Here is a 56,595-nt window from a genome sequence, read left to right on the forward strand (position 1 = left end):
AACAGGATGGGGGTGGCCTGGCCGGCGTGGAAGGCCTCGACGTCGAACTCCAGGTTGGACTCGATGACCAGCCCGGCCTCGTCCACGGCGTCGGACCAGTTGCTGCCCTGGTCCGCCGCGGCTTCCTCCGGGGAGAAGTACTCGGTGATCGCGATCTGCGCACCGGCATTGTTGCGCTGGAAGCGGGCGAAGCGGTCGTTGCGGAGGTCCCACACGCCGCGGAAGTCGCCGGAAATGCCGACGGCCCAGGTGAGCGGCATGGGCTGCAGGCCGGTGCGCTCGGTGATCTCGTCCATCAGGGCCAGTGCGTCCAGGCCGGGCCGGTCCCACTTGTTGATGACGGTGATGATGGGCAGGTTGCGCTGCTTGCAGACCTCGAACAGCTTCATGGTCTGCGTTTCCAGGCCCTTGGCGGCGTCCACGAGCATCACGGCGCAGTCGACGGCGGCCAGCACCCGGTAAGTGTCCTCGGAGAAGTCGGCGTGGCCGGGGGTGTCCAGCAGGTTGATGACCGTGTCCCGGTAGGAGAACTGCAGCGCCGCGGAGCTGATGGAGATGCCGCGGTCCTTCTCCATCTGCATCCAGTCCGAAACGGTTTCCTTGCGGTTGGCCTTGCCGCTGGAGGCACCGGCAGTGCCGATCACCTTCGCATGCAGGGCGAGCGCTTCCGTCAGGGTGGACTTGCCGGCGTCAGGGTGCGAGATGACAGCAAAGGTCCTGCGGCGGCCGGCCTCTTTGTGAATCGCATTGATCCGGGCTGGGGTCAGGACATCTTGGGACACGGTGCTACCTTCGCTGCGGTTGGGGCTGCCCGGGCAACGGAGCGCCATTCATGGCGCTGCGCTCCGGGGCACTGCGGCCGCGGGGCTTTCAAACCTACAGCCGGGGATACAGGCTGCCGAACAGCCAAGCATCCAGTTTATCGCAGGGTCACGAACCACGACGGCGGGACGGCGCCTCAACGGTGCGGCATACCGGTGAAGCGACGTCCTGCGGAAATCCTCGCCTATTCCTTTGTCATTCCTGCCCCTCTTGGCCATCCGGGGGCGCGACGTTTCACTTAGCCTTAAAAGGCACAGGGAAAAGTCCCGCTGCCGCCCCCTGACCGGGGACTCGAACACCGCACGCAACCCTGAAAGCTCCCGCCATGATTCCCCTCGTCACCACGGTCGCGGGCTTTGCCGGGGGTGAGGCCGGGGGCAGGGGCGTGCGCCTGGATTCCTTGACGAGCCTGAGGTTCTTTGCCGCGGCAGCCGTGGCGCTAATGCACGCGTCCGGCCTCTACGATGTCCCTATCCTGAATCTCGGCTTTATCGGTGTGAGTTTCTTCTTTGTACTGTCCGGCTTCGTCCTCACGTGGGCAGGAGCGGCCCACGACGGTCCTGGAACCTTCCTCCGGAACCGCATTGCCAAGCTCTTTCCTCTAAGTGCAGCGACGCTCGCCGTCGCTGCACTTATTCCGGTGGCACGGAATTCGAGTGGGGCGTCCTTCCTTCACAGCCTGCTCCTTCTCCAGGCGTGGTGGCCCTCGTCGGCTCCGTCGTTCAACCCCGTCGCGTGGTCCCTGTCAGCCGAAGCATTCTTCTACCTCCTCCTGCCGCCACTTTTGGCAAGGATGCGTCGGTTCAACAGCCGCGAACTGTTGGGCACCATCGTCTTCCTGAGCCTGCTGCAACCCGCAGTAGGAACTGCGTTCCAGTTCATTCTGGGGACGGAGATCAATGCCTGGGCGGCGCAATTTTTCACCTACAACTTTCCGCCCTACCGGCTTCCCGAGTTCGTGATTGGGGTGGCCTTGGCATTGCTCCTCAAGTCGGGCTATGTCCCTGCCCACCGGATCCAGCTGCTGGTTGCTGGCCTCGCCACGGCAGGGCTCATGCTTACGGTCCTGGCAGCCAATGTGTATGTGGGCCTCTGGTGGGTTTGCCAATCGCTCATGCTGCCCGCCATCGTTGCCCTGATCTGGTCGGCTGCCCGGCGGGAGCTCTCCGGTACCAGCCGCCTGCTAACGTCACCGCCCCTGGTAAGGCTCGGAGAGCTCTCTTTCGCCTTTTATATGGTCCATTACCTCGTCCTGGGGACGGTCGGACTTCTCGTTGGCCGGGGGGCGCAGGGGCTGCCCTGGCCGCTCGCCCTGCCTGCATTGATCTGCGCGGCGGGCATCACATGGCTTGCTCACCGATACATCGAAAAACCCTGTGAGCGCGCACTGCGCGATAATCCTCCCCGGCTGGCTGAGCCAACGGCGGAACCGCAGCGAAATGGACGTGCCGCAGCCCGCCGTCGAACGCGTTCCTGACGGGGTTTCCAAGGCGGCCCGATGAGGCACTTTGGGGCTTGAACATGCGGAATGCGGGCACTCTTACCTCTATCATGGAGCTTGCGGGAATCAGAGCACTTTTGAATCCTGCCGGCGGAGCACCCAAGCCGGCATTCCTGCGGGCGGCGGTCCGCACCTTTGAAGGGAAAACCTATGGCGCGGAGCCCCGAAGAATCGCTCAAGGCGACTCTGGGCAGGGTAGCACCCGGAACCCCCCTGCGTGACGGTCTGGAGCGCATCCTGCGGGGCCGGACCGGCGCGCTGATCGTGCTCGGCTCTGACCGGACCATCGATTCCATCTGTTCCGGCGGGTTCGACATCGGGATTGATTTCTCCCCCACGCGGCTGCGCGAACTGGCCAAAATGGACGGCGCCATCATCTGCGACAAGGACGCGGGCAACATCCTGCGGGCCGCCGTGCAGCTGGTGCCGGATTCGAGCATCGAGACGCATGAGTCCGGCACCCGCCACCGGACCGCCGAACGCGTGGCCATCCAGACCGGGGTTCCGGTGATTTCGGTCAGCCAGTCCATGCAGATCATCGCCCTCTACGTGAACGGGCTGCGCCACGTCCTGGAGGGCTCCGAGAAGGTCCTGGCCCGCGCCAACCAGGCCCTGGCCACGCTGGAACGCTACCGGTCCCGGCTGGACCAGGTCACCAGCTCCCTCTCCGCCCTGGAAATCGAGGCGATGGTCACCGTCCGCGACGTCGCGGTAACCCTGCAGCGGCAGGAAATGGTGCGGCGGATTTCGGAGGAGATCTCCCAATACGTCCTGGAACTTGGCGAGGACGGACGGCTGCTGTCCCTCCAGCTCGACGAACTGACCGCCGGGCGGGGTCCGGGCAGCGACGTGGTGATCCGCGACTACGCCGGGCCTGACGCCACACCGGAGGACATCGAGGCCGCGGTCAATGCCCTGATGAACCTGGGCCCCACCGAGCTGATCGACCTGGGCAAGATCTCGGGCATCATCGGATTCGCCGGCGGGGTGGAAACGCTCGATGCTGTGGTCCAGCCGCGCGGCTACCGGCTGCTCTCGGGCCTCAAGGCCGTGCCGAAGGCGGTGGCCGACCGCCTGGTGGACCACTTTGGCGGGCTCCAGTTCCTGATGGCAGCCACCATCGACGACCTCATGACGGTGGACGGCATCGGCGACCAGCGCGCCCGGACGGTCCGCGAGGGCCTGAGCCGGATGGCCGAGGCGAGCCTGCTGGACCGGTTCCTGTAAACCCCGTCGAGGGTCAGTGCAGCTGGAAGACAGCCTTGGGGCTGGTCTTGGCGCCGAGCTTCGCCGTGAACACGTAGTACGCGCCGCCGGCGCCCGGCTTCGCATCGATCGCCCGGCAGCCTTCCACCGTGCGGTTCCGGGACCACGGGAAGTTGGCCGTCTCGCTGGCGCCCGGGGCGATCTCCTTGATCAGGTCCTCGCTCCTGGCCTGGCAGTCGCGTGAGGAGAAGATGCGGTCCTCGCCGCTGGTGACCAGGAATTCCATCTGTGAGGTGCCGATGTTCACCTTGCAGGGAATTTTTCCGCCGTTCGTCACCTTCAGGGTGAGCAGCGGTTTTTCGTCCGGGCCGTATGCAGCCTTATCCGTGGCCGCGGTAACGGTCACCAGCTTCTGGTCGCAGGAAGGCGTGGGAGTGGGAGACGGGGTATCCGCCGGCGAGGACGAAGCCGTGGCTGAAGGCGCTGCCTGGCCGGCCGACGACACCTGTTCACGTCCGTCGAAGACGCCACCGGCAGCCATGCCCCCGGCCACCATCGCGGCAACGGCCAGCAGCACACCGCCGAGGAACAGCCGACGCCGGCGGTAGACCGCGGCGCTCGGCTTCCGTACGGCGGATGCTCCGGACCCGGCCTTGCCCCGTGATGATGAATTGCCTTCCCGTCCCATCCTTCTAGGCTAAAGACTCGCCCCGGCTTCCACCCCCGGACCACGCCGGGGCGGACCATTGCGCTGGTCACAACGGCGGTTCCAAGCCCGGGAAGATCCGTTTCCGGGCACCCGTGGCGATCCATTACAGTGTTGGAATCGACACTGACACCGCCCTTCCCCGAAACACCGCTGCGCCTGCCGGCACCCCCTCGGCCGCGCCGGCAGGCGGAGCCGCCCCTGGTCCTGACCACCTGGCACGCCTGCATGAGGACATCACCGGCTGGTTTTCCGAGACCGCGCGCGACCTGCCCTGGCGGCACGCATCCTGCTCCCCGTGGGGCGTCCTGGTCAGCGAAATCATGCTGCAGCAGACCCCCGTGGTCCGCGTCCTCCCGGTGTGGCAGGAGTGGCTCCGGCGCTGGCCCACCCCGGCTGCCCTCGCCGTCGAACCTTCCGGCGAAGCGGTCCGGCACTGGGGCCGGCTGGGCTATCCGCGCCGGGCGCTGCGGCTGCACGCGGCAGCGTCCGCAATCGTCTTCGACCACGGCGGCGAAGTGCCCGGAAACTACGCCGAACTGCTCACGCTTCCCGGCGTTGGCAGCTATACAGCGGCTGCCGTAGCCGCCTTCGCCTTTGGCCGCCGGGAAACCGTGGTGGACACCAACATCCGCCGCGTCCACGCCCGGCTGGTTTCCGGAGCGGCGCTTCCCGCTCCTGCCCTTACCGCGGCGGAGATGCGCCTGGCCTCGGCTCTTTTGCCGGACGACGACGGCAGCTCCGTGCGCTGGAACGCTGCGGTAATGGAGCTGGGCGCCGTGGTCTGCACCGCCCGCGCGCCAAAGTGCGGCGACTGCCCGGTACGGCACGCGTGTGCGTGGCTTGCGGCAGGTGAGCCGCCGCCGTCGTACGTTCCCAAGGGCCAGGCGTGGCATGGCACCGACCGGCAGGTCCGCGGCGCCGTGATGGCGGTCCTGCGGTTGGCGGAGGTGCCCGTTCCGGCGGAGATGTTCCGGCAGGAACCCGCCGACCTTGGCTTTGCCCCTGCCGGGATCGGGGTGCCGCTGGCCGCCCTCCACCGGCTTAACACGGCCCCGGAACAGCTGGACCGAGCCCTGTCCGGACTCGTCACGGACGGCCTCGCCGAGCTCGACGGCGGCGGCTACCGGCTGCCTGCCTGAGCACCCTCGACGGGCGCCCGCGGCAGCCCTACGCTGAAGGTATGGGCAGGCCAGGGCTGCTGATCGCGTTATTGACGACGGCGGGGCTCGCCACCGCGTGCGAGCCTTACGCCCCGCCGTGCCCGGCCATCGCCCAGGCAACCGTGGTTTCCGTGACCGTTGCCGCGAGCTACGCCCCTGATGTCAGGTCCGTTCACCTGAAGGCGTGCCAGGACGGCGACTGCAAGGAAGGGGAGCTGGAGCTTCGCCCCGGCAGCGTCTCCATCGACCAGGGCTGCGATGCCTACGGTGCCTGCTCCGCGACCTCCTCCCCGGATGGCACCAAGGTTGGTTTGCTCATGCTGGATGTCCTGACCGAATCAGCCATCGATGTCACCGCCACCGGCACCGCCACGGACGGCTCCGCGCTGCCGGTGCGCACGCTGACGTTCCGGCCGCGGGCCAACTACCCCTTCGGCGAAAAGTGCGGACGGTTCCTGGACGCGTCGGTGGTCCTGGACCGGGACGGTCTGCGCGCGCTGGGGAGCTGACGGGCGCGGGCAGGACAGTTGGAGGCTAGAAGAGGGCCGGCTGGCTGAAGGGGGCGTTGGTTCCACTTGGGGTGGTGCCGGCACGCCATTCGAAGCCGAGCTCAGCCAGGAGTTCCTCCACGGATATCTGTCCGTCAAGCACTTCGATCTCCGTGGCGTTTTCGAGCTCCAGCCGTTCCATACCAACGAGCCTATTGGCGCCATCCACCGGAACCGGACTGAACACACCGGCGAGGCGCAGATCCGGGCCTATGGTTCGCCGAACCCGGCCTGGACCAGTCCGCCGACGTAGTTGACGGCGCGTTCCGCGTCCTGGCCCCAGGCCTCCACATGCAGCACGGAACCCTGCCCGGCGGACAACGTCATCAGCGCCATGATGGATGCACCGTCCACCCCGTTGACCGTCACCTCCGCATCCAGTGCGGCCAGCCCCCCGGCTATTTTGGCTGCCGGCCGGGCATGCATGCCCGCTTGGTTGATAAGTTCGAAGTCCCCTGTGAAGTCCGGCCCCAGCCCGGACGCGGGCCCGTCCGCAACCGACTGCATCCTGAGATCGTGAGGATGCGATGGCCGCCCGGCCGCTTCGGCAGCGTGTTTCACTGCAAGCATGCCAGCTCCGCCCTGCGCGGCAACAGCCGCAGCCACCAGGCCCTCCACGAGAGGAGCGTCGGCCAGGAGAACGCTCGCCGGCCGGTCCGCGAATTCAAGGGCGGACTCCGCCGTCATTACAGCGGAACCCAGGTCAGCCAGGACTACTGCCTCCCCGTCCTCCGCAACGCTCCCCAGCGCGGCGAGGACTTTCTCCAGACTGGTGCCGATCCGGCCGTCCGTGGTACCGCCCGCCGGGAGGATGAGGACGTCCGGCGCCATTTGGGCAGCGAGTTCCGCAGCACCGTCGGCGATTTTTTCGCTGTGGGACACCACCACGAGGCTGACCGTCATGCGGCGGCTCTGACGGCGGCGCGGAGGATCAGGGCGCTGGAAACAGCCCCGGGATCCCGGTGCCCTGCGCTTCGCTCACCAAGATAGCTGGCCCTGCCCTTCCTGGCCACCATGGGGTCGGTGGCCACCGCTCCCGTTTCGGCTGCCTCGGCTGCGGCGGCCAGGACGGCCAGCGGGTCGGCTGTGGCATCAGCGGCCACCTCCTGGGCCGCTTCAACGGCCGGCGTCCAGGCGTCCACCATGGTCTTGTCACCGGGCTCTGCCTTCCCCCTCGCCACGATCCCGTCGCGCGCAGCGGTAAGGGCAAGCGCCCATCCAGCCGGGTCGATCTCCGCAGAATCGCCGAGGGCGGCGGCGGCGCGAAGGAACGCCGTGCCGTAGAGGGGTCCCGCTGCACCGCCCACCGTAGACATGAGGGTCATGGCGGTGAGCTTCAATGCGGCCCCCGGCGTTTCCGGCGGCGCTCCCGCCAGCTTGCCCATAACGGCCTGAAAGCCACGGTCCATGTTTTCGCCATGGTCCGAGTCCCCGATGGCGCGGTCCAGCTCAATGAGCTCCACCCGGTGATCGGACATCGCTTGGGCGCACAGCGCCAGCCATTTGAGTGTCCAGTTCAGATCCAGCACCGCAGTCAGATTCCCCACCGCAGAGCCGCCGTGTGCACGGGGGCATCCCACAATTCAGTGAGTTCATCGTCCAGGCGCAGCACGGAGATCGAACAGCCCTGCATTTCCAGGGCGGTAATGTAATTGCCCACCAGCGAACGCTCCACGGTGGCGCCCCGGTCCGCAATGACCTGGGCCGCCCGCCGGTAGACAATGTAGAGCTCGCTCAACGGCGTCCCGCCCATCCCGTTAACGAACAGGAGGACCCGGTCCCCCGCGGTGATTCCGAGGTCCGAAAGAACCGGCTCGAGCAGGCGGTCCGTGATGCCGTCGGCGCTTTCCATTGGGATCCTGTGCCTGCCGGGTTCGCCGTGGATGCCTATGCCGATCTCGATTTCATCCTCGTTGAGGTCGAAGCCGGGCGATCCGGAATGGGGAACGGTGCACGCGGAGAGCGCGACTCCCATGGTCCGGACGTTGGCGTTGACGCGCTCACCGATGGCGGCCACGGAGTCCAGGTCGTCGCCCCGTTCCGCGGCCGCACCTGCGATCTTCTCCACCAGGACGGTTCCGCCCACGCCCCGGCGTCCAGCTGTGTACAGCGAGTCCTCCACGGCAACGTCATCGTTCACCAGGACGGTCCTGACGCTCACACCCTCGGCTTCGGCGAGTTCGGCTGCCGTCTCGAAGTTCAGTACGTCGCCGGTGTAGTTCTTCACCACATGCACGACGCCGGCCCCGGCGTTCACAGCGAGGGTCGCCGGAAGGATCTGGTCCGGCGTGGGCGAGGTGAACACCGCCCCCGGCACGGCGGCGTCAAGCATTCCCCTTCCAACGTAGCCGGCGTGCAAGGGTTCATGGCCGCTGCCGCCGCCGGACACGAGACCCACCTTGCCCGCCACCGGCGCATCCTTGCGGGTGACGAAGAGGGGTTCCATATTGGCAGAAACAATGCCCGCATAGGCCAGGCCGAAGCCTGCCACGGATTCGGCCACCACCGAACGGGGGTCATTAATGAGTTTCTTCACGGTCTGACTCCTGGCCTATGGTTCCTGGAGGGTTACCCTTCGACCCTAATCACGGGAACGCGAAAGGGACAGCCCCCAATGACTGTCCCTTTTCGCGGGCCCCCCATCGCGGCCAAGGACAGTTTATCCAGCGAGTCGAATAACACAAGTCAAGCGTCACAGAACCCGGATCATGCGGGTGTTTCCCAACGTGTTCGGCTTTACCCGGGCCAGATCCAGGAACTCGGCCACACCTTCGTCATGTGAACGCAGCAGCTCCGAATACACCTCGGGGTCGACGGCCGACTGGTCCGCCATCACCGTGAAACCGTGCCGCGTGAAGAAGTCCACCTCGAACGTGAGGCAGAAAACGCGGCTGACGCCCAAGGACCGGGCCTCGTCCAGCAGGCTCTCCACCAGGACGTGCCCCACACCCTTGCCCCGCCAGTCCGGCGACGCTGCAAGGGTGCGCACCTCGGCCAGGTCCTCCCACATGACGTGCAGGGCACCGCAGCCGATCACGTCGCCGTCGGCCGATTCCGCGATCCGGAACTCCTGGAGGCTCTCGTAATACGCCACCGTTTCCTTGGCCATCAGGATCCGCTGGTCGGCCAGCGGCGCAACCAGCTTCTTGATGGCGGACACGTCGCTGGTGCGGGCAGGCCGGATGTGGAACGAGTCAGTCACAGGCCCATCCTAGTTCGCCGCCTGGCCGCGGTCCCCACAAGCCGGAAGCCCCGCCGCTCCTTGCGGAGAGACGGGGCTTCGGTTGGCGCCGGTTAGACGCTCGGAGCGATTTCCGGGATGCGCGGCTTGGCGTTGCCGGCGAACGTGAACTTGGCGTCGTCGCCTTCGCCCTCCACGTCCACCACCACGATGTCGCCGGGGTGGAGCTCGCCGAACAGGATCTTCTCGGAAAGCTGGTCCTCGATCTCGCGCTGGATGGTGCGCCGCAGCGGCCGGGCACCCATGGCGGGATCGTAGCCGCGGGTGGCCAGGAGCACCTTGGCGTCCTTGGTGAGCTCGATGCCCATGTCCTTGTCCTTGAGGCGCTTCTCCAGGCGGGTGACGAACAGGTCCACGATCTCGATGATCTCGTCCTGGGTCAGCTGCGGGAACACCACGACGTCATCCACACGGTTCAGGAACTCGGGGCGGAAGTGCTGCTTGAGCTCCTCCGTCACGCGGGCCCGCATGCGGTTGTAGCCGGTCTGGGTGTCGGTGCCGGACTGGAAGCCGGTGGCAACACTCTTGGAGATGTCCCGGGTACCCAGGTTGGTGGTCATGATGATCACGGTGTTCTTGAAGTCCACCACGCGGCCCTGGGAGTCGGTCAGACGGCCGTCCTCAAGGATCTGCAGCAGCGAGTTGAAGAGGTCCGCGTGGGCCTTTTCCACTTCGTCGAACAGCACCACGGAGAACGGACGGCGCCGGACCTTCTCAGTCAGCTGGCCGCCTTCCTCGTAGCCCACGTAGCCCGGAGGGGCGCCGAAGAGCCGCGAGACGGTGTGCTTCTCGGAGTACTCGGACATGTCCAGCGTGATGAGGGCGTCCTCTTCGCCGAACAGGAACTCCGCGAGGGCCTTGGCCAGTTCGGTCTTGCCGACGCCGGTGGGGCCGGCGAAGATGAACGAGCCGCCCGGACGCTTGGGGTCCTTGAGCCCTGCCCGGGTACGGCGGATGGCCTGGGACAGTGCCTTGATGGCCTCGTTCTGGCCCACCACGCGCTTGTGCAGTTCGTCTTCCATCTTCAGCAGGCGCGAGGACTCTTCCTCGGTCAGCTTGAATACCGGGATGCCCGTGGAGTTGGCCAGCACCTCGGCGATGAGGTCCTCATCCACCTCGGAGATGTCATCCATGCCGCCGGACTTCCAGAGGCGTTCCTTCTCGGAACGCTCCGCGATCATCTTCTGCTCCTTGTCGCGGAGCGCGGCGGCGCCTTCGAAGTCCTGCGCGTCGATGGCGGATTCCTTCTCCATCTTCAGCTTGGCGATCCGCTCGTCCATGGCCTTCAGCTCCGGGGGAGCGGTCATGCGGCGGATGCGCAGGCGGGCGCCGGCCTCGTCGATCAGGTCGATCGCCTTATCCGGCAGGAAGCGGTCCGAGATGTAACGCTCCGCGAGGCTGGCAGCGGAGGCCAGGGCGCCGTCGGTAATGGTGACGCGGTGGTGTGCCTCGTAGCGGTCCCGCAGGCCCTTCAGGATCTCGATGGCGTGCGCCACGGAGGGTTCCTTAACCTGGATCGGCTGGAAGCGGCGCTCCAGCGCAGCGTCCTTCTCGATGTGCTTGCGGTATTCGTCCAGTGTGGTGGCGCCGATGGTCTGCAGCTCGCCCCTGGCCAGCATGGGCTTGAGGATGGAGGCTGCGTCGATGGCGCCTTCGGCGGCACCTGCGCCGACGAGGGTGTGGATCTCATCGATGAACAGGATGATGTCGCCGCGGGTCCGGATCTCCTTGAGGACCTTCTTCAGGCGCTCTTCGAAGTCACCGCGGTAACGCGACCCTGCCACCAGGGATCCGAGGTCCAGGGTGTAGAGCTGCTTGTCCTTGATGGTCTCGGGGACGTCGCCGCGGACAATCGCCTGGGCCAGGCCCTCGACGACGGCGGTCTTGCCGACGCCCGGCTCGCCGATCAGGACGGGGTTGTTCTTGGTGCGGCGGGAGAGGACCTGCATGACGCGTTCCATCTCGTGCTCGCGTCCGATGACGGGGTCGAGCTTGTTCTCGCGTGCAGCCTGGGTGAGGTTGCGGCCAAACTGGTCAAGGACCACGGACCCGGCGGGAGTGCCCTCGGCCTGTCCCTGGCCGACGCCTGCGCCTGTGGTCTCCTTGCCCTGGTAGCCGGAGAGCAGCTGGATGACCTGCTGGCGGACCCGGTTCAGGTCTGCGCCGAGCTTGACCAGCACCTGGGCGGCAACACCTTCACCCTCGCGGATGAGGCCCAGCAGGATGTGCTCCGTGCCGATGTAGTTGTGGCCCAGCTGCAGTGCCTCGCGCAGCGAGAGCTCCAGCACCTTCTTGGCGCGGGGGGTGAAGGGGATGTGGCCGGAAGGGGCCTGCTGGCCCTGCCCGATGATCTCCTGCACCTGCTCGCGAACGCCGTCGAGCGAAATGCTCAAGGACTCCAGAGCCTTGGCGGCAACACCTTCACCCTCGTGGATCAGACCCAAGAGGATGTGTTCGGTACCGATGTAATTGTGGTTCAGCATGCGTGCCTCTTCTTGGGCAAGCACAACTACGCGACGGGCACGGTCCGTAAATCGCTCAAACATTTCGCCACACTCCTAGCTACGACGTACTTTGATGCTACGTGGCAGGCCCCAAGTTGGGGAGCGTGTTCGCCACAGGGGAAACCCGGGGTGTGAGGGGCCCCGGCGAAGGCCCCGGCAGCGTCCGGCGCTGATCCGGCACACGGCCCCCTTCGGCAGGCAACGGCCAACACAAAATAAACCCGGGCCGGACAAGCGTAAAAATCCGGGCGCGGCCCGATTTCTGAAAAAGCGAAAGCCCCGCCGCCGCCGAAACCGGCGGGGCGGGGCTTATCGCTTGAAGCGCTTTACCGCAACTGCAGACGAGTCCTAGGAATTTGCCTTTTGGTAGGCTTCCTGGATTTCGGCTTGAATTCGGCCCCGGCTGTTAACGGTGTAACCGTTATCCCGGGCCCACTGCCGGATCTGCGCAGACTCATTGCCGCGTCCCCCCGACGGCGCTTTAGTCCGGGCAGCCCGGCCGCTGGAGCTCTTCCGTCCGGCCGCTACATAGCGTTCCAGGGCAGAGCGGAGTTCAGCAGCATTGGCAGCCGATAGGTCAATGTCGTAGTTCGTCCCGTCAAGGCCGAACCGGACATTCTCATCTGCGGGTCCCCCATCCAGATCGTCCACAAGGACGATGTTTACTTTCTGTGCCATTAAAGGCCTTCCTCTTTGAAAGGTGGTTTTTTCAGAAAAGCAGGATGTTTCCGATAAAAGTATGACCCTTTTTATGGCAACGCGTCAAAGCGGCTAATGGCCGGCACGGAATGGAGTCCGCAAACAAATGGACTTACCTATTGGGAATCATCGTCCGGGCGGTTCTCGGGGGAAGCGGACCGGGCTTCTGCTTCTTTCTGGGCTTTGGCCTCTGCCTGCCGTTCGGCCTTGTCCGCGTTAAAGATCGACTTCATGGCAAACCAGAACAGCAGGCCCACCACGATCGAGGGAAGAAGGACGGCTACGTATTCCACGGTCAGTGGCCTTCAGGCTTCAGCAGGGGGAAAAGGATGGTTTCGCGGATGCCGGCGCCAGTGAACAACATCACCAGGCGGTCGATTCCCAGGCCGATCCCGCCCATGGGCGGCGCACCGTACTCAAGGGCGCGCAGGAAGTCCTCGTCCAGCTGCATCGCTTCGTCGTCACCGGCAGCAGCGTGGCGGGACTGCTCCGTAAGCCGTTCGCGCTGGATCACAGGGTCGATCAGTTCAGAGAACGCCGTGCCGCGCTCCATGCCGCCGATGATCAGGTCCCATGCCTCGATCAGCCGGCCGTCCTCGCGGTGCGGACGGGCCAGCGGCTGCGCGGACGGCGGGTAGTCGTAGACGAAGGTGGGGTTCAGCAGCGTGGGTTCGACAATTTCGCCGAACAGTTCCACTGCGAGCTTCTCCGCGTCCCACTTGGGGTCGACCTTGACGTCGTGCTTTGCCGCAACCTCCCGAAGCACCTCAAGGGGAGTGTCCGGAGTGATTTCCTGCCCAACGGCGTCGGACAATCCCGGGTAGACGGCCAGCCACTTCCACTCGCCGTCGAGGTTGATCTCCCCCGCCTCCGTCTGGAGGGTGCGGCCGGCACCCACGGCGTCCGCGGCGTCGAGGATGATCTCCTTGATGCGCTCCGCCATCACGAACTGATCAGCCCACGCCTCGTAGCACTCAAGGGTGGTGAACTCGGGGCTGTGGGTGGAGTCCACGCCCTCGTTGCGGAACACGCGGCCCATGTCGTAGACGCGGTCGATCCCGCCCACCACAGCGCGCTTGAGGTAGAGCTCGGTGGCGATGCGCAGGGTCATCTTCTGGTCGAAGGCGTTCATGTGGGTCTCGAACGGACGCGCCAGCGCGCCGCCGTGGACCAGGTTGAGGATGGGGGTCTCCACCTCCACGTAGCTGTGGCGGAAGAGTGTTTCGCGGATGGAGCGGGTAATGGCGGCGCGGGTGTAGACCATTTCGCGGGCTTCGTCGCGGACCATCAGGTCCACGTAGCGCTGGCGGACCCGGGTCTCTTCGTTCAGTTCCGCGTGCAGCACCGGCAGCGGGCGGAGCGCCTTGGAGGCCATGGACCAGGACTCTGCCATGACGGACAGTTCGCCGCGGCGGGAGGAGATGACCTCGCCCTTGATGAACACGTGGTCGCCGAGGTCAACCAGGGCCTTCCAGTCCGCGAGCGCCTCTTCGCCCACGTTGGCCAGGCTCAGCATGGCCTGGAGGCGGGTTCCCTTGCCGTCGGTTCCGCCCTCCTGGAGGGTCGCGAAGCAAAGCTTGCCGGTGTTGCGGATAAACACCACGCGGCCGGTGACGCCAACGATGTCCCCGGTGGTGTCGTCCGCCTCAAGGTGGGAGTACTTCTCCCGGATTTCCGCCAGGGAGTGCGTCCGCTCCACACCCACCGGGTAGGCCTCCGTGCCGCGCTCGATCAGCTTGGCGCGCTTCTCCATGCGGATCCGCATCTGCTCGCTGGCATCGAGGGGCTCGGGGGCGTTCTTGGGCGCGGGGGTGTTTTGGGAAGTCACAATCCCCAAGTTTACCGGGAGTTGGACAGCCCGGCTTCGCGGCTGCTGCGGCGGCGCCTGCCTAGGATGGGGTGGTGAAAGAACAGGTACTTCCAACGCACGACGGCGGCCGGCTGGCTTTGTACAGCTACGGCACCGAAGATGCGCCGGGAGACCGCCGGGTGCTGCTGATCGGCGGGGCTTTCCTCACCGCCCTGATCTATCGGCCCTTTTCCGTGGCCCTGGCGAAAGGCCTCGGCGACGGGTGGGCCGTTGACGTGTATGACCGCCGCGGGCGCGGAAGCTCGTCGGAACAGCCCGCGGACTACTGCATGGGCACCGAGATCGCCGATGTCCGCACAGTCATGGACGCCACCGGCGCCAGGAACATCCTGGGCCACAGCCTCGGCGGCTCCGTGGCATTGAACGCGGTCCAGGAATTCACCGGCACCCACTACGTACCGGACAAGCTCGCGGTCTACGACGCCGCGGTGAACATCGACGGCAACATCGACACCGCCTGGCTGGACGGGTTCGAGGAGGCCGTCAACGAGGGCCGCGTGGGCCACGCCCTGGCGCACATGAAGAAAGCAACGTCCCCGGGGTCGGCCCTCGCCCGCATCCCCGAACCCGTCCTTGCCGGGCTGATGGCGCTGCTCTCACGGACCAAGGTCAACAGGATGTTCCGTGAGGTGATGCCCAGCGGGGTGGGTGAGCTCCGGGCGGCCTACGACGAGGTGGACAATGCCCGGGATTTCAGCGTCCTCCCGGCCAACACCCACTTCATGGCCGGAGGAAAGAGCCCTGCCTATTACAGGGCAACTGCGGAGCGGCTGCACGCGGCCGTGCCCGGCAGCACGTACCAGCTCTCCCCCAAGTGCTTCCACGGTTCCATTCCCGCCGCCGTGGGGGAGCTGGTGGCCGACATCTCCGGGTATTTCAAGGGCTGAGTCCAGCCGGCCAGTACGGATACTGCCCGCGCCCGGCTTGCTCCGCTAGGCTCAGGGAATGACGCGCGAGAACATCAGGACCCCCGACGGCGGCACTCTGGAGCTCTTCTCCACCGGACTGGACCTGTCCCCGGCCGGATCGGGAGTGGTCATTGTCCCGCCCTCCATGGTCACTGCAGCCGATTACACGAAATTCGCCCAAAAGCTGAGCGCTGCGCTGGGCCGTCCGGTGCACACGTTCAACCGCCGCGGCCGCGGCACCTCATCGCCGCAGCCTGAGGACTACACCCTCGACGTGGACATCCGGGACCTCGATACGGTGATGAAACACACCTCCAGCACGGATGTCTTTGGCCACAGCTTCGGCGGCGCCGTGGCCCTCCACGCAGCGCGGACCCTCCCGGTGGAGCGGCTGGCGGTCTACGACCCCGCGGTTTCCGTGAACCACAGCGTCAAGGCAGACTGGACCGCCGAATATGAGCGCGCCGCAGCCGCCGGGGATGACGACCGCGCCCTGGCCGTCCTGAAACGAGGCCTGGAGGCCGGCGGATCCTTCTCCTCCCGGATGCCGCTGTCCATGCTGACCCTGGCCAACAAGCTGACCGCGGCAACGCCGATGGGCAAGCAGCAGCGCGAACTGATGCGCACGGGCGTCCGCGAGATCAAGGCCATCATCGCCGCGGACATGCCCGCCGAACCCTTCCTGGAACTGCCGCTGGAAACGCTGATCGTGGTGGGCGAGAAGAGCCCGGCCTACTTTGGCGTGGCATGCGGCCAGATCCACGACGTCCTGTCCGGTTCCAGCTACACCATCCTGCCGGGTATGGGCCATGACGATGTCCTCAAGGCCCCGGACCGGCTGATCAAGGAATTGAGCGACTTCTACTCCGGCTGACCCGGGGTCTTGCGCATCATCGCGGAAAGCACAACGGCGGCAACGGCTATGAGGGTCGCCGCCAGGAAGGCGGCGCTCATCCCGGCGACGAGGCCCGCCGTCGTACTTACCACCGCGAAAATGGACACGAGCAGCGCCGTGCCGGCGGCGCCCGCCACCTGCTGGGTGGTGCTCATGATGGCGGACCCGTGCGAGTACAGGTGCGGGGGCAGCGGATTCAGGCCGGTGGTGAAGGCGGGCGTGAACAACAGCGCCAGGCCGAAGCTCAGGCCCACGTGCAGTGCAATGATCCACCACACCGGCGTGCCGGCGTCGAGCCTGGAGAACTGGAAGAGGCTCAGGACCAGGAGGACCGAACCGGTGACGGTGAGCGGGAGCGGGCCCACCTTGTCGAAGAGGCGGCCGATGACCGGGCCCAGCAGGCCCATGGCGAGCCCGCCCGGGAGCAGCGAAAGGCCCGTCTCCAGCGAGCCCAGGCCGCGGATCTCCTGCAGGTAGAGCGGCAGCAGGATCACTCCCCCGAACAGGGACATCATGGCAACGACCATAAGCAGGACGGAGACGGTGAACATCCGGAATTTGAAGGCTCGGAGATCCAGCAGCGGGGCCTGGGACTTCTGCAGCCGGACCTGACGGAGGATGAAGACTGCGAGGCTTGCCACGCCGATGGCGAGGGCTACGATGGGGCCCGCGCCCGGGCCGGCCTGCCCGCCGTGCCCGCCGCCAATCTGGCTCAGGCCGTAGACCAAGCCGCCGAACGCGGGAACGGTGAGGAGCACCGAAAGGAAGTCCAGCCTGGCCTTTTCAGCTTCCCCCACGTTGGTGAGGTATTTGGCGCCGATGGCCAGCGCGGCGAGGGCAACCGGCAGCACGAAAACGAACATGAACCGCCAGGTGAAGTGCTCCAGGATGAGGCCGGAGACGGTGGGACCCATAGCGGGTGCCACGGAGATGGCAATGCTGACGTTGCCCATGACGGCGCCGCGCCTTGCCACCGGGACCAGGGTGAGGATGGTGGTCATCAGCAGCGGCAGCATGATGGCCGTGCCGCCGGCCTGGATAATCCGGGCCAGCAAAAGCACCTCGAAGCCTGGCGCCGCCGCGGCCAGTGCGGTGCCGCCGGTGAAGAGGCCCATGGCCAGCATGAAAACGGCCCGGGTGGTGAGGCTTTGCAGGATGAAACCGGTGGTGGGAATGACCACTGCCATGGTGAGCATGAACCCGGTGGCCAGCCACTGCACGGTGGGGGCGTCCACGCCCAGGTCCACCATGAGCCGCTGCAGGGCCACGTTCATGATGGTTTCGTTGAGGATCACCACGAATGTCGCCACCAGCAGCGTGGCGATGACCGTCACCGATTCACGGGACATTTTCGCCGGTGCGGGCGGCTGCGCTTCAGCAGCCTGGACGGGTTTGCCGGAGGCGTTTGAAGAGACTTCTGTAGACATGGGTGTTCCCTCAGGGAGTAATGAGTGGGGCACGCGATCGGCGTCGCTGCAGATTCCAACACTCTACCGGCAGGAGTCATTCCTCCATCCGGACTTTTCTTTACCCCTGAGGAAACACCTGGCCCTGCGCCTGCAGGCCATACTGCCTTTTAGGCGGTCTGGCCGGCGTGCGTGCCTTCCGCGATTTCCTCCAGCAGCTTGCTGTTAAACGCAGGCAGGTCGTCCGGGTTGCGGCTTGTGACCAGGCCCTGGTCAACCACCACCTCCTGGTCCGACCAGTTGGCTCCCGCGTTCTTCAGGTCCGTCTGGAGCGTGTGGTAGGAGGTGACGTTGCGTCCGCGGATCACTCCGGCATCAATCAGCAGCCAGGGACCGTGGCAGATGGACGCGACCGGCTTGTGCTGTTCAAAGAAGGCCCGGGCGAAAGCCTGCGCGGCTCCGTCCACCCGGAGGTGATCGGCATTAACGACGCCGCCGGGGAGGACGAGTGCATCGAAGTCGCCCGCGTTTGCCTCGCCAACGGTGATGTCGACGTCGAATGTGTCGCCTTCGGCGGTGCCGTTGAAGCCCTGGAGCCGTCCGGGCTTCAGCGCCACCAGGGTGGGCTCGCCGCCGGCATCCTTCACGGCCTGCCAGGGGCTGGTCAGCTCAACCTGTTCCACGCCGTCCGTCAGCAGGAACGCGACCTTCTTGCCTGCAATGCTGTGTTCTGACATGGTTCCTCCTTGGCTTGGAGACTCGTGTGCCTGACACGACCCAGCCTAGGAAAGCCCCAACTGATAAGCAAGCTGATTACTTTACGGAACCCGCCGCCAGCCCGCCCACAATGAACTTCTGCAGGTAAAGGAACAGCAGGAGCACAGGCAGGGCGATGAGCACCGATCCGGCCGCGGCTGACGGACGACGGCAACGACGGCCGCCCCGGGCGCAGTGAGACAAGTCACAACTGTAAGCGATTCCAAACTATGCGTCCACATCCAGGTTCGCTTTGGCGGATTCCGCGTCATACTTAATTGGAAGCCGTTCCATTTCATGTCTTTGACCCCTTAGGATGACCGGATGACTAACACGCTCGCCCCCGCCGCGGCCGGTCTTTCCGCCGCGCAGCTGGTCCCCGTCCACCCCGCCGACGAAGGCTCCGAGTGGTGGCGGTCCTCGGTGATCTACCAGGTGTATCCACGCTCATTCCGCGACCTGAACGGCGACGGCGAGGGTGACCTGCCCGGTATCACCGCCGAACTGCACCACCTCGCGGACCTGGGAGTGGACGCTGTGTGGCTGTCGCCGTTCTACGTCTCGCCGCAGCGCGACGGCGGCTACGATGTGGCCGATTACTGCGACGTGGACCCAATGTTCGGCACCCTGGCGGACTTCGACGCGCTGGTGGCGGGGGCTGACTCGCTCGGCGTCAAGGTGATCATCGACCTGGTTCCCAACCACTGTTCCTCGGACCACGCACTGTTCCAGGCGGCCCTCGCGGCCGGTCCCGGCAGCCCCGAGCGCGGGATGTTCGTGTTCCGCGACGGACGCGGGGAACACGGCGAGCTGCCGCCGAACAACTGGCAGTCGCACTTCGGCGGACCGGCCTGGACCCGCATCGAGGAACCCACCGGCGAACCCGGCCAGTGGTACGTGCACCTGTTCGACTCCTCCCAGCCGGACTTCAACTGGGACAACCCGGCCGTGCATGACGAGTTCAAGCGGATCCTGCGGTTCTGGCTCAGCCGCGGCGTGGCGGGCTTCAGGGTGGACGTGGCGCACGCCCTGATCAAGGCGCAGGGGCTCCCGGACTGGCACGGGCGGCCCGACGGCGTCAGCACCGAAGAGCACCCCGGCCACCTCGCGCCGATGTTCGGTCAGCCCGAGATCCACGACATCTACCGCGAGTGGCGCAAGGTGCTGGCGGAGTTCGACGGCGAGCGCATCCTCTGCGCCGAAGCGAGCATCGACCCGCTGTCCCGGCTGACCAACTGGGTGCTGCCGGACCAGATGCACCAGGCGTTCAACTTCGCATACCTCGGCACGCCGTGGGACGCGGAGCGGCTGCGGTCGGTGATTGAAAGCTCGCTGCGGATGTTCGATTCCGTGGGCGCTCCCACCACTTGGGTGCTGTCCAACCATGACGTGGTCCGGCACGCTACGCGGTTCGGCATCGTGGAGCCTGCGGCCCGCCCGGGTGACGGCCTGGGCGTGGAGGATCCCCAGCCTGATTCCGGGCTGGGGCTGCGCCGGGCGGCGGCTGCATCCATGCTGATGCTCGCGCTGCCCGGCGGCGTGTACCTGTACCAGGGTGAGGAGCTGGGGCTTCCGGACCACACCACGATGGACCACGCCTTCCGGCAGGACCCCACGTACCGGCGAACCGCGGGTGAGCGGATTGGCCGGGACGGCTGCCGCGTGCCCCTCCCCTGGGAAGCGGCCGCTCCGGCCGCAGGCTTTAACAGCACGGGCTCCTCGTGGCTCCCGCAGCCCGAGGGCTGGGGATCCCTCGCCCGCGACGTACAGGCGGCGGACCCGTCCTCCGTCCTTGCCCTGTACCGCCGCGCCTTGGGGTTGCGCCGCGAACTTGGCCTGGGCGGCGGATCCCTGGACTGGCTGGACGGAGTGGCGGGTCCCGAGTGCATCGCCTTCGTTAATAACGGCGTCCTGGTGATGATGAACATGGGTACCGCGCCGGTCGAAATTCCGGACATGGAGGTCCTCCTGGCGACCGACGGCGAAGAGGCGGCCCAGCGTAAGCTTGGTGCTGCGCAGTGCATCTGGCTGCGCATGTAACCACGGGGAGCAGCAGGGGTCAGTGGCAGGAATAAAGGATGTGGCCCGGCTGGCGGGAGTTTCCCAGGCGACGGCGTCCCGCGCGCTGAGCGGCAAGGGCAGCGTTTCCGAACGGGCAAGGCTGGCCGTGACCGCCGCGGCCCGCGAGCTGGGCTTCGTCATGTCCTATCACGCATCCAGCCTGGCCAGCGGGCGGAGCCATAACATCGGGGTGGTCCTGCCGTTCGTGAACCGCTGGTACTTCTCCACGCTGCTGGAGGGCACCAATTCCGCGCTCATGGATGCCGGCTACGACCTGACGCTCTATGACTTCCAGGGCGACCGGTACCGCGAGTCCGTCCTGGGCGATTTCCTGCTCCGCAAACGGCTGGACGGCGTCATCGCGGTATCCCTGCAGCTCAACGGGCACGAGACGCAGCAGATTCTCTCGGCCGGGATACCCGTGGTGGGGGTCGGCGGGCCGCTTCCCGGGATCCCCACAATCAGGATCGACGACGAGGCGGTGGGGCGGCGGGCCACCGGGCACCTGCTGGGGCTGGGCCACACCCGGGTGGCGCACCTGGGCGGGGAACAGGAGTTTGGCGGGCATTTCAAGATTTCCGGCGGCCGCCGCGCCGGGTACGAGGCAGCGATGGCCGACGCCGGCCTGCCCGTCCGCCCGGCGTGGAACCTGGCCGCGGACTATTCCATGAACGATGCATACCGGCAAGCCAAGCACCTGCTGGCCGATCCCGACGAGCGGCCCACCGCCATTTTCTGCGCTTCTGACGAGATGGCCGCCGGCGCAATGCTCGCGGCGCGGGACCTGGGGCTCCGGATCCCGGCCGATCTGTCCGTGATTGGCGTTGACGGCCACGAGATGGGTGACATCCTGGGCCTGACCACCATGGACCAGCAGGCCCACGCCCAGGGCTCCCGTGCCGTGGAACGCCTGCTGTCCCGGGTGGAAAACGGGACGGGCGCCGCGGGCCCGGCGGATGAAATCATCGAAGCCCGCCTGGTGGTCCGCTCCTCAACCACGGCCCCGCGGACGCACGCTTATTGAGCGGCCGCGGCCAGCGTGCGGTCGATGGCGGCGGGGTCGTACACCTTCCGCATGACGAGCGTGGCAAGCCCCGCGATGGCAGTACGGTCGTGCGGGTCCCCCGCCCCCACCACGAGTCCCTCAGCGATCCGCTCCACAACATCTGCGAAGACACGCCTGCGGACGTTGTCCACCAGGACCGGAAGGGCACCAATCCTGCCGCCCAGGACGAGCCTGTCGGGGTTGATCGTGGTGATGGTCGCGGCGAGCGCCCGGCCCAACACCTCCGCTGCCTGTGTGAGGGCACGCAGGGAACTCTTTCTCCCGTCCAGGGCCGCCTGCCGTATGGCGTCGACGTCGGAGAGGCCTTCGGCGGCGAACCGGTCGGCGATGGCACGCCCTGAACTGTAGGCTGCCAGGCACCCGTTGCGGCCACACCGGCAGCGCGGACCGTCGTCGGTGATCCTGATGTGGCCGATATCGCCGGCCGCGCCGTGGGCTCCGCGGAGGATTTCTCCGTCCACAACGATTCCGCAGCCGATGCCGGTAGCCACCTTGACGTAGACCAGCGTTCCCCGGCCCGAATCCCATTCGCCGAGCGCAGCCGCGCGGGCATCGTTTTCCACCACCAGGGGCACCGGCCACACCTGCGAAACCGCCTCGATGATGGCATCCGGCTGCCAGCCGGGAAGGGTGGTGGGGTGCACCACGCGTCCGCTTGCCACGTCCACGGGAGCTGGAACGCTGACTCCGACGCCCACCAGCACTTCCCCGGTGCCCTGTTCAAGCAGCGCCTGGCCCGCGCCGGTCAGCCGCCCCAGCACCTCCGCGGCAGGGCCGCCGATGTCATGGGTGATGGTGGTGGACCGCAATTCCACGCCGTCCGTGTCCACGACTGCCACTGTTGCGTGGGTCTGGCCCAGCGCCAGGGCAAGGATGACCTTGCCGCGGTTGTCGAAACGGATCTTCCGGGACCGGCGTCCGCCGGTTGCCTCCAGCGCCTCGCCTTCGTAGATCCAGCCGCGCCGCAGGAGGGCCTCGAGGCGTTCGTAAAGGGTGGCGCGGGACATGCCGGTCTCGGACAGCAGTTGCTGTCGCGAAAGTCCGTCCGCCGAACGGATCAGGTTCAGCAGGTGCCCGTGGGACGTTGCGCCGCCCAGGCTGGCAGGTGTTCGTTCGACCGTCACAACATCCTCTTCCGTGCAGGGTTAAGACATACTGTCATCCCGCATGGCGGTATGCAGGCATCCTGCCGCATGGTCACTGGCGCGCGGACCGGACGTCCTGCTCCGACAGGTAGGAGACGCCGAAGACCGGATCGCCGGCCAGTGTCCTGACGTCAGTGATCCCGTGGGCAGCCAGGTGGTCCTTGAACGCTTTGCCCAGTGCCGGCTGGTTCAGTCCGACACCGCCGCCGAGCACCACCGGGCCCGGGTTCATGAGGCGCAGCGCAACCTGCAGCACCTGCTCGGCCAGGCTCTTCGCAGCCCGCTCAACCATCCGCTCACTTGCCGCGTGGCCCCGGCTCGCGCATTCGAAGACCAGCCTGGCCTTCCGGGCCCAGTAGGTCCGGTCCGTATCGCCATGGAAGTGGCGGATCAGGCTTTCAGGTGAGCTGAGGCCGCAGTCCGCAAGCAGCACGCCGGTCAGTTCGTCCACCGGCAGCCGCAGGTCGTAGCGCCGGAGGCTGTGCCGGACGGCTTCACGGCCGAGCCAGTACCCGCTTCCCTCATCGCCCAGAAGGTAGCCCCAGCCGCCGGCACGCACCTCGGTTCCTTGCTCGTCGACGCCCCAGACAGCTGAACCCGTTCCGGCGATAACGGCAATACCCGTGCGCACCTGCGCTGCCGCAAGGATCAGCCGGGTGTCATGAACGATGGTCACCGCTGCATGGGGCGCGTGCGGCGCGATAAGCCGGCGCAGCTCGTCCTTGTCTTCCTCGGTGTCCACGCCGCCCGCCCCGACGTAGACCCGGCCGGCATCGGTGGCACCGAGCGAGCCCAACAGGACCCCCAGGTGGCGGGAAGCGGTTTCGCGGCTCACATTCTGGACGTTGGCGCTGCCCGCGATCCGGTCAGCCATGACGCTGCCGCCGACGATGCGGATGCCGTGCGTTTTGGAGCCTCCGATGTCCAGTCCGATAACGGTCCGGCGCGCGGCGGCACCGGACGCGGGCCGGAGTACGGCCGGACCCGTGCTGCTCATTGCAGGACCCTTTCCGCCACCAAGGAAGTACCCACATTCCGGCCCACGGCAGCCAGCAATGCCGCTGCCCCGGACATGCAGCGGGCCGTGTCGGGCTCCAGGTCGGTGAGGGGGAACGAACCCTGGATTCCCAGGGTGCCCAACTGCTCCGCGGTCAGCGATCCCTGACCGCAGACGGCTATCACCGGAACACCGGCGTCGCGGGCAACAGCCGCGAGTCCGGCCACTGCTTTGCCGCTAAGGGTCTGCGGGTCCAGCGAGCCTTCTCCGGTCACCACAAGGTCCCCGGCACCCAGGGCAGCGACAGTTTCTCCGTAGCCGGTGATCTCCATGACCACGTCGATTCCGGGCTGCCTCGTGGCTCCGAGCACCGCAAGGGCTGCGTAGCCGATGCCCCCGGCGGCACCCGCACCCGGGAAATCGGCCATGCCGGCCAGCACGCCGTGCCCTTCCATCACCCGGACAAGGTGTGCCAGTCCTTCTTCGAGGATCTCCACCTCTTCTGCGCCCGCGCCCTTCTGGGGACCGTAGACCGAAGCCGCGCCGTCGTGCCCCAAAAGGGGGTTGTCGACGTCGGACGCCAGGACGATTTCACAGCCGGCCAGGCGGCGATCCAGTGAGGTGAGGTCCACGGATGCCAGAGTGTCCAACGCACCTCCGCCGTGTGCGACGGCGGTCCCGTCACCTGCGGTGAGGCGGGCGCCGAGGGCCTGCAGGAAGCCCGCCCCGCCATCGGTGGAGGCGCTGCCGCCCACAGCCAGGACGATCCGGCGGGCGCCGGCGTCCAGCGCGGCCACCACCAGTTCCCCCGTGCCGTAACTCGTCGCACCAAGAGGATCAGGAATGCCGCCCGCAAGCTGAAGCAGGCCGGACGCCTGGGCCATCTCGATGACCGCGGTCCCGCCGTCCGGATGGAGCGCGAACCCGGCGGAGACAGGCTGGCCGGAGGGGCCGGTGACCGACAAGGTGATGTGCCGGTATCCAGCCCCGACGGCGGCAGCCACGGTGCCGTCGCCACCGTCGGCGATGGGCATCGGGATGACCGTGGCGTCCGGCCGGACCGCGCGGATTCCCTCCGCCACGGCATCACATACTTCGGGCGCGGTCAGGCTTCCCTTGAACTTGTCGCAGGCAATCAGGACCGTGGTCATGTTGCGGCAGGCCGGCCGTCGACGGGTCCGGCGAGCCATTCGAGGGCCGCGGCGGCAGTCCACGCCTGGGTCAGGCTGCCAAGGGGCTCGCCCGTGAACGGCTCATAGTATTCGCCGAACTTGAGGTCCGAAAGCTGCTGCAGCGATGTGGTGCGCAGCTTCTCCTCCAGCCCCGCCTGGCCGTCGCGGCCGCAGGCCCACCCCAGCAGGAGGTTCAGGAAAGGCCACACCGGTCCCCGCCAATACGTGCGGGGGCGGAATGCGGCGCTGGCCGGCGACGTGGAGGGCGGCAGCGGGAAGCGAAGCCCCGGAAATCCCATCCACTCAGGGCCCTGGAGCATCTCGCGCTGCCGGGACAGCAGGCCCTGGTCGCCGCCGGCCACCAGCGGGGCGAAGCCCGAGACGGTTTCGGTGGCAATCCACTGTCCTGCCAGGACGTCGAAATCGCGGGCGAGTCCCGTTTCCGGGTCCACGGTCGCTGCGACGCCGGTGCGGAAGCGTTCGGCCAGTTCGCGCAGTTCCTGTGCCTCCTCCCGGCCCAGTTCGTGGGCAAGGTCGGCCAGGACCTCGGTGGAGGCCGCCATGATGGCCGAGAAGAACACGTCGCGGACACGGAAGTCCACGATCTCCTGGACGGCCTGGTCGTCGAAGCGGACGGAGGCCATCTGCTGGACGAGCCACAGGTATTTGGTGTATTCCGAGTCGTCCGGGCGTTCACTGACATCGGCAACGTGGGCGGTGTCCCGCCGGACGAACGGTTCGACGACGCCGGGCCGGATGGCTGCATAGGGCCCGTCCCAGCGGGGTGAATTGTCGAAACCGGATTCCCAGCCGTGGTGAATCTCGATGAGCCCCACCCGGTCCGGGTCGCGGACCTCGGCAAGCCAGCGGTGCCAGGCGAGCCAGCCGTCGAAGGACTCACGTACGAAGGCCTCGGCAGCTGCCTGGTCCGTGCCGCCATTTTCGCGGCCGCGGTCCAGGATGTGCCGCACCGCGATCACGTGGACAGGCGGCTGGCAGATTCCGCTGGTCTTGACGCCCTCGGGGCGGGCTGCTGCACTTGCCGTTCCCCAGCGGTCGAAGCCGGGGAAGTAGTCGGTGTCGTTTGCGCTGAACACGATGTGTGGGATCATGCCCGTTGACCACTGGGCGCCAAGCAGGGTCCGCATCTCGGTGATGGCCCGGGGAACGCTGACCCGTGCCAGTCCGATGGCCACGAAGGCGGCGTCCCAGCTCCACATGTGTGGGTAAAGGTTGGGCGCTGCACTGGTCATGGTGCCGAGGTCGTTGGCGCGGAGCACTTCGATCGCGGCGTCGCGGATCTGTTGCGCGGTCACATTCTGCGGGGACACGGGAGCCTCCAAGGGGCCGGGAAGGGTAGCGGGGGCGATAAGCCGGGGCGGGAGCGGAGAAGCCGAAGCGGAGATTCCGCCGTAAACTTTCGTATAAGCATCAGACAAAAGATGCTGACTGTCAATGCATTCGCGGCGAAGGACGCCTGGGCTGCCCGGTCAATGTAAAGATGTTTAGGCGCAGGGCACCCCTGCCGGCGCCGTCGAAATCATTGCGAGTAAGGAAGTTTCCCATGGCCGCCGAGTGGCCTGCCGTCGATCCGAGCCGGCCCATTCCTGTCTACGAACAGCTGAAGGCACACCTCATTCAGCTGATCCTGAGCGGGCGCTACGGGGCCGAGGGGCAGTTGCCCACCGAGTCGGAGCTGTGCACCACCTACGGGCTGAGCAGGACGCCGGTACACCGCGCACTCGCCGCACTCGCAGCAGAAGGAGTGGTGGTCAGGCACCGACGCCGAGGCACGTTCGTGGCTCCGGAATGGCTCGAGAGGCATGCGGGTGTCCGCGAACTGACGGCCGTAGTGCCGGAAGGACCCTGGGCCAAGCTGATCCGCGCCGAAGCCCCCACCGACGTCGCACTCTCGATGACCGTGGTGCCCCTGGGCGGCCTCCACGACCACCTCACGGAGGCGGTGGCGAGCGGCGAGGCTCCGGACATCGCCCTGGTGGACTCCGTCTGGGTGCCCGAATTTGCCACCGCCGGCTATTTCCGGAGAATCGACGACATCGATTCCGGATGGGCGCGGGACCAGTACCGAAAGCTCTTTGCACAGGTGTTCGTCACCTCCCAGGCCGTGGACGGCGCTTCCGTGGCTGTCCAGCTCGAGGCCGACGTGGCCGGCCTTTGGTTTGACCGCGAGGCCCTGGCCGCTGCCGGTATCGCTCCGCCCGACACCTGGGGTGAGCTGGCAGCCGCCTGCGCCCTGCTCGCCGTGAAGGGCACCCCTTCCCCGCTGGTCCTGCCCGGCGGGCCCGCCGCCGGCGAGGCGGCAACCTATTGCCTCCTGGCCCTCCTTGCCTCGAACGGGGCGCGCATCATCGGGCCGGCAGGAGTCCTGCCGGACCGGGACCGGCTGGTGCAGACCCTGGAGTACCTGCAGGAACTTGTGGTCCAGGGCGCCATCGCGAAGGAGTCAGTCAACTTTGCCCGCGAGCGTCCCGTCCAGCTTCTGGCCTCCGGCCAGGCCGCCTTTGCCCTGGCCGGCAGCTATGAACTGCCCGCGCTTGCCGGGGTGGCCGGCCTGGACCAGGAAAGTGCGTGGCGCCGGTTCGGATTCATCCCGATGCCCGCCGGCCCCTCGGGCAGCCGCGCCAACCTTGCCGGCGGCATGGCCCTGGGCATTTTCAGGCAAGGCAAGCGGCCGGACCTCGCCCTTCATGTGATCCGGGCCCTCCTGTCCTCGGACGCGCAGGCACGCATGGCCCGCTCAACAGGGCAGATACCCACGCGGACCTCGGTGGTTCCACTGGTGGCTGATGACAACTCACTGCTGGGAAAGTCCGCCGCGATGCTCGAAGGAGCCGTGGTCCGCCCGGCCGTGCCGTCCTACGACCGCGTTTCCCAACAGCTGCAGAAGCTGCTGGCAGACATCATCCTGGTGCGGATCAGCCCGACCGCGGCGAGCGAGTACACCGCCGAACTGATCTCCGCCATCACCGGGCTGCCCGTAGCGGGCAAATAAGCCAACGCGGCACCCCGCGGCACGCCGAAACCCCCATTTTCCCGGCCCGACCTTCTACCCGCCTTGACATCAGCACGTGAGCGACCTCATATTTGTCACTACGCAATGACAAATACCACTGCTTCGACGGAGATACAGATGATCAAGTTACGAGCGCGCCGCGCGGCGGTTGCCGCTTTCGCAACACTCGCCCTCGGCTTCGGCGCCACTGGGTGCGGCGCAGGGTCCGAGACCGCCAAGACCGACGGGCCGCCAAAGGGTGAGATCCGGGTCCTCTCCAACTGGAGCGGACCCGAGGCGGAAGCCTTCGGAGCCATGGTGGAGGGCTTCGAGGCGAAGTACCCCGACGTCTCCGTGAAGGTGGACAGCGTGCCGTTCGACCAGACGCAGTCGGTCCTGACCCAGCAGTTCGCCGCGGGAAGCCCTCCGGACGCCGCCGTGGCATTGCCCGGCATGGTGCGCCAGCTTTCCAAGCAGGGTCTCCTGATGGAGGTGGACACCCTGTGGGATGAATGGATCAAGAACGGCGAATACAACGATTCCCTGCGCGCAATCGCGGCAGGAGCCGAGGGCAAGACCGAGGCCGTCTACGTCAAGGGCAACGTCAACGGCCTGATCTGGCACACCACCGCCAAGGCCAAGTCACTGGGCCTGACTGCCCCGCCGGCGACCTGGTCGGAGCTTACGGCCACGCTGGACAAGTACAAGGCCACAGGGCAGTCCCCCTTCAGCGTCGGAGCCAAGGACGTCTGGGTTCCCACCCAGTGGATGGACCCGATCCTGCTGAACGTGGCCGGCGAGGAGAAGTTCAACCAGCTGGCACGCGGTGAGATCGGCTGGGACGACGCGGACATCGCCAAGGGCGTCAAGGTGCTGGCGGACATGATCCGCAACTACTGGCCCAAGAACGCCCTCGACACGGGCTTCTCCGACGAGACCTGCGGCTGGGTGACCGGAAAGAACGCGTTCGCCAACAACGGCGCATTCGTCAACGGAATCGTGCCCTCCTGCGACTCGAAGCTCAAGCCGGGCACTGATTACAGCTTCTTCACCCTGCCCGCCTTCGAGGGAACCGAAAAGCCTGCGCAGGCTGTCAGTGGCGACCTCTTTGTCGGAGCCAAGAAGTCCAAGAACCCGGTGGCAACCATGGCATTCCTGGAGTACCTCGGATCCGTTGACGCCCAGACGATCTGGGCGAAGAAGGGCGGCTACATCGCGCCCAACATGAAGGTTCCGGCGAGCGTCTACCCCACGCCCAATGACAAGGCCGCAGCAGAGCTCTGGCCGAAGGACGCCGCAGGCCAGGCCGGCTACGACCTGGATGACTGGATCGGCGGGGAGCTGCAGAGCAAGTACCGCAACGCCCTTGTTGAACTGGTGCGCTCCCAGGATGCCGATGCCTTCATCGAGACCATGAAGACAGCCGACACCCGCTCGAACGGATAATTGTGACTGTCATCCCCAAAGAAGACACGACGAGCGTGCAAAAGGGGGCCGGGGCCTTTCGCAAGAAGGCCCCGGCCGGCCGCCGGCCCGGAAAGCCTGGCCGGTCCGCGCTCACGCCGTACCTTTTTATCGGTCCCATCCTCCTGGTGTTCCTGGGCTTCTACCTGTGGCCCGCGTTCAGCACGGTGACCTCCAGCTTCTTCACCTGGGGCATGCTCAACCCGTGGCAGATCAATGCCCCGGCCGACTGGGAATACGTAGGGATGGAGAACTACGCCTCAACCCTGACCAGCGCCGACTTCTGGAACGCGGCCCTGAACAGCGCCATCTGGCTGGTGGTCTTCCCCGGACTTGTCCTGGCGGTGTCCTTTCCCCTGGCGCTGCTCGTGTGGAATGCCCGCCGGGGCTCCGGAATATTCCGGAGCATCTTCATCCTGCCCATGACCATCTCGCTTTCGGCCGCAGGCATCATCTGGTCCTTCATCTACAACCCGGATCCGAACAAGGGTGTGCTGAATGCGTTCCTGGGGCTCTTCGGCCTGGCGGACGCCTCCTTCACCTTTGGGCCGCTGGAGGTGCACGCCGGCCAGTGGCTCTCCAACCCGGGCGTCCTGCACCTGGGAATGGCCGACATCCGATTCGCCAACCTCTTCGTAATCATTCCGGCGGTATGGGCCTTCGCAGGCTTCGGCGTCATTACGTTCACTGCCGGCCTGACCTCCGTGCCCGCAGAACTGCTTGACGCAGCCCGCGTGGACGGCGCAAAGCAGTCCCAGCTGATCCGCCATGTGGTGATCCCCAGCCTCCGCCCGTCCATCGTAGTTGTGGCAGTGGTCAGCGTGATCTTCGCCCTGCGGACGTTCGACATCGTCCTGGTCACCACGGCAGGCGGCCCGGCGAAGGACACCGAAGTGCTTGCCATGCTGCTGTGGCGCCAGGTGTTCCAGTACCTGGACACCCCTCAGGGCGGGCTGGCGGCGGCCATTGCCGTACTTATGTCCGTCTTCATGATTGCCATTTCGCTCCCCTACATCCGCGCAACCCTGAAGGAACAGCAATGAGGCAAAGTAAATGGGCCGTGTTTGCCCTTTACGGCATCCTGACCGTTGCCAGCATCCTGTGGCTGGTGCCCGTTGCCACCGCTGCGATGATATCCATCCTTCCGCTCGACCAGAGCGGCGCCGGCTGGTGGCGCGCCGACTTCTCCACCGCCACGCTGGAGAACTACGGACGGGCCTGGCGGGAGGGGCTGTCCACCTACACGTTCAACAGTTTCATCATCTCGATCAGCTCGGTGGCCCTGACGGTGGTCCTGGGAACGTCGGCGGCCTACGCCTTCGCGCGGATGAAGTTCCGCCTCAAGGGACTCCTGTACTTCCTGCTGATCACCACCATGATCGTTCCGGTACAGATCATCCTGATCCCGCTGGTTCCCTGGTTCCGGACCCTCAACCTCAATGAGGGACCGGCGCAGTTCCTTGGCATCGCCCTGGTGCACACCGCCTTCGGCGCCGGCTGGGCACTGTTCATGCTCATCGGGTTCTTCTCCCAGATCCCCGAAGAGATCCTGGAATCCGCACGGATAGACGGCGCGAGCGAATTCGACGCATTCCGCCGGATCGCCCTCCCCCTGGCCGTCCCCGGCATCGTGTCCTTCATCATCATCGACTTCGTCTTTGTCTGGAACGACCTCCTGATGGGCCTCACTCTGCTTGACAGTGACCACCGGCCGCTGACCGTTGGTCTGGCCAACCTCCAGGCCCCCCAGCTGAACCAGGACGACCTGATTTCCTCAGGCTCCATCCTCGCCATCATCCCCCCGCTGCTGCTTTTTGCACTGCTCAACCGCTATTACGTCCGCGGGCTCTACGCCGGCGCAGTGAAAGGTTAGACCCATGAACCCACCATCCGGCCAGAGCGTTCGTGCCGCTATCCTCCAGCTGGAACTGCCCAACGGCGACCTGGACGGTAACCGTGCCGCGTACCGCGATGCCCTGCTCGGCCTGGGCGACGCCGACCTGGTGGTCACCCCGGAACTGTTCATCTCCGGCTATGACCTCAAGATGATCGACGAGATCGGTGCGCAGCTCAGCGAGCCGCTTGACGGCCCTACCGTCGAAATGACCAAGGAAATCGCGGCGGAAAAAGACTTCACCGTCGTCGTTGGCCTACTGGAACGGGGTGAGGACGGCAACCTCTACGACACCGCAGTGACGGTGACACCCGCAGGCGATGCGGTCCCGTACCGCAAGAGCCATCTATTCCCCACTGAGTTCGACCGGTTCAAGCCCGGCAACGAACTGTTCGTGGTGCCAACCCCGGCAGGCCTCCTCGGACCGCAGATCTGCTTTGAACACGCCTTCCCGGCTATCGCCACCACCCTCGCCATGGAAGGGGCACAGATCATCGTCATCCCTTCAGCCGTGGGGGACGGTTACGATCACCTGCTGACCCTCCGCTCCAGGGCACGGGCTCAGGACAACCAGATCTTCGTGGTCGCTGCCAACCTCAACGGCAACGGCTTCTGCGGCCATTCCCTGATCGCGGACCCGCGCGGGCACGTCCTCGCCTCAGCTGGCCACGGCGACGCCATCCTCCGGGCGGACCTCGACCTGAGCCTTACCGGCCTGGAGCGCCAGCAGGAACGTTCGCTGTCCCTTGCCCGGCCTGAGCTGTACACGTCGAAGCAGAAAACCGGGCGCTGACCCCGCGGAGCCGGCATATTGGATGAGGGCGCCTTCCCCTGAGGGCGCCCTCATCCGTGTCTTGCCGCGAACCCGAACGCTCAGCAGCCGCTACGAACCCAGCGGCTACGAACCCAGCGGCGCGTTGTCGATCAGCCGCACCGGGCCCACCCTCGCCGCGATCAGCGCAAGGGCCTCGCCGCCGAACGGGGTCTCCCGGCAGTTCTCGGCCAGCGGCTCCAGCGTCAGCGGATCCACCACGTCGAAGTAGTCCAGCTCCACCAGCGGCTGGGACTGCACCATGGCCACCGCCGAATCCAGGTCCAGCGGCTCGCGGGCGGCCGCCCGGGCCTCCAGCAGCCGCAGCGCCCGGGAGAGCACCAGCGCGGCGTCGCGCTCGGCGACGGACAGGAAACGGTTTCGGCTGGACAGGGCCAATCCCTCGGCAGACCGGACCGTGGGAACCCCCACGATCTCCACCGGGAAGCTCAGGTCCGCGGCCATCCGGCGCACCAGCGCCAGCTGCTGCGCATCCTTTTGGCCGAAGTACGCGCGGTACGCAGGCAGCCCCGCACCGTCCGGCAGCCCGGCCGCGGGGAGGCCGTAGTGCAGCAGCTTGGCCACCACCGTCAGCGCCCCGTCGAAGTGCCCCGGCCGGGACGCGCCTTCCCACTTCTCGCCCAGCTTTCCGGACGTGACCCGCACCAGCGGCTCACCGCCCGGGTACACCTCCTCCACCGCCGGCGCGAACACCAGGTCCACGCCCTGCGCCTCCAACAGTTCCAGGTCCGCCTCGAGCGTGCGAGGGTACCGGTCCAGGTCCACGGCATCGCCGAACTGCAGCGGGTTCACGAAGATCGTGGCCACCACAACGTCATTCTGTTCGACGGCGGTGCGCGCCAGCGCGGCGTGGCCCTCATGGAGCGCACCCATGGTGGGCACCAGTCCCTGCGAAGCTCCCTTCCGGGAGCCCAGGAGCCGGGCTCCCTGGGCACGGAGGTCTGCCACGGTGGTGGCGAGGCGGATGGGCATCAGTCGTCCTTACCCTCAAGGGCCTGGCGCAGGCCTTTCATCTGATCCGGCTTCAGCAGGCCGCGCCCCTCGGCGCGGCGGGCTGTGGCGCGCGCCATCGCAAGGTACGCCTCGAGGACGTCCCCCTGCCCGCCGCCGTCGTACTCCCGCAAGGCCGCCGCGTGCGCGGCCACCGTTCCCACGTCACCGCGCGCCACCGGCCCGGTGAGCGCGGACTCCCCCGAAGCCAGCGCGTTCTCCAGCGTTGCCCGGAGAAGCGGCCCCAGCATCCGATCCGGCTGCCCGACGCCGACCTCCCGGAGCAGCTGCGACGCCTGCGCCACCAGGGTGACCAGGTGGTTCGAACCGTGCGCCAGGGCCGCGTGGTAAAGGGTGCGGTCCGCTTCGGCAATGGCGACGGGTTCGGCGCCCATCTCCACCACCAGCGCCTGGGCGATCGGAAGCATGGCGGCGTCCGCGGTGACGCCAAAGGTGCAGTCCAGCAGCCGCGTCAGGTCGAGGCTCATTCCCGTAAAGGTCATGGCCGGATGCAATGCCAGCGGCACCGCACCGGCAGCGCGCACCGGGTGCAGCACGCCCACGCCGAACCGGCCGGACGTATGCGCAACCAGCTGGCCGGGCTGCCAGGCGCCCAGCTTGGCGAGCCCGTCCACCAGGTCGGGCAGGGCGTCGTCCGGCACGGCCAGGAGGACCAGCTCCGCGCGTTCCACGATGTCCCGCACGTCCAGCACGGGAACACCCGGGAGCAGCGATTCCGCCCGTTCGCGGCTCGCCTCGGAGACCGCGGAAACCCCGACGACGGCATGTTCCGCCGCCCGCAGGGCCGCACCGAGGACGGCTCCCACTTTTCCGGCACCAATGATTCCGACGCCAAGGCGTCCGGGTTTAGCCATGCTGCGGGCCTTCCTGCAAAGGGTTGAAAGGGGATTCCGGGGGCGCCACCTGCGCCAGCCACTGCTCGGTGGTCTGGCGTTTCCTGGCCAGCCGGGCCCGGGCGGACTGCTGGTCGAACAGCGCGCGCGCCTGGTCAACGCCGGCCTGCACCAGCCGGGGCGCCACCGGCCCCGCGGTGGTGTGCAGCACCAGGTCCGCCACGCGGAACCGCCGCGCCAGGGGGCCCTGCTGCAGGGCGATCGACTGCGTGCGCTGGTGTGGCACCACCACCAGCTCGCGCCACCAGCGGCCGGAGCGGATCAACAGTGCAGTGTCCGTGGCGGTGAAGCCGTTCCGCCGCCAGCCGAACGGCGCAAGGAACCTGGCCCGGCGCGGCGTGGTGACGAAACCGCCGCCGGAATCCAGGCCCGCCAGCCCGGCCCCGAACACCTCCACTGCCCGTGGCGTGCCGGGATCCGGCAGCACCAGCGCGAGCATGGCCAGGACATGCTCAATCCGCCCCACGGGCAGCAGCGTGGTCCGGGAGGACCCCTCCCCGGCGTTGTCCGCGGCGCCGTAGCCGGCCACGTTGACCTGCATCCGGTACCAGCCCAGCTGCCGCCACAACGGCGGCTGCACAATCCGCAGCGCCTGGATCCGTCCGGGGGGCAGCGTCTGCGCCTGGGTGTCCAGCAGCCCGTACCGCAGCCTGATTCCATCCGGCGATATCGCCGCCGTGAAGTTGTAGCCCTTGTTGAACAGGCGCCAATAACTGGCCCCCAGCCCCAATGCGGCGGGGATGAGATAGAAGTAAAAACCCTGGTTTTCAGCCAGCGCGGACAGCACCACGGATGCGACGGCACCCAGGATCACCAGGACGCTCTGCTCACTCAGCAGCAACGAACCGGCCAGGCGCGACGGCGGCACGGCCAGCACCGGGTGTTCCGGCGCCTCGGCGGCGGGGCCGGCTTCGCTATGGCCGCCCGGGTGCGCCCCGGACGCACGGGCCAGGATGGTGGCCCGGAGCTGCCTGGCCTCGGCAATCTTCAGGTAGGACAGCCGCACTGCTGATTCGCCGGCATCGGCCACCTCGAACTTGAGTTCCGCCAGGCCGAAGATCCGGGCCAGCAGGGGTTGTTCAATATCGATCGCCTGGACCCGGTCCAGCCTGGCCTGGCGCTGCTGCCGGAAGATGAAGCCGGTGTTCACCCGGACAAAGCCCCCGGATACCTGGTACCTGGTGAAGTACCAGGTGAGGATGAAGCCGAGCACCGCAAGCAGCAGGACCGTGCCGCCGCCGGCCAGCAGCCACGGCGCCCGGCCCGCGAAACCGTCGTCGAACACCGGGCCGCCCTGCAGCGCGCGCTCCACGAAATCCCGGCCAAAGAAGAAGCCGATGGCAGCCAGCGCCAGCCAGCCGCGGATGAAAGGCGACGCGGGATGGACGCGCAGCCACTCGCCGTCGGACGGGTTGTCAGTGGCTCCGCTGCCAGCGGTCACAGCCCTGCCAGCCTGGCTTCGCCGCGGGCGGCGAGCTGCTCCCGCAGGCGCGCTCCTTCGGCGGCGGGAAGACCCGGGATCTGCGCGTTGGTGCCGGGGGCGGCGGTATGTAGCTTGAGCGTGCACAGGCCCAGCCGGCCTTCCACAGGCCCTACCGCAATGTCCACGTACTGCATCCTGCCGTAGGGCACGGCCAAGGTGCGCTGGAAGAAGATGCCGGAGCGGATCAGAAGGTCGTCGTCGCGTTCCGCGTACCCGATGGCCCGCACCTGGCGCGGGATCAGCAGCAGCTTCCACACCGCCATGGCAACCAGGACAACAGGCACCGCGGCCGCGGCCCACAGTGGAGGCCAGTCCCACCAGCCCAGCAGCACGACCGCCAGCGGCAGTGACAGCAGCAGCACCAGGGCGAGGTTGCCCAGCGTCCACTGCAGGACGCGTACGGTTACGTACTTTGGCGAGACCCGCTGCCAGGTGATGCCCGGCGGATCAATCGCCTCCGTAGGCATAGCCGCCCTCCCCGGTGGTCTCGCCGCGGACGTGGCGGCCCGGCTTGCCCTCAAGTCCGGTGGCGTCGCCGTCCTCGGGCGGGATCCTGCAGATCCGCTCCACCACCAGGCCGACGCCGATCATCACCAGGCCGCCGGCGGCCATGGCAAGCGCCAGCCACATGATGCCCTGGTTGGTGTTCAGGCTCCAGATCCGCACCTGGTCCAGGAATATCCCCACGTGCCAGCCCAGGAGCACCGCGCCCGCGTAGGCGCAGGCCTGCGCCAGGATCAGGGTGCGGGCCGCCAGGAGCGGGTCCAGCACCGTTTTCCTGGCTTTGCTCTCCGGCTTGTTGGCGTTGCGCCAGCGCAGGATTTTCAGCCCCAGGACCAGGGTGATCACCACGATCACGGCCATAGTGGCCAGCGCGGTGGCGGGCAGGACAGGCGTGGCGAGCCCATAACGACTGGTCAGTACCGTGGCGGACCACCCGGCCAGGGCAACGATGATGCCGATCAGGATAAGGCGCAGCGGGCTGACCGGCTTCATCGTTCCTCCACCGCGCCCGCCGTGGGAACGCCGTCGAAGTCGCCAAAGCCGTCAAAGGGCGCCAGGTCATCGAAGTCCGGGGCCCGTGCTGCCAGGACGCTGATGCGTTCCCCGTACAGGGTGGCCGCGGGTTCGATCAGCGACCAGGGATAAAGCACGAACGCGCGCCCGGCGGCCCGCGGATGGGGCAGGGTCAGGACGGGATCGTCGCTGGTGGTGTCGCCGTAGGTGATGATGTCCACGTCCAGCGTCCGCGGGCCCCAGTGCACCTCCCGCACGCGGTGATGCTTGTTTTCCACCGCCTGGCAGTGGGCCAGCAACTCCATTGGGGTCAGGCTGGTTTCCACCGTGACCACCATGTTCAGGAAGTCCGGCTGGCCGGCAGGGCCGCCCACCGCCTTGGTCTGGACCACCGGGGACACCGCGAGCAGGCGCACTTCCGGCGGGTCCACAATGTCCGCAACGGCCGCGGTGAGGGTGTCATTGCGCTCACCCAGGTTGCTCCCCAAAGCCAGGACCGCCTTCACGTACCCGGTGGTCATGGCGCCTCCCCTTGGCCGGGCTGCTTCCGGTGCACGGTCACAGACACATCACCGAACGGAACCTGGATGGGCGCCTGCGGCTTGTGAACGGTGATGTCCACGGCCTGCAGCCGGAAATCCGTCAGCAGGCTCTCGGCGATCCGCACGGCCAGGCCTTCGATCAGGTTCAGCGGTTCGCCCGTGATCCAGTCAGTAATACGCTGCGCCACCTCGCCGTAGTGCGCGGTGTCGCGGACATCGTCGGACTCCGCAGCCTTGGCGAAGTCCAGGTACAGCACTGCGTCCACAACAAAAGGCTGGCCCTCGCGGCGCTCAAAATCAAACACCCCGTGATGCCCGACGGCGGTCACACCGGTCAGCGTAATCCTGTCCATGGGCGCGTTCTTAGCCGGCGGCGCGCGGAGGGGACATGCGCGCGGCGACTTTGACGGCGTCAAGGCTGGGACCGACGTCGTGCACCCGCACGGCCCACGCGCCGCGCGCGGCGGAGACAGCCGTGATGGCCGCCGTGGCGCTGTCGCGTTCCTCCGGGGCGGCAGCCTTGCCGGAGACCGTCAGGAGGGTGCCAAGGAAGCGCTTGCGGGACGCTGCCACCAGGACGCGGTGGCCCATGGCGGCCAGCTGGTCCAGGTTCTGCAGGAGTTCCCAGTTCTGGGCGTCGTTCTTGGCAAAGCCCAGGCCCGGGTCCACGATGAGCTGGTCCGGGCTGACGCCGGCCGCGTACAGCTTGTCGCGGACGCCGGCGAGCTCGGCAGCCACTTCGCCGGCAACATCGGTGTACTCGGCCAGCGAGTTCATGGTGCGGGCATCGCCACGCCGGTGGGTGAGGATATACGGGACCTTCTTCGCGGCCACGAGTTCAACCATTTCCGGTTCGATGGTCAGGCCGGAAACATCGTTGATGATGGCCGCGCCGGCTTCCAGGGCGGCTGCCGCCGTCGAAGCGTGCGTGGTGTCGATGCTGACCAGGGCGCCCGCCTTGACCAGGGCCCCGATGACGGGAATGACGCGGCGCTGTTCCTCTTCGGGGCTGACGTCCTCGGCGCCGGGCCGGGTGGATTCCCCGCCGACGTCGATGATGTCCGCGCCGGCGTAGAACATCCGGAGGCCCGCCGCGATGGCGGTGTCCGCGGTGGCGTGCCTGCCGCCGTCGCTGAAGGAGTCGGGGGTGACGTTCAGGATTCCCATGACCAGGGTGCGGTCCGTGGGCAGGTCTTCGAAGCGCGCTGCCGGGCGCGGTTTACGCAGGATGGGCAGCGGCGAGGTTGCGGGGCCCGTGCCGGGGGCTGCAGCGAGTGAGTCCATGGTCTGATGGTTACCTTCCGAGGATGAGGCTCATGGCTTCGGCACGGGTGGCCGGGTCATGAAGCTGCCCGCGGACCGCGCTGGTGACGGTCTTGGCTCCGGGCTTGCGGATACCGCGCATTGACATGCACATGTGTTCGCATTCCACAACGACGATCGCGCCCCGCGGCTGCAGGTGGCGGACCATCGCCTCGACGATTTCAGTGGTGAGGCGCTCCTGCACCTGCGGGCGGCGGGCATAGATGTCCACCAGCCGGGCCAGCTTGCTCAGCCCGGTGACCTTGCCGTCATGCGAGGGGATGTAGCCCACGTGCGCCACTCCGTGGAAAGGCACCAGGTGGTGCTCGCAGGTGGAATAGAACGGGATGTCCTTGACCAGGACGAGTTCTTCGTGGTCCAGGTCGAACGTTGTTGCCAGGACCTCGGCAGGGTCAAGGTGCAGGCCTGCGAAGACCTCGGCGTACGCTTTGGCCACCCGTCTCGGAGTGTCAACCAGGCCGCCGCGGTCAGGGTCCTCGCCAATGGCCAGGAGGATCTCACGGACGGCAGCCTCGATCCGGGGGCGGTCCACCTTGTGGTGTTTTGCGGGGTGGGATTCGCCCGGCGCCGGGTAGCCGGCGGAGGAGGGAACGTCGTCATCGTCGAAGTGGGTCACAGCAAAAGCTTAGCCGCGATGGGCGTCGGGCCCCGAGTCGGGGATGCCGCCCTCGAAGGGCGCATCCTCCGGAACACCCTGCGCGTGCGGCGGCTGGGCGTCCAGCGGCTCGTCCAGGCGGGCCTTTTTGGCCTCTTCCTGCGCCTCGCGTTCTGCACGCTCCTGGCGGGACTCCACCGGTCCGGCTTCCTGCACGGGCCTGGTCTCCTTGGAAAGCCACACCTCGCGGAAATCGCGCTTGCGGACGTCGGTGAAGATCTCGGCGATCTCGGACTGGTTCAGCGTTTCGCGTTCCAGCAGTTCCAGTGCCAGGCGGTCCAGGACGTCCCGGTTCTCCGTCAGGATGGCGTAGGCCTCGTCATGCGCCTGGTCGATCAGGCGGCGGACTTCCTCATCCACCACGTAGGCGATCTGGTCCGAGTAGTTGCGCTCGTGGCCGGCATCGCGGCCCAGGAACGGCTCGCCACCTCCCTGGCCCAGGCGGACAGCGCCCACGCGTTCGCTCATGCCGTATTCGGTGACCATCTTCCGCGCGGTGCCCGTGGCCTTTTCTATGTCGTTGGATGCACCGGTAGAGGGGTCGTGGAACACGATCTCCTCCGCGACGCGCCCGCCCATCGCGTAGGCCATCTGGTCCAGGAGTTCGTTACGGGTCACGGAGTACTTGTCGTTGTCCGGCACCACCATGGTGTAACCCAGGGCGCGGCCGCGGGGCAGGATGGTGATCTTGGTGACCGGGGCGGAGTTCCGCAGGGCCGCCGCCACCAGGGCGTGACCGCCTTCGTGGTACGCAGTGACCTTGCGTTCGTGTTCCTTCATGACGCGGCTGCGCTTCTGCGGGCCGGCCATGACACGGTCGATGGCTTCGTCCAGCGCCCGGTCATCGATGAGATTGGCGTTGGAGCGGGCGGTGAGCAGCGCGGCCTCGTTCAGCACGTTGGCCAGGTCCGCACCTGTGTAGCCGGGAGTCTTCTTGGCCACGGCCTTGAGGTCCACGCCGGGCGCCATCGGCTTGCCCTTGGCGTGTACCTGCAGGATCTGGTTGCGGCCAATCAGGTCCGGGGCTTCCACGCCGATCTGCCGGTCGAAGCGGCCGGGGCGCAGGAGCGCGGGGTCCAGCACATCCGGGCGGTTCGTGGCGGCGATGAGGATCACGTTGGTCTTGACGTCGAAGCCGTCCATCTCCACCAGGAGCTGGTTCAGGGTCTGCTCGCGTTCGTCGTTGCCGCCGCCGATGCCGGCGCCACGGTGCCGGCCTACGGCGTCGATTTCGTCCACGAAGATAATGGCCGGGGAGTTGGCCTTGGCCTGCTCAAACAGGTCGCGGACGCGGGAGGCGCCCACGCCGACGAACATTTCCACGAAGTCCGAGCCGGAGATGGAGAAGAACGGGACGCCGGCCTCGCCGGCCACGGCGCGGGCCAGCAGCGTCTTGCCGGTGCCGGGAGGGCCATAAAGCAGCACGCCCTTGGGGATCTTGGCGCCAACGGCCTGGAACTTGCCGGGCTCCTGCAGGAATTCCTTGATTTCCTGCAGCTCCTCCACGGCCTCGTCCGAGCCCGCGACGTCCGCGAACGTCACCTGGGGCATGTCCTTGCTGACCATCTTGGCCTTGGACTTGCCGAACTGCATGATTTTGGAGCCGCCGCCCTGCATGCGGGTCATCAGGAACCAGAAGAGCGCACCCAGCAGGAGCACGGGGATCAGGAGGGACAGCAGTCCGGAGAACCAGTTGTTCTCTATGGGCTGGTCGGTGAACCCCTGGTCCGGCTTGGCGTCGCTGACGGCGTCAACCACGGCCTCGGCGCGGGCGTCCACAAAGAAGAACTGGACGTTCTTGCCCTTGTCCTGGCCGTCCACCTCCAGGTTCTCCTTCAGGACCAGGTCAACGCGGTTTTCCCCATCGAAGATCTTGGCCTGCTCAACATCGTTTCCGGCAAGCAGCTCCAGGCCCTTGTCCGTATCAATCCGTGCGGCACCGCCGGGAGCCAGCGTTGCAAAAGCCACCAGGAGCAGGCCGACCACAACGACGATCCAGATGCCCGGGCCCTTGAAGAAGTTCTTAGCTTTCATCTGTTCGGGGCTGGCCCCGTCCCTTCCGGTAGTGCTTCACGGCGAGTACTCTGCGCCCGTGATGGTGCTGCGTCAGCTTCTAGCTATACACCGTCCGCAGTAGATCACGCATGGTTCCGGGCAAAAGTTCCCTGTGGGCGTAGCAGTACGCGGGGATGCCCGCCCTTCGCCGCAGGTGGGAGGCGGATCCCCGGCCGGCGGTACAACCGCGACGTAAAGTTTCCGGTCATCCCTTGACACCCTTTCGAGACGGTTCTAAGTTTGTGCCAAGTCGTTTTGGCAAAACGATTTGTCAGCAGCTGAAGCATTCTCACCATTTCCGTTCAAGAGAAAGTGAGTCGACAGCGATGTCCACTCGTAAGTACATCAGCAGGCTCGCCATCGGCGGCATCTGCACCGCCGTCGCCCTGTCCGCCTCGGCGTGCGGCGCAGGAGGCCCGGCCGCGTCGTCCGGAAGCGCCGGCACCAGCACCGTCAACGTCCTCGTCGAAGCCGGCGGCCACGCCGAACTGACCGGCGTGGCCGCGCAGTGCAAGAAGGACGCGGGCGTGGACGTCAACTTCGTTGAACTTCCCTATGACGGCATGTTCAACCGGCTTTCCAGCGAATTCTCCTCCGGCAACGTCTCCTTCGACGTGGCCGCCCTGGACTCCGTGTGGCTGCCGAGCTTCAAGGACGCCCTCCAGCCCATCGACGAGATCTTCACCGACGAGGCGAAGAAGGACATCTTCCCGGCCCTGGTCAAGGAAGCCAACGTGGACGGGCACTTCGTGGGCCTGCCCGCCTGGACCAACGCTGAAATCATCCTGTACCGCAAGGACCTGTTCGAGGACGAAAAGAACAAGGCCGGCTTCCAGGCCAAGTACGGCTACGAACTGGCTGCCCCCACCACGTGGAAGCAGTACCAGGACATCTCAGAGTTCTTCACCAGGGACGGCATGTACGGCACCGACGTGAAGGGCGGGGTGGAAACCGAATGGCTGGCCCACGTCCTGCAGGCGGGTTCACCCATGGTCCTGGACGGCGACAAGGTGGTCATCGACAACGCCGCGCACAAGGAAGCCCTGGACTTCTACGTTGGCCTCACCAAATATGCTCCCGCCGGTGCCGCCCAGGTCGACTGGGCCGCAGCGCAGAACCTGTTCAACCAAGGCAAAACCGCCATGACCCGGTTCTGGGCCCACGCCTACCGGCAGATCCCCAAGGACTCCCCGGTGGCGGGCAAGGTGGGCGCAGCCCCCATGATCGCCGGATCCGCCGGCGTCGGCGGCGTTCCCGGCCCCTGGTACCTCACCGTGCCGAAGGCCACCAAGAACACCGAGGCCGCCAAGAAGTTCGTGCAGTGCGCCTACGACCACAACAGCATGGGCGTTGAATCCAGCCTGGGCCTGGCCTCCCGCATCTCCGCGTTCGAGAAGTACCAGGACAAGGAAGGCTACGAGAGCTTCGGCCCGCTGATCGAAACCCTCAACGGGGAAGCCACCGCCACCCGCCCGGCCACCGAGAAGTGGCAGCAGATCGTGGACACCGTCCTGGTGCCCATGCTGCAGAAGGCCGTTGCCGGCGGTGACTCCGCCACCCTCCTCGCCGACGCCAAGAAGCAGATCGAGGACCTCCTCAAGTAAGACCCCCGCGGCCGGCACCTGTGTACCGGTGCCGGCCGCGGCCCCAACCAGCGGAAGAGAAAACCGTGCGCATTTCCGATCGCCGCTTCGCATTGTTCCTGATGGCACCAGCGGCGCTGTTCCTGGCAGTATTCGTGGCCTTCCCGCTGTTCCGCCTCGTGGCCGACAGCTTCTTCAAGATCTCCCCCATCGCCGGCGGCCCCCGCGACTTCGTGGGCCTGGACAACTACTTCCGCGCCTTCGCCTCCGAGGCCTTCACGGGCGCGGGCTGGCGGACCCTGGCCTACACCCTGGTGGTGGTGACCCTCGAGTTCGCCCTCGGCCTGGGCATGGCGCTGCTGTTCACCATGCTGGGCCGCAGCTCCCAGATCTGGCGGACCGTGTTCATGTACCCGCTCATGATCGCCCCGATCGTTGCAGGCCTGCTCTGGAAGTTCCTGATGATCGACAACTTCGGCCTCATCGGAACCCTCCTGCACCAGGCCGGCATCCTGGACAACCCCAACCGGATCGGCTGGCTGTCCGACCCGGACATCGTGCTCTTCTCCGTGGCGATCCCGGACATCTGGCTGACCACCTCGTTCATGTGCCTGGTGCTCTTCGCCGGGCTCCAGAACATCCCCGGCGACCTCATCGAAGCCGCACGGCTGGACGGCGCCCGCGCACCGGCCCTGCTGTTCCGGATCATCCTTCCGCTGCTCCGGCCCGTCATCGCCGTGGCGCTGGTGGTGCGCGGCATCGACGCGGCCAGGGCTTTCGACACCATCCTCATCCAAACAAACGGCGGCCCCCAGTCCGCCTCGGAAACCATGAGCCTGCTGATCTACCGGACCATGATCCGCTTCGGCGATCCCGGCCTGGCCAGCGCCATGGGCACCCTCTACCTGCTGGCCATGCTCGCTGTCGCATTCTTTGCGGTGGCCACCATCTGGCGGCCAGGAAAGGACACCTGATGCGCGTCGCTGAACGAACCAAGCACGACGGCGGGTCCCCGGCCAAGTCGGCTGCGGCACCTGCTGCGCCACCCGCCGTCGTCCACCCCCGCAAGCGCCGCAGCGTCAACCGGGAAGGGCTTGAGGCCGGGCGGCGCAGCACCAGGACCCTGCTGTGGATCCTCCTCGCGGCAGCCCTGGTGCTCTATGGCTTCCCGTTCCTGTACCTGCTGTTTACGTCCTTCAAAACCCCGATCGACACCATCGCCGTGCCGCCCACCATCCTGCCGAGGGAGTGGACGCGGGAGAACTACGCCAACGCCTTGGGCCGCAGCGGCGTGCCGGCATCGTTCATCAACAGCATCCAGACGGCGGTCATCAGCACGGTGCTGTCCCTGGTCCTGGCGGTTCCCGCCGCCTACGGCATTACCAGGTACAAGACGCTCAGCGGCCGGATCTTCATCATGGCCGCCCTGGTGACGCGCATGGTCCCGCCGGTGGCGATCGGCATTCCGCTGGCCTCCATGATGGGGTCCGTGGGCCTGGCCGATACCCCCGTCGCGCTGTCCATCGCGCACACCACCATTTCCCTGCCGCTCTCCATCTGGCTGATGTCCAGCTTCTTCGAAGCCGTCCCGCAGGACCTGGAGGAGGCGGCAACCGTGGACGGGTGCAGCAGGATCGGCGCCCTCTGGCGGGTGGTCATTCCGGTGGTCTCCGGCGGCATCGCCGTCACGGCGATCTTCGCCTTCCTTGCCTCCTGGAACGAGTTCCTCTTCGCCCTCCTCATGACGGCCATCCGCTCGCAGACAACGCCCGTGGTGATCGCGAACTTCCAGACCCAGTTCGGCCTGGACTGGGGATCCATGACGGCGCTGGCCGCCGTGTACTCCATCCCGGTCATCCTGCTGACCCTCCTGCTGCAGCGCAAGATCGTGGCAGGGATGACGCTCGGCGCCGTCAAGGGCTAGGCCGGCAGCAACGAGTAGCCTACTGGTAACCCCCAGGGGCATCACAAACCATAAGGACGTGGGAGACAGATGAGCAACAAGAACATCGGCATCAAGGACGTGGCCGTCGCCGCCGGCGTTTCCGTGACAACTGTCTCCCACGTCCTCAACGATGTTTCCTACGCCCGGATCAGCCCCGAAACCAGGGACAAGGTCAAGACCGCCGCCGAACAGCTCGGCTACGGCCCCAACCGCCTGGCCCAGGCCCTGCGCACGCAGCGGACCGGCATGCTGGGGCTGGTGAGCGAGGACATCGCCACCACGCCCCACGCCGGCCGCATCATTTTGGGCGCCGACGAGGCCGCCAAAGCCCGGGGGTACGGCCTCATGATCATCAACACCTCCGGGTCGGCGAGCCTGGAATCCCGGCGGGCGGACGTCGAGGCCCTGCTGGAACGCCGGGTGGACGGCATCCTCTACGCCACCATGTACCACCGCAACGTGGAGCTGCCGGACAACCTGGGCAGCGTGCCCTCCGTCCTGGTGGACTCGGTGGCCAGCGGCGGAAACATCACAGCCGTGATCCCGGACGAAGACGGCGGTGCGCGTGCCGCCGTGGGTGCGCTACTCGAAGCAGGCCACACCCGGGTGGGCTTCATCAACAACACCGATGATGTCCCCGCAACCCGCCAGCGGCTCCAGGCCTTCCGGGCCATGCTGACCGAAGCAGGGCTCGACGGCGGGGCGGCACCCGTCGAATCCGCAGTCTCCGAAGTGCACGGCGGCTATGAGGCGGCCCGGCGGATCCTCGCACGCGAGGACCGGGCCGATATGCCTACGGCATTGTTCTGCTACAACGACCGGATGGCGATGGGAGCCTACCGCGCCGCCGCCGAGCTGGGACTCAGCATCCCGGATGACCTTTCAGTGGTCGGCTTCGATGACCAGGAGCTGATCGCCGCGAACCTCCACCCTGGCCTCACCACCGTGGCCCTGCCCCATTACGAGATGGGTGCCTGGGCCACCGAGCACCTCATTGACGCCGTCGAAGGGAAGACAGACCTGACCCTCATGGCACTTCACCCGACCATCCTGGGCTGTCCGCTGGTGCGCCGTGACTCCATCGCGGCCCCCCGGCCCTAGCACCCAGCCCCTTCCACTTTCCAAGAGGACCGCACCAAACATGTCCACTTTCCTTGATGCCGCACGCCCGGAAACACCTCCGGCCGAGACCGCCAGGTTCCGTCCTGCCATCCACTTCACTGCCCGGAACACCTGGCTGAACGACCCCAACGGCCTGGTCTTCCACGACGGGCTCTACCACCTCTTCTTCCAGAACAACCCCTACGGCAACGTGTGGGGCAACATGTCCTGGGGCCACGCCACCTCCCGGGACCTGCTCCACTGGACCGAACACCCCGTCGCCATTGCCTGCGACGAAAGCGAGGACATCTTCTCCGGTTCCGTGGTGGTGGACCACGGAAACACGTCCGGCTTCGGCACCGCGGACGCACCTGCCCTCGTGGCCATCTACACCAGCGCCTACAAGGCCGCCTCCGAACACCACGGCACGCAGGCGCAGTCCCTGGCCTACAGCACCGACGCGGGCATGACGTGGCACAAGTACGGCGGCAACCCTGTCCTCGCCCGGAACTCCGCGCACTTCCGCGATCCCAAAGTCTTCCGCTACGAGGGCGGGCAGGGCACCTGCTGGATTATGGTGGCGGTCGAAGCGCAGCACCAGAAGGTGGTCTTCTACCGTTCGGACGACCTCAAGACCTGGGACTTCCTCAGCGACTTCGGCCCCATGAACGCGGACCAGGGCGAATGGGAATGCCCCGACCTCTTTCCCCTGGCGGTGGACGGGGACCCGGACAACGTCAAATGGGTCCTGATCGTCAACGTCAACCCGGGCGCTGTCGCGGGAGGCTCCGGGGGCCAGTACTTCGTGGGCCAGTTCGACGGCACGCGGTTCGTCCCGGACGCCTCCTCAGTTGCCGCGCCGGCCGGGGTGAGCGCCCTGGGTGACCCCGCGGCTGCCGCTGCCGCCCTGCAGCAATGCCTGTGGCTGGACTGGGGACGCGACTGCTACGCCTCCGTCTCTTTCAGCAACGTCCCCGAGGGCCGGCGCATCATGATCGGCTGGATGAACAACTGGGACTACGCCAACCAGCTGCCCACCGCCCCCTGGCGGTCCTCCATGACGCTCGCCCGCGAAGTGCGCCTTACCGCAGCCGACGGCTCCGCCCGGCTGGTCCAGCAGCCCGTCCTGGGCGGAAATTTTTTGACCGGAGCGCAGCCCGCTTCCAAAAATCTGATGCACGCGGACAATCTTGGCCTGCAGGACTCCGCACTGCGGCTGCCGGACGCAGAACGCGGCAGCGCCCAAGTCATCAAGGCGGAGATCCTCCCTGGAAACGCCAGGCGTATTGAGTTCCGGCTCTTCGCGAGCGCTGACGGCAGCGAGGGCACCATCGTTCGCTTCGAGCCGGGCGGTTCCCGGCTGGTCCTTGACCGTAGGCAGTCGGGAGAAAGCCGCTTCCACGCGAAGTTCGCGTCGGTGGAGTCAGCCCCGCTGGCAATCGAGGACGGCGTGCTCAGGTTGCAGATCGTCGTCGACCATTGCTCGGTGGAAGTCTTCGCGCAGGGCGGCACGGCACTCCTGACAGACCTCGTCTTCCCCGGCATCGAAGCGCGGGAGAACTGGCTGTCCGCCGCCGGAGGCCCTGCGACAATACTGCAGCTCACCGTCTCCGCACTGTCCTGAACACCACGAAGCAAGGGAAGCCATGCACAACAGCAACCGCTACGACGTCACCACCTGGCCCGTGGGAAACCCGGCCAGGGACGTAGGTGAAGTGATCAACAGCATCATCGCCGACATCAAGGAACGACAGACTGCCAGCGATATGGACAACGGCGGAAAGCCGGGGGCCGTAATCTACATACCGCCGGGCGACTACCACCTCCGCACGCAGGTGCTCATCGACGTCAGCTACCTTCGGATCGAGGGCTCGGGACACGGCTTTACGTCATCGAGCATCCGGTTCAACGTTCCGGAGGAAGAATGGCCTGACCTGCATGAGCTGTGGCCGGGCGGGAGCCGGATCATCGTCGATATTCCCTCCGCGGAGGACGGTGCGGAAGCCCGGGGCGCCGCCTTCTACATCGAGCGGACCGGGAATCCGCGGATCAGCTCGGTGGAGTTCGCCAACTTCTGCATCGACGGGCTGCACTTCGCTGCGGACGGTTCAGGAATGCATCCGGAAAACACCTACGTCAACGGCAAGACAGGCATCTACGTGGCCAGCGCCAACGACTCATTCCGGATCACCGGCATGGGCTTCGTGTACCTGGAAAACGCCCTCACTGTCTACCACGCAGACGCGCTGTCCATCCATGGCAACTTCATCGCCGAATGCGGCAGTTGCATCGAACTGCGCGGATGGGGACAGGCATCCAAGATCACCGACAACCTGGTTGGAGCCGGCTTCAAGGGACACTCGATCCATGCCGAGAACCACGGCGGGCTCCTGGTCACCGCGAACAACATTTTCCCGCGCGGCTCAAGCAGCGTCCACCTGTCCGGCGTCCGGCGGTCCAGCGTCACCAACAACCGCCTGCACTCGTTCTACCCCGGGATGGTGGTGCTGGCCGGGGACAGCTCGGAAAACCTCGTGGCCACCAACCACTTCCTGCGTGATCTTGAGCCCTGGACGCCCTTCCTGGGCGTGGACAACGGCCTGGACGACCTCACCGGCCTGCTCTGCGTCAGCGGGAACAACAACTCGGTAATCGGCAACCACTTCTCCGAGGCCATCGACTCTCAAAGCATCCGTCCGGCAGGAGCAACGCCGGTCATCATCCGGCTGGCGGCCGGGACAGGCAACTTCGTGTCCAGCAACCACGTGGTTGCCGTGGACGTCCGCGCCACGTCCGGCGACTCGTGCTATTCGGCCCAGGTGGATGCCCTGCTGGCCACCGAGTCCTCTGTCAGCCTGGCCGTCACCACCGTCATGGTGGATTCCGGCTCGGCCCGGAATACGATCCTTGATTCCGGAACTGACGGGCAGGTCGTCGCGGACCGTGCTGTCAACGCCGTCCGGGCGACACCCGCGTTTGGAGCCCAGGTGCCGGGTGCCGGGGCCCCGGCACCCGGCGTCCCGCGGGAATTTTACTCGTAGACGTGCGGAGCCAGGGTGCCCACGAAGTCCAGGTTGCGGTACTTTTCGGCGTAGTCCAGGCCGTAGCCCACCACGAACTCGTTGGGGATGTCGTAGCCCACGTACTTAACGTCGATTTCCACCTTGGCTGCCGTGGGCTTGCGGAAGGCGGTGCAGATTTCCACGGACGCGGTGCCGCGGGATTCCAGATTGGTCTTGAGCCAGGAGAGCGTGAGGCCGGAGTCGATGATGTCCTCGACGATCAGGACGTCCTTGCCCATCAGGTCGGTGTCCAGGTCCTTGAGGATGCGGACAACTCCCGAGGACTGGGTGCCGGAACCGTAGGAGGACACAGCCATCCAGTCCATCGACACGTGGCTGTGCAGGGCACGTGCCAGGTCGGCCATGACCATCACCGCACCCTTGAGCACGCCCACAATGAGCAGTTCGCGGCCTTCGTAGTCCTTGTCGATCTGGGCAGCGAGTTCTGCAATCCGCTGCTGGATCTGTTCCTTGGTGTAGAGAACGTGCTTGAGGTCTGCCTGGACGTCGTTAGAATCCACCAATGGCTCCTGTGTAGATGCGGGGTGTGCGACTATTTTCGGGGCGGTTTTTGAGGCCGGAATACTAGCTTCCCACAGCGCGCGCCCCCGCGGGGAACGGCGGCAGCCGCAGCATGCCCGTCCGGTGCCGGCGCCGCCTCCAGCTCGGCCAGCGACAACCGGTACACGCTGACCCCGCCGGGAAGCTCCACGGGACCTGCCGAACCCTGCCGCCGCAACAGCGCCTCCGCCGCCAAAAGGCGCTGGTAGCCGGGCTGCTGCCCGCCGACGTCGGCCGCTGCCCTGGCGATTACGCGGAACCGGATGGCGGGGGCCAGCGCCCGCAGCAGGTCCTCCGGGAGGCTCACCTCCCGCCCGTTCCGGGCCGCCAGTGACGCAAAAGTGGTTTCGGCCACATCGTCCAGATAGTCGGCGTCAAGCTGGAGGATGGACGCCGTCCGGGCGAGCGATTCTGCCACACCCGGGCCGAGCTTTTCCTCCAGGTGCGGCAGGACCTCCACGCGGGTCCTGGAACGGGCAAAAGAGGGGTCCAGGTTGGTGGGGTCGTGCCAGGGCTCGAGTTCCTCCACCGCGCAGATCTCCTCGGTGTCCGCCCTGCGCAGGCCCAGGAACGGGCGCAGCAGCTTGCCGCGCGCCGGCCTCATCCCGGCCAGCGAGCGGGTGCCCGACCCCCGCGCCAGGCCCAGGAGCACCTGTTCTGCCTGGTCGTCAAGGGTGTGGCCCAGCAGGATGGCGGAGGCGCCCTGCTCCTCCGCCGCCGCATTGAGGGCCGCGTGCCGGGCGTCCCGGGCCGCCGCTTCGGGCCCCGAGCCGGTGGCCGCCACGGACACGGTGCGGACTTCCACGGGCGCCAGTCCCAGCTCCTCGAGGACCTGCGCGGTCCGGGCGGCAACCTGCGCCGAGCCGTCCTGCAGCTGGTGGTCCACCACGACGGCGCCCACGGTGACAGGATGCCCGTCTACGTGCCCGCGGCGGGCAAAATAGGCCGCGACGGCGGCGAGCGCCAGCGAGTCCGGCCCGCCGCTGCAGGCGACGACAAGGTGTGCCGGATATCCCGCCTGCGCAAGGGCGTTCTGCACCATCTTGCGCGCGGTGCCGACGACCGGCGTCAGCCGCCCGGGCCGCCGTCGTCCGCTCTTGTGGATCTGTCCGTTTGGCCCGCCGGGGGAAAGCTCAGGCAATTAGAGGCCCATCCGCTCAAGCCAGAGCTTGGCGTCGTGGATTTCCGGCTCAGTGGGGAGATGGTCCGCGGACTCCCAGACCCTGTTGAAGCCCTCCATCCCGGCGACGTCCACCACGGCACGGACAAACCGGGCACCGTCCGAGTACTGCCGCATCTTGGCGTCGAGTCCCAGGAGGCTCCGGATGAACTTTTCGATGATGCCGCGGTCCTTGCCGCGGGCGTTGAAGCGCTGCCGGATGGTCTTCACGGACGGCACGATGCTGGCGTCCACCGCATCCATGACCACGTTGGCGTGCCCCTCCAGCAGGCTCATCACGGCGGTCAGGTGCGAGATCGCCGCCTTCTCCTCCGGGTCCTGCAGCAGGTCCAGGATGGCGCCGCGGCCGGGGGTGTCCCCCGACGCGGACCGGTCCTTCAGCGAACGGGCGGCTGCGGTGGCACGTTCCATCAGGGAGTCCACGTTGCCCAGGAGGTGGTCGCTGAGCTCCTCGATCTGGTCCAGCATGTGGTCCCGAAGCCACGGCGCGGCGGCGAACTGCACCCGGTGGGTCTGTTCATGCAGGCACACCCACAGCCGGAAGTCCTCCGGGGTGACGTTGAGCTCCCGTTCCACCGCCACGATGTTCGGGGCAACCAGCAGGAGCCGTCCGCCGGCCGGGGCATGGGAGTTTTCGGCGAGCGCGGAGAACGGATCGTACTGACCCAGGACCTTGCTGGACAGGAACGCCAGGATGGCGCCGAGCTGGCTGCCGGTAATGGCGCCGCTGACGCTGGCCGCGGACGGGCTTACGGTGCCGCGGCGGTTTGCCAGCATCTTCTCCATTGCCGGCCGGAGCATGACGGCAAAGCTCTGCGTGTTGGCCTTGGACCAGGACGCGCGGTCCACGATCAGCACGGACGAATCCCGCAGGTCCCGGGCTGCTTCCAGCCCGGTGATGTGGTGGACGTGGCCCACTGATTCATCGGCCAGCCGGCGCAGGCCCGCCACCGCCTCGCCGATCTCTGCCTTGCCCAGCACGGGCCCGGCAGGGGCAAGCCTGGCGGCTGCCGAGGCCGCAAGGTCCCAGTTGATCAGCGTCTGTGCCGGGTTGGATAAGGTCTGGCCTGACGACTCACGCTCAGTGGACTCCATAGCTCCCATCAGAACACAGCCTCGGCCCTTCCCGCACGAACAATCCCCGCCCGGGCTGCCGTTGCCGGCACCGCCCATGCGGTCAACCTAGCGGCAGCCGCAGGCCGCGAGCGCCGTGGCGGCGCGGTCCAGTGCAATCCTGTTCCCGGCGGCGCCCGGCGTCAGTCCGTTGCCGATGAACGAGAAAACCAACAGCCGCCCGTCCGCGTCCACCACGTAGCCGCTCAGCGCCAGCACCGTATTCAGCGTTCCCGTCTTCGCACGGACCAGGCCGGCGCCATACGCGGTGGAATCGTCTCCGTACCGGGTATCCAGCGTCCCGGTGAGGCCAGCCACGGGGAAGCCGTCCAACGCGGCGCGAAGCCTCGGGTCCGTACCCGAGGTGATGGCGCGGACCACCTCAGCAACCTGCCGCGGCGTCACCTGGTTGCCCATGGCCAGGCCGGACACGTCCGCCAGGTTCATGCTGTCGGTCGGGATCCCGGCTTCCCCCACCTGCGTGCGGACCGCTGCGGTGGCGGCGTCGTGGCTTCCGGCGAGACCGCCCTCCACTGCCGTCATCCTGCCCAGCGCCTCCGCCAGGTAGTTGTCGGAAGTCCGCAGCATCCAGCCCACCTGCTCGGCAACGGTGGCGGATTCCACCTGCGCCAAGGTTGCCTGCCCTTCCAGCGCCCCGGCCGCCTGGGCAGGAACGCGTGCGACGCCGGGGGCCACAGCCAGTCCCGCGGCCTTGCCTTTGGCACGCAGCAGGTCCGCGAAGGAGCCGGCAGCGGTCAGGGCGGCGTCCTTGGGGCGGGGACCGGTGAGAACGGCGGGGTCGTACCGGCCCGAGTTCAGGGCTACCGGGTAGATGGGTGCCACCTCGCCGGCCTCGACGTCGCCGGTATCCCAGGCGGGGTTCAGGGCAGGGCCGGTGAACAGTGAGTCGTCCAGCAGGACGGCAATCTTCCCGGCGGCACCCGAGGCCCGCAGCGACTCCACCGTCTGTTCCGCCAGCGTGGCGAGCCCGGCCTGCCCCATGACAGTGTCCGGCCGGGAACTGCCGGCACCCAGGAGGACGTCGCCGCCGCCCACCAGGACCACCTGGCCCGGTCCGGGCCCGGCCACCACGCTGGTGGCGAACCGCCGCTCCGGACCCAGCGACCGCAAGGCCGCGACCGCGGTGAGGAGTTTCATGTTCGAAGCCGGCACCCTGTTGGCCGAACCGCCCAGGTCAAAGAGGACCCGGCCCGTGAGCGCATCCTGGACGAACCCCGTGAAATTGCCGCCGCCGTCGGGCTTTAGCAAAGGGTCAATCTGCGCGCGGACGGCTGCCGCGGCCGGAAGCGGTGCGGACGCCTCGAGGGCCGCGAGGCCGGTGCGGGCGGTGAGCGTGGAGGGGGCCTGGTGCCAGGCCGGCACAGGCGGCGCGGTCTCCGGCGCCGGGCCTGTGAAACCGGGCGCCAGTTGGGCGGCCGCGGGTGCCAGGAGGGCGATCAGGAGAACCAGCAGCAGGGCCGTTGGCCAGGCCCTGCGAAGGACGGCGCGGAGGCCTCCGCGGGGCCGGCGGCCGCGGTCATGCCGCAGTTCCCGGCCGGTTGTTTTGGTCATGCTGGTGCTGGTCCTCAGTCCTGAAATATCCCCACAAGTTCCTGATTCCAGGGCCTCTCGCTATATCCTCAATAATAGTCGGCGGCACGGACACTCCCTTCTGGCAGGCGTCACGGTGCCGCGAACCCCCCGCAACTGCCGAGGAGCATTCCATGAAGCACGACGTGACCATCGAGATCCCCAAGGGATCCCGCGTCAAGTACGAAGTCGACCACGAGACCGGCCGCGTCCGCCTGGACCGCGTCCTCTTCACCTCGATGCAGTACCCCACCCACTACGGGTACTTCGAGAACACCCTGGGCGAGGACGGCGACCCGCTGGACGCGCTGGTGCTGCTGCAGGACTTCGACCTGCACCCGGGCGTCATCGTCGAGTCCCGCCCCATCGGCGTTTTCAACATGACGGACGACGGCGGCGGAGACGCCAAGATCCTCTGCGTCCCGGTGGATGCCCGCTTCGACCACATCCAGGAAGTCAGCGACGTCAACGAATTCCTGATCAAGGAAATCGAGCACTTCTTCACCCGCTACAAGGACCTGGAGCCGGGCAAGTGGGTCAAGGCCGAGGGCTGGGGCGACCGCGCCGCCGCCGAGGCAGAGCTGGAGGCCTCCATCAAGCGTTACGTGCCCACCGGCCACTAGGTTCACCGCAGATCCCCGCCTGCCGGACAAAATCCCCACTTGATGCAAGGGGGAACGGTCCGGGAGGCGGGGATTTCTGCTGTCCGGCACCCAGGAAACTATGGAATCGTGGACCTGTGAGTTCCGAGCCAGTCCTGACCTCCCAGCTGTTGTTCCACCCGCCGTGCGGCGCCGTTGAGGGCCGGCGGGACGGGGACGTCATCCGCGCAACGGGGATCCCCTACGCCACGGCGGCCCGCTTCCGGCCGCCGTCGCCGGCAGCGGACTGGACTTCCGTGTACGCCGCGACCTCCCCTGCGCCGGCCTGCCCGCAGGGTCCGGTCCCTTTCCTCGACGACGTCCTTGGCACCAGGTACGGCGAGCTTCCGGGCAGCGAGGACTGCCAGAACCTTTCCATCACCATGCCCGGCGACCTTGCTGCCGGGGAACGGCTGCCGGTCATGGTGTGGATCCACGGCGGTTCCTACACCACTGGCTCCGGGGATCTGGCCATCTTCGACCCCGCCCGGCTGGTGGCCGAGAACCGGGTCATCGTGGTGTCCGTGACCTACCGGCTGGGGCTGTTCGGCTTCCTGGCCACGCATGGCGGGCGCCCCGGGAACCTGGGACTGCTGGACCAGCTCGAGGCATTTCGCTGGGTCCGGCGGAACATTGCCGCTTTCGGCGGGAACCCTGGCCGCGTCACCGCATTCGGACAGTCCGCCGGGGGCGACGCGATAGCCCACCTGATGGCCACGCCGGAGGCACCGAAGCTGTTCCAGCGGGCCATCATCCAAAGCGCTCCGCTCGGCATTGCCCGGGGCCGCGCCAAGATGAACCACGCCATGGGCATCGCCGCCGATGCCGTCACCGACGACACGCCGGCCATGGACGTGGTGGCCCGCGAAGCCGAGGTTGCGCAGGTGGCGCGGAAGTTCGGAATGCTGGCGGCAATGCCCTTCGGCACTCAGTACGGTCACGCGCCACTGCCGGAAGAGAAGGACATCGAGGCTGCCTGGAACCGTTCCGCCCCGGGCATTGACGTGCTGATTGGGCATACTTCTGAAGAAGCCCGGCTGTTCCTGCCGCGGAACCGGCTGTTGATGCGGGTGCAGGGCGTTCCCGTAGTGGGAGCCGCGGCGGTGCGCGCTGTGGACTGGCTGGTCACGGAAACGGTGTACGGCCGGGCTACGCGCAGGTTCGCCCGGCGGCACGTGCGGGCCGGCGGACGGGCACACCGCTACATCCTGCACTGGCACGCCCCGGGGAACATTTTCGGCGCGGCGCACACCATCGATCTCCCGCTGCTCCTGGGCACCCGGAAGACATGGGACGGCGTAGGGCTGATTGCCGGCGCCGGGTGGGAAGAAGTGGACGGAACCGGCCGGCAGCTGCGTGCGCTGTGGGCCGGGTTCGCGAGCGGCGCGGAGCTTCCGCAGTCCGGCCGCATCGAAGGTGCGCTCGAGTTCGAGGCCGCCTAACCCCTCAAGTTTTTCGTCCACTTACAAGGCTAGTAAGTGGACAAAAACTCCTAGAAGGGCAGGGACCAGTCGCGGATCTCGTCCGGGTCCTCACCGTGGGTGCGGGTGTGCTGGCGCGCCCGGTTCCGCCGGTCCTGGAGCTCCTGCCGCAGGAGGGCGCGCCTGGCAGCCAGGCCGGGCACCCTGTCAATGGCGTCAATGGCCAGCTGGAACCGGTCGATCCCGTTGAGCATGGCCATGTCGAACGGCGTGGTGGTGGTCCCTTCCTCCTTGTACCCGCGCACGTGCAGCCCGTCCTGGTTGGTGCGGCGGTAGGCCAGCCGGTGGATCAGCGCCGCGTAACCGTGATAAGCGAAGATGATCGGCTTGTCCGTGGTGAAAATCCCGTCGAAGTCGCGGGCGCTCAGCCCGTGCGGATGCTCGCTGGAGTCCTGCAGCCGCATCAGGTCCACCACGTTCACCACGCGCACCTTCAGCTCCGGTGCGCCCTCCCGCAGCAGCGCAGCCGCGGCCACGGTCTCCACTGTGGGCACGTCGCCCGCGCAGGCAAGGACGACGTCGGGCTCCTCCCCTGCGACTTCGGAGCCGGCAAACGTCCAGATCCCCAGCCCCCGGCGGCAGTGCTGCGCGGCTTCGGCAGGCCCCAGCCACGTAGGCGAGGGCTGCTTGCCGCTGACCACGATGTTCACGTAGTCCGTGGACGCAAGGCAGTGCTCCATCACGCACAGCAGCGTGTTCGCGTCCGGCGGCAGGTACACCCGGATGACTTCGGCCTTCTTGTTCACGGCGTGGTCGATGAACCCGGGGTCCTGGTGCGAGAACCCGTTGTGGTCCTGCTGCCAAACGTGCGAGGACAGCAGGTAGTTCAGCGACGGCACCGGCATCCGCCAGGGCAGCTGCCGGTGCACCTTCAGCCACTTGGCGTGCTGGTTGAACATTGAATCCACGATGTGGATGAACGCCTCGTAGCAGTTGAAGACGCCGTGCCGCCCCGTCAGCAGGTACCCCTCCAGCCACCCCTGGCACAGATGCTCACTAAGCACCTCCATGACCCGGCCGGACCGCGCGAGGTGCTCGTCGCCGTCGTCAATCCTGTACTGCCACACCTTGTCGGTGGCCTCATAAACGTCCTGGAGCCGGTTGGACGCGGTCTCATCCGGCCCGAACAGCCTGAAATTCGCCATGTTCCGCGCAATGACGTCCCGCATCCACCCGCCCAACGTAATCATGGGGCTGACGCGCTCGGTCCCGGGCCGCGAAACCGCGACGGCGTGGTCCCGGTATGCGGGCAGCTTCAGCGCCTGCCGCAGGACTCCGCCATTAGCGTGCGGGGTGGCGCTCATCCGCAGGTCGCCCCCGGGGGCGGCAAGGGCGACGTCGGCGCGGAGCCGGCCGCCGCCGTCGAACAGTTCCCCGGGCCGGTAGGACCGCAGCCATTCCTCCAGCTGCCGCAGGTGCCCGTCATCCGTCCGTACTCCGGGCAGCGGTACCTGGTGGCTGCGCCAGGTGCCCTCCACCTGAACGCCGTC

Annotated in this window: 53 protein-coding genes and 1 pseudogene (2 of these 54 running past the window's edge); 21 read left to right on the forward strand and 33 right to left on the reverse strand. The window is 67.0% G+C overall.

Features of this window, described 5'->3' with window-relative positions:
- On the reverse strand, positions 1–782 hold the 5' end (the start) of the coding sequence (locus ACIQCM_RS10990; protein ID WP_400607629.1) for a peptide chain release factor 3. It extends 832 nt beyond the left edge of the window; the window shows 782 of its 1,614 coding nt (coding positions 1–782); its start codon is at positions 780–782; its stop codon lies off the left edge, out of view.
- Positions 783–1,147: 365 nt separating this feature from the next.
- Between ACIQCM_RS10990 and ACIQCM_RS10995 the strand changes: the two genes are divergently transcribed.
- Positions 1,148–2,299 (forward strand): acyltransferase family protein, encoded by a 1,152-nt coding sequence (locus ACIQCM_RS10995; protein ID WP_400607631.1) that lies wholly within the window; start codon positions 1,148–1,150, stop codon positions 2,297–2,299.
- A 174-nt stretch (positions 2,300–2,473) separates the two neighbouring features.
- A complete protein-coding gene (disA, locus tag ACIQCM_RS11000; RefSeq protein ID WP_400607634.1) occupies positions 2,474–3,550 on the forward strand; it encodes a DNA integrity scanning diadenylate cyclase DisA in 1,077 nt (358 codons plus the stop codon).
- 13 nt (positions 3,551–3,563) lie between these two features.
- On the opposite strand, the gene ACIQCM_RS11005 is transcribed toward disA, so the two are convergent.
- Complete coding sequence (locus ACIQCM_RS11005; RefSeq protein ID WP_400607636.1) at positions 3,564–4,217, reverse strand: hypothetical protein; 654 nt, start codon at positions 4,215–4,217, stop codon at positions 3,564–3,566.
- A gap of 233 nt (positions 4,218–4,450) precedes the next feature.
- Here ACIQCM_RS11005 and ACIQCM_RS11010 point away from each other — a divergent pair, with 233 nt between their 5' ends.
- Both ACIQCM_RS11010 and ACIQCM_RS11015 read left to right on the forward strand, forming a co-directional pair.
- Entirely contained in the window at positions 4,451–5,377 is a 927-nt protein-coding gene (locus ACIQCM_RS11010; RefSeq protein WP_400607888.1) for an A/G-specific adenine glycosylase, read from the forward strand.
- 41 nt (positions 5,378–5,418) lie between these two features.
- A complete protein-coding gene (locus tag ACIQCM_RS11015; protein ID WP_400607639.1) occupies positions 5,419–5,907 on the forward strand; it encodes a hypothetical protein in 489 nt (162 codons plus the stop codon).
- 25 nt (positions 5,908–5,932) lie between these two features.
- On the opposite strand, the gene ACIQCM_RS11020 is transcribed toward ACIQCM_RS11015, so the two are convergent.
- The 9 genes from ACIQCM_RS11020 to lysS all read right to left on the reverse strand — a co-directional run bounded on the left by ACIQCM_RS11020 (position 5,933) and on the right by lysS (position 14,218).
- Positions 5,933–6,088, reverse strand: a complete 156-nt coding sequence (locus ACIQCM_RS11020) for a hypothetical protein (RefSeq protein WP_400607640.1) — start codon at positions 6,086–6,088, stop codon at positions 5,933–5,935.
- 68 nt (positions 6,089–6,156) lie between these two features.
- On the reverse strand, positions 6,157–6,849 hold the full coding sequence (gene dhaM / locus ACIQCM_RS11025; RefSeq protein ID WP_400607642.1) for a dihydroxyacetone kinase phosphoryl donor subunit DhaM: 693 nt from the start codon (positions 6,847–6,849) through the stop codon (positions 6,157–6,159).
- Positions 6,846–7,484: a dihydroxyacetone kinase subunit DhaL gene (gene dhaL / locus ACIQCM_RS11030; protein WP_400607890.1), complete on the reverse strand. Its 639-nt coding sequence runs from the start codon at positions 7,482–7,484 to the stop codon at positions 6,846–6,848. Before dhaL ends, dhaM begins: the two co-directional genes overlap by 4 nt.
- Complete coding sequence (gene dhaK / locus ACIQCM_RS11035; RefSeq protein ID WP_400607644.1) at positions 7,481–8,482, reverse strand: dihydroxyacetone kinase subunit DhaK; 1,002 nt, start codon at positions 8,480–8,482, stop codon at positions 7,481–7,483. Before dhaK ends, dhaL begins: the two co-directional genes overlap by 4 nt.
- A gap of 156 nt (positions 8,483–8,638) precedes the next feature.
- Complete coding sequence (locus tag ACIQCM_RS11040) at positions 8,639–9,148, reverse strand: amino-acid N-acetyltransferase (protein ID WP_400607645.1); 510 nt, start codon at positions 9,146–9,148, stop codon at positions 8,639–8,641.
- 92 nt (positions 9,149–9,240) lie between these two features.
- Positions 9,241–11,733, reverse strand: a complete 2,493-nt coding sequence (locus tag ACIQCM_RS11045; RefSeq protein ID WP_400607647.1) for an ATP-dependent Clp protease ATP-binding subunit — start codon at positions 11,731–11,733, stop codon at positions 9,241–9,243.
- A gap of 306 nt (positions 11,734–12,039) precedes the next feature.
- Positions 12,040–12,369, reverse strand: coding sequence for an Lsr2 family protein (locus tag ACIQCM_RS11050; RefSeq protein ID WP_400607649.1), 330 nt, complete (start codon positions 12,367–12,369; stop codon positions 12,040–12,042).
- A 137-nt stretch (positions 12,370–12,506) separates the two neighbouring features.
- Positions 12,507–12,683 carry a hypothetical protein gene (locus ACIQCM_RS11055; protein WP_400607651.1) on the reverse strand — a complete coding sequence of 59 codons (177 nt, stop codon included), beginning with the start codon at positions 12,681–12,683 and terminating at the stop codon, positions 12,507–12,509.
- Positions 12,684–12,685: 2 nt separating this feature from the next.
- Positions 12,686–14,218 (reverse strand): lysine--tRNA ligase, encoded by a 1,533-nt coding sequence (lysS, locus tag ACIQCM_RS11060; RefSeq protein WP_400607653.1) that lies wholly within the window; start codon positions 14,216–14,218, stop codon positions 12,686–12,688.
- A 74-nt stretch (positions 14,219–14,292) separates the two neighbouring features.
- Here lysS and ACIQCM_RS11065 point away from each other — a divergent pair, with 74 nt between their 5' ends.
- A complete protein-coding gene (locus tag ACIQCM_RS11065) occupies positions 14,293–15,147 on the forward strand; it encodes an alpha/beta fold hydrolase (protein WP_400607655.1) in 855 nt (284 codons plus the stop codon).
- A 58-nt stretch (positions 15,148–15,205) separates the two neighbouring features.
- Entirely contained in the window at positions 15,206–16,042 is an 837-nt protein-coding gene (locus ACIQCM_RS11070; RefSeq protein ID WP_400607658.1) for an alpha/beta fold hydrolase, read from the forward strand.
- On the opposite strand, the gene ACIQCM_RS11075 is transcribed toward ACIQCM_RS11070, so the two are convergent.
- The 3 genes and pseudogenes from ACIQCM_RS11075 to ACIQCM_RS11085 form a co-directional block, all read right to left on the reverse strand.
- Positions 16,030–17,490 (reverse strand): DHA2 family efflux MFS transporter permease subunit, encoded by a 1,461-nt coding sequence (locus ACIQCM_RS11075; RefSeq protein WP_400607660.1) that lies wholly within the window; start codon positions 17,488–17,490, stop codon positions 16,030–16,032. The two genes, ACIQCM_RS11070 and ACIQCM_RS11075, sit on opposite strands and share 13 nt — an antisense overlap.
- A gap of 149 nt (positions 17,491–17,639) precedes the next feature.
- Positions 17,640–18,206 carry a type 1 glutamine amidotransferase domain-containing protein gene (locus ACIQCM_RS11080; RefSeq protein ID WP_400607662.1) on the reverse strand — a complete coding sequence of 189 codons (567 nt, stop codon included), beginning with the start codon at positions 18,204–18,206 and terminating at the stop codon, positions 17,640–17,642.
- A 76-nt stretch (positions 18,207–18,282) separates the two neighbouring features.
- Positions 18,283–18,381, reverse strand: a pseudogene (locus ACIQCM_RS11085) (sugar ABC transporter permease); the annotation flags it as partial.
- Positions 18,382–18,549: 168 nt separating this feature from the next.
- Here ACIQCM_RS11085 and ACIQCM_RS11090 point away from each other — a divergent pair.
- Both ACIQCM_RS11090 and ACIQCM_RS11095 read left to right on the forward strand, forming a co-directional pair.
- A complete protein-coding gene (locus tag ACIQCM_RS11090) occupies positions 18,550–20,265 on the forward strand; it encodes a glycoside hydrolase family 13 protein (protein WP_400607665.1) in 1,716 nt (571 codons plus the stop codon).
- Positions 20,266–20,287: 22 nt separating this feature from the next.
- On the forward strand, positions 20,288–21,310 hold the full coding sequence (locus tag ACIQCM_RS11095; protein ID WP_400607667.1) for a LacI family DNA-binding transcriptional regulator: 1,023 nt from the start codon (positions 20,288–20,290) through the stop codon (positions 21,308–21,310).
- Here the strand turns inward: ACIQCM_RS11095 and ACIQCM_RS11100 are convergent.
- The 4 genes from ACIQCM_RS11100 to ACIQCM_RS11115 form a co-directional block, all read right to left on the reverse strand.
- On the reverse strand, positions 21,304–22,476 hold the full coding sequence (locus ACIQCM_RS11100; protein ID WP_400607669.1) for an ROK family transcriptional regulator: 1,173 nt from the start codon (positions 22,474–22,476) through the stop codon (positions 21,304–21,306). The genes ACIQCM_RS11095 and ACIQCM_RS11100 overlap by 7 nt on opposite strands.
- Before the next feature lie 73 nt (positions 22,477–22,549).
- Positions 22,550–23,494 (reverse strand): N-acetylglucosamine kinase, encoded by a 945-nt coding sequence (locus ACIQCM_RS11105; RefSeq protein WP_400607671.1) that lies wholly within the window; start codon positions 23,492–23,494, stop codon positions 22,550–22,552.
- Positions 23,491–24,645: a glycerate kinase gene (locus ACIQCM_RS11110; RefSeq protein WP_400607673.1), complete on the reverse strand. Its 1,155-nt coding sequence runs from the start codon at positions 24,643–24,645 to the stop codon at positions 23,491–23,493. Before ACIQCM_RS11110 ends, ACIQCM_RS11105 begins: the two co-directional genes overlap by 4 nt.
- Positions 24,642–25,997: an MGH1-like glycoside hydrolase domain-containing protein gene (locus tag ACIQCM_RS11115; RefSeq protein WP_400607676.1), complete on the reverse strand. Its 1,356-nt coding sequence runs from the start codon at positions 25,995–25,997 to the stop codon at positions 24,642–24,644. Before ACIQCM_RS11115 ends, ACIQCM_RS11110 begins: the two co-directional genes overlap by 4 nt.
- 233 nt (positions 25,998–26,230) lie before the next feature.
- Between ACIQCM_RS11115 and ACIQCM_RS11120 the strand changes: the two genes are divergently transcribed.
- The 5 genes from ACIQCM_RS11120 to ACIQCM_RS11140 all read left to right on the forward strand — a co-directional run bounded on the left by ACIQCM_RS11120 (position 26,231) and on the right by ACIQCM_RS11140 (position 31,830).
- On the forward strand, positions 26,231–27,679 hold the full coding sequence (locus tag ACIQCM_RS11120) for an extracellular solute-binding protein (protein WP_400607679.1): 1,449 nt from the start codon (positions 26,231–26,233) through the stop codon (positions 27,677–27,679).
- 138 nt (positions 27,680–27,817) lie between these two features.
- Complete coding sequence (locus ACIQCM_RS11125; protein ID WP_400607682.1) at positions 27,818–29,125, forward strand: extracellular solute-binding protein; 1,308 nt, start codon at positions 27,818–27,820, stop codon at positions 29,123–29,125.
- Positions 29,126–29,127: 2 nt separating this feature from the next.
- Positions 29,128–30,186 (forward strand): carbohydrate ABC transporter permease, encoded by a 1,059-nt coding sequence (locus ACIQCM_RS11130; protein ID WP_400607684.1) that lies wholly within the window; start codon positions 29,128–29,130, stop codon positions 30,184–30,186.
- Positions 30,183–31,016: a carbohydrate ABC transporter permease gene (locus ACIQCM_RS11135; RefSeq protein ID WP_400607687.1), complete on the forward strand. Its 834-nt coding sequence runs from the start codon at positions 30,183–30,185 to the stop codon at positions 31,014–31,016. Before ACIQCM_RS11130 ends, ACIQCM_RS11135 begins: the two co-directional genes overlap by 4 nt.
- Before the next feature lie 4 nt (positions 31,017–31,020).
- Positions 31,021–31,830 carry a carbon-nitrogen hydrolase family protein gene (locus ACIQCM_RS11140; RefSeq protein ID WP_400607690.1) on the forward strand — a complete coding sequence of 270 codons (810 nt, stop codon included), beginning with the start codon at positions 31,021–31,023 and terminating at the stop codon, positions 31,828–31,830.
- A 105-nt stretch (positions 31,831–31,935) separates the two neighbouring features.
- On the opposite strand, the gene panC is transcribed toward ACIQCM_RS11140, so the two are convergent.
- The 10 genes from panC to ftsH are packed head-to-tail and all read right to left on the reverse strand — an operon-like array spanning position 31,936 to position 40,827.
- Positions 31,936–32,841 (reverse strand): pantoate--beta-alanine ligase, encoded by a 906-nt coding sequence (gene panC, locus ACIQCM_RS11145; RefSeq protein WP_400607692.1) that lies wholly within the window; start codon positions 32,839–32,841, stop codon positions 31,936–31,938.
- The gene (locus ACIQCM_RS11150; RefSeq protein WP_400607695.1) at positions 32,841–33,734 is read right to left on the reverse strand and encodes a Rossmann-like and DUF2520 domain-containing protein; all 894 of its coding nucleotides are present in this window, start codon (positions 33,732–33,734) and stop codon (positions 32,841–32,843) included. Before ACIQCM_RS11150 ends, panC begins: the two co-directional genes overlap by 1 nt.
- Positions 33,727–35,214 carry a PH domain-containing protein gene (locus ACIQCM_RS11155; protein ID WP_400607696.1) on the reverse strand — a complete coding sequence of 496 codons (1,488 nt, stop codon included), beginning with the start codon at positions 35,212–35,214 and terminating at the stop codon, positions 33,727–33,729. Before ACIQCM_RS11155 ends, ACIQCM_RS11150 begins: the two co-directional genes overlap by 8 nt.
- A complete protein-coding gene (locus ACIQCM_RS11160) occupies positions 35,211–35,723 on the reverse strand; it encodes a PH domain-containing protein (protein WP_400607698.1) in 513 nt (170 codons plus the stop codon). The genes ACIQCM_RS11155 and ACIQCM_RS11160 overlap by 4 nt, the downstream gene beginning before the upstream one ends.
- A complete protein-coding gene (locus ACIQCM_RS11165) occupies positions 35,704–36,252 on the reverse strand; it encodes a DUF3180 domain-containing protein (protein ID WP_400607700.1) in 549 nt (182 codons plus the stop codon). The genes ACIQCM_RS11160 and ACIQCM_RS11165 overlap by 20 nt, the downstream gene beginning before the upstream one ends.
- Positions 36,249–36,794: a 2-amino-4-hydroxy-6-hydroxymethyldihydropteridine diphosphokinase gene (gene folK, locus ACIQCM_RS11170; RefSeq protein ID WP_400607703.1), complete on the reverse strand. Its 546-nt coding sequence runs from the start codon at positions 36,792–36,794 to the stop codon at positions 36,249–36,251. The genes ACIQCM_RS11165 and folK overlap by 4 nt, the downstream gene beginning before the upstream one ends.
- Complete coding sequence (gene folB / locus ACIQCM_RS11175; protein ID WP_400607706.1) at positions 36,791–37,168, reverse strand: dihydroneopterin aldolase; 378 nt, start codon at positions 37,166–37,168, stop codon at positions 36,791–36,793. The genes folK and folB overlap by 4 nt, the downstream gene beginning before the upstream one ends.
- A 10-nt stretch (positions 37,169–37,178) precedes the next feature.
- A complete protein-coding gene (gene folP / locus ACIQCM_RS11180; RefSeq protein WP_400607708.1) occupies positions 37,179–38,099 on the reverse strand; it encodes a dihydropteroate synthase in 921 nt (306 codons plus the stop codon).
- Positions 38,100–38,109: 10 nt separating this feature from the next.
- Complete coding sequence (gene folE, locus ACIQCM_RS11185; protein ID WP_400607711.1) at positions 38,110–38,754, reverse strand: GTP cyclohydrolase I FolE; 645 nt, start codon at positions 38,752–38,754, stop codon at positions 38,110–38,112.
- Between the two features lie 9 nt (positions 38,755–38,763).
- A complete protein-coding gene (gene ftsH / locus ACIQCM_RS11190; protein ID WP_400607714.1) occupies positions 38,764–40,827 on the reverse strand; it encodes an ATP-dependent zinc metalloprotease FtsH in 2,064 nt (687 codons plus the stop codon).
- A gap of 347 nt (positions 40,828–41,174) precedes the next feature.
- On the opposite strand from ftsH, the gene ACIQCM_RS11195 reads away from it, so the two are divergent.
- From ACIQCM_RS11195 to ACIQCM_RS11220, 6 genes are all read left to right on the forward strand, one after another.
- A complete protein-coding gene (locus ACIQCM_RS11195; protein WP_400607716.1) occupies positions 41,175–42,452 on the forward strand; it encodes an ABC transporter substrate-binding protein in 1,278 nt (425 codons plus the stop codon).
- Positions 42,453–42,517: 65 nt separating this feature from the next.
- Positions 42,518–43,405, forward strand: coding sequence for a carbohydrate ABC transporter permease (locus ACIQCM_RS11200; protein ID WP_400607719.1), 888 nt, complete (start codon positions 42,518–42,520; stop codon positions 43,403–43,405).
- Positions 43,405–44,355: a carbohydrate ABC transporter permease gene (locus tag ACIQCM_RS11205; RefSeq protein WP_400607722.1), complete on the forward strand. Its 951-nt coding sequence runs from the start codon at positions 43,405–43,407 to the stop codon at positions 44,353–44,355. Before ACIQCM_RS11200 ends, ACIQCM_RS11205 begins: the two co-directional genes overlap by 1 nt.
- A 69-nt stretch (positions 44,356–44,424) precedes the next feature.
- Entirely contained in the window at positions 44,425–45,477 is a 1,053-nt protein-coding gene (locus ACIQCM_RS11210) for a LacI family DNA-binding transcriptional regulator (protein ID WP_400607725.1), read from the forward strand.
- Between the two features lie 40 nt (positions 45,478–45,517).
- Positions 45,518–47,101, forward strand: coding sequence for a glycoside hydrolase family 32 protein (locus ACIQCM_RS11215; RefSeq protein ID WP_400607726.1), 1,584 nt, complete (start codon positions 45,518–45,520; stop codon positions 47,099–47,101).
- Between the two features lie 22 nt (positions 47,102–47,123).
- Positions 47,124–48,518 (forward strand): NosD domain-containing protein, encoded by a 1,395-nt coding sequence (locus ACIQCM_RS11220; protein WP_400607728.1) that lies wholly within the window; start codon positions 47,124–47,126, stop codon positions 48,516–48,518.
- Here the strand turns inward: ACIQCM_RS11220 and hpt are convergent.
- The 4 genes from hpt to dacB all read right to left on the reverse strand — a co-directional run bounded on the left by hpt (position 48,509) and on the right by dacB (position 52,965).
- On the reverse strand, positions 48,509–49,060 hold the full coding sequence (gene hpt / locus ACIQCM_RS11225) for a hypoxanthine phosphoribosyltransferase (protein WP_059388924.1): 552 nt from the start codon (positions 49,058–49,060) through the stop codon (positions 48,509–48,511). The genes ACIQCM_RS11220 and hpt overlap by 10 nt on opposite strands.
- Before the next feature lie 32 nt (positions 49,061–49,092).
- Complete coding sequence (gene tilS / locus ACIQCM_RS11230) at positions 49,093–50,142, reverse strand: tRNA lysidine(34) synthetase TilS (RefSeq protein WP_400607893.1); 1,050 nt, start codon at positions 50,140–50,142, stop codon at positions 49,093–49,095.
- A 99-nt stretch (positions 50,143–50,241) separates the two neighbouring features.
- Entirely contained in the window at positions 50,242–51,375 is a 1,134-nt protein-coding gene (locus tag ACIQCM_RS11235; RefSeq protein WP_400607731.1) for a zinc-dependent metalloprotease, read from the reverse strand.
- A gap of 87 nt (positions 51,376–51,462) precedes the next feature.
- The gene (gene dacB, locus ACIQCM_RS11240) at positions 51,463–52,965 is read right to left on the reverse strand and encodes a D-alanyl-D-alanine carboxypeptidase/D-alanyl-D-alanine-endopeptidase (RefSeq protein WP_400607733.1); all 1,503 of its coding nucleotides are present in this window, start codon (positions 52,963–52,965) and stop codon (positions 51,463–51,465) included.
- A gap of 152 nt (positions 52,966–53,117) precedes the next feature.
- Between dacB and ACIQCM_RS11245 the strand changes: the two genes are divergently transcribed.
- Both ACIQCM_RS11245 and ACIQCM_RS11250 read left to right on the forward strand, forming a co-directional pair.
- Positions 53,118–53,606 carry an inorganic diphosphatase gene (locus tag ACIQCM_RS11245; protein ID WP_018762663.1) on the forward strand — a complete coding sequence of 163 codons (489 nt, stop codon included), beginning with the start codon at positions 53,118–53,120 and terminating at the stop codon, positions 53,604–53,606.
- Between the two features lie 116 nt (positions 53,607–53,722).
- A complete protein-coding gene (locus ACIQCM_RS11250) occupies positions 53,723–55,066 on the forward strand; it encodes a carboxylesterase family protein (protein WP_400607735.1) in 1,344 nt (447 codons plus the stop codon).
- A gap of 50 nt (positions 55,067–55,116) precedes the next feature.
- On the opposite strand, the gene ACIQCM_RS11255 is transcribed toward ACIQCM_RS11250, so the two are convergent.
- Positions 55,117–56,595: the 3' portion of a phosphoketolase gene (locus ACIQCM_RS11255; protein ID WP_400607738.1), read on the reverse strand. Its footprint extends 894 nt past the window's final position; only the last 1,479 of its 2,373 coding nucleotides appear in the window; the start codon falls outside the window, past its right edge — the gene reads right to left on this strand; the stop codon is at positions 55,117–55,119.

It is taken from the genome of Pseudarthrobacter sp. NPDC092439, assembly GCF_044754945.1.
GTDB lineage: Bacteria > Actinomycetota > Actinomycetes > Actinomycetales > Micrococcaceae > Arthrobacter.

Coding starts and splice junctions, on each gene's coding strand:
- ACIQCM_RS11235 (WP_400607731.1), bottom strand. CDS start 51,375: ATGGAGTCCACTGAGCGTGAGTCGTCAGGCCAGACCTTATCCAACCCG.
- ftsH (WP_400607714.1), bottom strand. CDS start 40,827: ATGAAAGCTAAGAACTTCTTCAAGGGCCCGGGCATCTGGATCGTCGTT.
- ACIQCM_RS11220 (WP_400607728.1), top strand. CDS start 47,124: ATGCACAACAGCAACCGCTACGACGTCACCACCTGGCCCGTGGGAAAC.
- ACIQCM_RS11050 (WP_400607649.1), bottom strand. CDS start 12,369: ATGGCACAGAAAGTAAACATCGTCCTTGTGGACGATCTGGATGGGGGA.
- ACIQCM_RS11160 (WP_400607698.1), bottom strand. CDS start 35,723: ATGCCTACGGAGGCGATTGATCCGCCGGGCATCACCTGGCAGCGGGTC.
- ACIQCM_RS11105 (WP_400607671.1), bottom strand. CDS start 23,494: ATGAGCAGCACGGGTCCGGCCGTACTCCGGCCCGCGTCCGGTGCCGCC.
- ACIQCM_RS11120 (WP_400607679.1), top strand. CDS start 26,231: ATGGCCGCCGAGTGGCCTGCCGTCGATCCGAGCCGGCCCATTCCTGTC.
- ACIQCM_RS11215 (WP_400607726.1), top strand. CDS start 45,518: ATGTCCACTTTCCTTGATGCCGCACGCCCGGAAACACCTCCGGCCGAG.
- ACIQCM_RS11210 (WP_400607725.1), top strand. CDS start 44,425: ATGAGCAACAAGAACATCGGCATCAAGGACGTGGCCGTCGCCGCCGGC.
- panC (WP_400607692.1), bottom strand. CDS start 32,841: ATGCCCATCCGCCTCGCCACCACCGTGGCAGACCTCCGTGCCCAGGGA.
- folP (WP_400607708.1), bottom strand. CDS start 38,099: ATGGACTCACTCGCTGCAGCCCCCGGCACGGGCCCCGCAACCTCGCCG.
- ACIQCM_RS11205 (WP_400607722.1), top strand. CDS start 43,405: ATGCGCGTCGCTGAACGAACCAAGCACGACGGCGGGTCCCCGGCCAAG.
- ACIQCM_RS11245 (WP_018762663.1), top strand. CDS start 53,118: ATGAAGCACGACGTGACCATCGAGATCCCCAAGGGATCCCGCGTCAAG.
- ACIQCM_RS11135 (WP_400607687.1), top strand. CDS start 30,183: ATGAGGCAAAGTAAATGGGCCGTGTTTGCCCTTTACGGCATCCTGACC.
- ACIQCM_RS11090 (WP_400607665.1), top strand. CDS start 18,550: ATGACTAACACGCTCGCCCCCGCCGCGGCCGGTCTTTCCGCCGCGCAG.
- ACIQCM_RS11075 (WP_400607660.1), bottom strand. CDS start 17,490: ATGTCTACAGAAGTCTCTTCAAACGCCTCCGGCAAACCCGTCCAGGCT.
- ACIQCM_RS11080 (WP_400607662.1), bottom strand. CDS start 18,206: ATGTCAGAACACAGCATTGCAGGCAAGAAGGTCGCGTTCCTGCTGACG.
- ACIQCM_RS11045 (WP_400607647.1), bottom strand. CDS start 11,733: ATGTTTGAGCGATTTACGGACCGTGCCCGTCGCGTAGTTGTGCTTGCC.
- dhaM (WP_400607642.1), bottom strand. CDS start 6,849: ATGACGGTCAGCCTCGTGGTGGTGTCCCACAGCGAAAAAATCGCCGAC.
- ACIQCM_RS11020 (WP_400607640.1), bottom strand. CDS start 6,088: ATGGAACGGCTGGAGCTCGAAAACGCCACGGAGATCGAAGTGCTTGAC.
- folB (WP_400607706.1), bottom strand. CDS start 37,168: ATGGACAGGATTACGCTGACCGGTGTGACCGCCGTCGGGCATCACGGG.
- ACIQCM_RS11195 (WP_400607716.1), top strand. CDS start 41,175: ATGTCCACTCGTAAGTACATCAGCAGGCTCGCCATCGGCGGCATCTGC.
- ACIQCM_RS11005 (WP_400607636.1), bottom strand. CDS start 4,217: ATGGGACGGGAAGGCAATTCATCATCACGGGGCAAGGCCGGGTCCGGA.
- ACIQCM_RS10995 (WP_400607631.1), top strand. CDS start 1,148: ATGATTCCCCTCGTCACCACGGTCGCGGGCTTTGCCGGGGGTGAGGCC.
- ACIQCM_RS11125 (WP_400607682.1), top strand. CDS start 27,818: ATGATCAAGTTACGAGCGCGCCGCGCGGCGGTTGCCGCTTTCGCAACA.
- folK (WP_400607703.1), bottom strand. CDS start 36,794: ATGACCACCGGGTACGTGAAGGCGGTCCTGGCTTTGGGGAGCAACCTG.
- dacB (WP_400607733.1), bottom strand. CDS start 52,965: ATGACCAAAACAACCGGCCGGGAACTGCGGCATGACCGCGGCCGCCGG.
- ACIQCM_RS11015 (WP_400607639.1), top strand. CDS start 5,419: ATGGGCAGGCCAGGGCTGCTGATCGCGTTATTGACGACGGCGGGGCTC.
- ACIQCM_RS11165 (WP_400607700.1), bottom strand. CDS start 36,252: ATGAAGCCGGTCAGCCCGCTGCGCCTTATCCTGATCGGCATCATCGTT.
- disA (WP_400607634.1), top strand. CDS start 2,474: ATGGCGCGGAGCCCCGAAGAATCGCTCAAGGCGACTCTGGGCAGGGTA.
- ACIQCM_RS11140 (WP_400607690.1), top strand. CDS start 31,021: ATGAACCCACCATCCGGCCAGAGCGTTCGTGCCGCTATCCTCCAGCTG.
- ACIQCM_RS11150 (WP_400607695.1), bottom strand. CDS start 33,734: ATGGCTAAACCCGGACGCCTTGGCGTCGGAATCATTGGTGCCGGAAAA.
- tilS (WP_400607893.1), bottom strand. CDS start 50,142: ATGGTGCAGAACGCCCTTGCGCAGGCGGGATATCCGGCACACCTTGTC.
- ACIQCM_RS11070 (WP_400607658.1), top strand. CDS start 15,206: ATGACGCGCGAGAACATCAGGACCCCCGACGGCGGCACTCTGGAGCTC.
- ACIQCM_RS11110 (WP_400607673.1), bottom strand. CDS start 24,645: ATGACCACGGTCCTGATTGCCTGCGACAAGTTCAAGGGAAGCCTGACC.